The organism is Ruegeria sp. HKCCD8929 (assembly GCF_013031405.1).
Taxonomy (GTDB): Bacteria; Pseudomonadota; Alphaproteobacteria; order Rhodobacterales; family Rhodobacteraceae; genus Ruegeria.
In genome coordinates this window covers 1-41,319 of sequence record NZ_WPZY01000028.1, presented here as the reverse complement: position 1 = coordinate 41,319, position 41,319 = coordinate 1, and the positions used below count along the sequence as shown (strand labels likewise).

General features: G+C 56.2%; 39 protein-coding genes and 1 pseudogene. 20 read left to right on the top strand and 20 right to left on the bottom strand.

Going from position 1 to position 41,319, the window contains the following annotated elements; genetic code table 11:
• From GOX53_RS23810 to GOX53_RS23800, 3 genes and pseudogenes are all read left to right on the top strand, one after another.
• Window positions 1-388 (top strand): annotated as a pseudogene (locus tag GOX53_RS23810) (hypothetical protein); the annotation flags it as partial.
• Window positions 389-709: 321 nt separating this feature from the next.
• The gene (locus GOX53_RS23805) at window positions 710-1,060 is read left to right on the top strand and encodes a hypothetical protein (RefSeq protein ID WP_170638481.1); all 351 of its coding nucleotides are present in this window, start codon (window positions 710-712) and stop codon (window positions 1,058-1,060) included.
• A complete protein-coding gene (locus GOX53_RS23800) occupies window positions 1,057-1,599 on the top strand; it encodes an RES family NAD+ phosphorylase (protein WP_171180852.1) in 543 nt (180 codons plus the stop codon). Before GOX53_RS23805 ends, GOX53_RS23800 begins: the two co-directional genes overlap by 4 nt.
• 829 nt (window positions 1,600-2,428) lie before the next feature.
• On the opposite strand, the gene GOX53_RS23795 is transcribed toward GOX53_RS23800, so the two are convergent.
• Entirely contained in the window at window positions 2,429-3,091 is a 663-nt protein-coding gene (locus GOX53_RS23795) for an HAD family phosphatase (protein ID WP_171180849.1), read from the bottom strand.
• A gap of 140 nt (window positions 3,092-3,231) precedes the next feature.
• Here GOX53_RS23795 and GOX53_RS23790 point away from each other — a divergent pair, with 140 nt between their 5' ends.
• A complete protein-coding gene (locus GOX53_RS23790) occupies window positions 3,232-4,389 on the top strand; it encodes a sugar-binding domain-containing protein (RefSeq protein WP_217351900.1) in 1,158 nt (385 codons plus the stop codon).
• A gap of 59 nt (window positions 4,390-4,448) precedes the next feature.
• Here the strand turns inward: GOX53_RS23790 and GOX53_RS23785 are convergent, their stop codons facing one another.
• The 7 genes from GOX53_RS23785 to GOX53_RS23755 all read right to left on the bottom strand — a co-directional run bounded on the left by GOX53_RS23785 (window position 4,449) and on the right by GOX53_RS23755 (window position 13,997).
• The gene (locus GOX53_RS23785) at window positions 4,449-6,797 is read right to left on the bottom strand and encodes a glycoside hydrolase family 65 protein (RefSeq protein WP_171180845.1); all 2,349 of its coding nucleotides are present in this window, start codon (window positions 6,795-6,797) and stop codon (window positions 4,449-4,451) included.
• Between the two features lie 35 nt (window positions 6,798-6,832).
• Window positions 6,833-7,816, bottom strand: coding sequence for a carbohydrate kinase family protein (locus GOX53_RS23780; RefSeq protein ID WP_171180843.1), 984 nt, complete (start codon window positions 7,814-7,816; stop codon window positions 6,833-6,835).
• An 81-nt stretch (window positions 7,817-7,897) separates the two neighbouring features.
• Window positions 7,898-8,965 carry a substrate-binding domain-containing protein gene (locus tag GOX53_RS23775; RefSeq protein ID WP_171180841.1) on the bottom strand — a complete coding sequence of 356 codons (1,068 nt, stop codon included), beginning with the start codon at window positions 8,963-8,965 and terminating at the stop codon, window positions 7,898-7,900.
• A gap of 82 nt (window positions 8,966-9,047) precedes the next feature.
• The gene (locus GOX53_RS23770; protein ID WP_217351899.1) at window positions 9,048-10,211 is read right to left on the bottom strand and encodes a sugar ABC transporter permease; all 1,164 of its coding nucleotides are present in this window, start codon (window positions 10,209-10,211) and stop codon (window positions 9,048-9,050) included.
• Between the two features lie 12 nt (window positions 10,212-10,223).
• Window positions 10,224-11,756: a sugar ABC transporter ATP-binding protein gene (locus GOX53_RS23765; protein ID WP_171180840.1), complete on the bottom strand. Its 1,533-nt coding sequence runs from the start codon at window positions 11,754-11,756 to the stop codon at window positions 10,224-10,226.
• Between the two features lie 170 nt (window positions 11,757-11,926).
• Complete coding sequence (locus GOX53_RS23760) at window positions 11,927-12,976, bottom strand: substrate-binding domain-containing protein (RefSeq protein WP_171180837.1); 1,050 nt, start codon at window positions 12,974-12,976, stop codon at window positions 11,927-11,929.
• A 391-nt stretch (window positions 12,977-13,367) separates the two neighbouring features.
• A complete protein-coding gene (locus GOX53_RS23755) occupies window positions 13,368-13,997 on the bottom strand; it encodes a tyrosine-type recombinase/integrase (protein ID WP_171180835.1) in 630 nt (209 codons plus the stop codon).
• Window positions 13,998-14,467: 470 nt separating this feature from the next.
• On the opposite strand from GOX53_RS23755, the gene GOX53_RS23750 reads away from it, so the two are divergent.
• Complete coding sequence (locus GOX53_RS23750) at window positions 14,468-15,016, top strand: hypothetical protein (protein WP_171180833.1); 549 nt, start codon at window positions 14,468-14,470, stop codon at window positions 15,014-15,016.
• A gap of 334 nt (window positions 15,017-15,350) precedes the next feature.
• Here the strand turns inward: GOX53_RS23750 and GOX53_RS23745 are convergent, their stop codons facing one another.
• From GOX53_RS23745 to GOX53_RS23720, 6 genes are all read right to left on the bottom strand, one after another.
• On the bottom strand, window positions 15,351-16,160 hold the full coding sequence (locus tag GOX53_RS23745; protein WP_171180830.1) for an NAD(P)-dependent oxidoreductase: 810 nt from the start codon (window positions 16,158-16,160) through the stop codon (window positions 15,351-15,353).
• Window positions 16,148-17,050, bottom strand: a complete 903-nt coding sequence (locus GOX53_RS23740; RefSeq protein ID WP_171180828.1) for a hypothetical protein — start codon at window positions 17,048-17,050, stop codon at window positions 16,148-16,150. The genes GOX53_RS23745 and GOX53_RS23740 overlap by 13 nt, the downstream gene beginning before the upstream one ends.
• A gap of 52 nt (window positions 17,051-17,102) precedes the next feature.
• Complete coding sequence (locus GOX53_RS23735; RefSeq protein ID WP_171180827.1) at window positions 17,103-18,098, bottom strand: substrate-binding domain-containing protein; 996 nt, start codon at window positions 18,096-18,098, stop codon at window positions 17,103-17,105.
• Window positions 18,099-18,154: 56 nt separating this feature from the next.
• Window positions 18,155-19,141, bottom strand: coding sequence for an ABC transporter permease (locus tag GOX53_RS23730; RefSeq protein WP_217351902.1), 987 nt, complete (start codon window positions 19,139-19,141; stop codon window positions 18,155-18,157).
• A gap of 2 nt (window positions 19,142-19,143) precedes the next feature.
• Window positions 19,144-20,709 (bottom strand): sugar ABC transporter ATP-binding protein, encoded by a 1,566-nt coding sequence (locus GOX53_RS23725; protein ID WP_171180823.1) that lies wholly within the window; start codon window positions 20,707-20,709, stop codon window positions 19,144-19,146.
• A gap of 135 nt (window positions 20,710-20,844) precedes the next feature.
• Entirely contained in the window at window positions 20,845-21,516 is a 672-nt protein-coding gene (locus GOX53_RS23720) for a GntR family transcriptional regulator (RefSeq protein WP_171180821.1), read from the bottom strand.
• Window positions 21,517-21,621: 105 nt separating this feature from the next.
• Here GOX53_RS23720 and GOX53_RS23715 point away from each other — a divergent pair, with 105 nt between their 5' ends.
• The 13 genes from GOX53_RS23715 to GOX53_RS23655 all read left to right on the top strand — a co-directional run bounded on the left by GOX53_RS23715 (window position 21,622) and on the right by GOX53_RS23655 (window position 32,335).
• Window positions 21,622-22,491, top strand: a complete 870-nt coding sequence (locus tag GOX53_RS23715; protein WP_171180819.1) for an SMP-30/gluconolactonase/LRE family protein — start codon at window positions 21,622-21,624, stop codon at window positions 22,489-22,491.
• A gap of 26 nt (window positions 22,492-22,517) precedes the next feature.
• Window positions 22,518-23,552 carry a sugar ABC transporter substrate-binding protein gene (locus GOX53_RS23710; protein WP_171180817.1) on the top strand — a complete coding sequence of 345 codons (1,035 nt, stop codon included), beginning with the start codon at window positions 22,518-22,520 and terminating at the stop codon, window positions 23,550-23,552.
• An 84-nt stretch (window positions 23,553-23,636) separates the two neighbouring features.
• Window positions 23,637-25,160 carry a sugar ABC transporter ATP-binding protein gene (locus GOX53_RS23705; RefSeq protein ID WP_171180815.1) on the top strand — a complete coding sequence of 508 codons (1,524 nt, stop codon included), beginning with the start codon at window positions 23,637-23,639 and terminating at the stop codon, window positions 25,158-25,160.
• Window positions 25,157-26,158, top strand: coding sequence for an ABC transporter permease (locus GOX53_RS23700; protein WP_171180813.1), 1,002 nt, complete (start codon window positions 25,157-25,159; stop codon window positions 26,156-26,158). The genes GOX53_RS23705 and GOX53_RS23700 overlap by 4 nt, the downstream gene beginning before the upstream one ends.
• A gap of 1 nt (window position 26,159) precedes the next feature.
• On the top strand, window positions 26,160-26,948 hold the full coding sequence (locus GOX53_RS23695; protein WP_171180811.1) for an SDR family NAD(P)-dependent oxidoreductase: 789 nt from the start codon (window positions 26,160-26,162) through the stop codon (window positions 26,946-26,948).
• A gap of 22 nt (window positions 26,949-26,970) precedes the next feature.
• Window positions 26,971-27,465, top strand: a complete 495-nt coding sequence (locus GOX53_RS23690) for a lactoylglutathione lyase family protein (protein WP_171180809.1) — start codon at window positions 26,971-26,973, stop codon at window positions 27,463-27,465.
• 22 nt (window positions 27,466-27,487) lie between these two features.
• The gene (locus tag GOX53_RS23685) at window positions 27,488-28,489 is read left to right on the top strand and encodes a C-terminal binding protein (protein WP_254446734.1); all 1,002 of its coding nucleotides are present in this window, start codon (window positions 27,488-27,490) and stop codon (window positions 28,487-28,489) included.
• Window positions 28,490-28,501: 12 nt separating this feature from the next.
• Window positions 28,502-29,191 (top strand): RraA family protein, encoded by a 690-nt coding sequence (locus GOX53_RS23680; protein ID WP_171180805.1) that lies wholly within the window; start codon window positions 28,502-28,504, stop codon window positions 29,189-29,191.
• Window positions 29,172-30,092, top strand: a complete 921-nt coding sequence (locus tag GOX53_RS23675) for a 2-dehydro-3-deoxygalactonokinase (RefSeq protein WP_171180803.1) — start codon at window positions 29,172-29,174, stop codon at window positions 30,090-30,092. The genes GOX53_RS23680 and GOX53_RS23675 overlap by 20 nt, the downstream gene beginning before the upstream one ends.
• Window positions 30,089-30,715, top strand: coding sequence for a 2-dehydro-3-deoxy-6-phosphogalactonate aldolase (locus tag GOX53_RS23670; protein ID WP_171180801.1), 627 nt, complete (start codon window positions 30,089-30,091; stop codon window positions 30,713-30,715). Before GOX53_RS23675 ends, GOX53_RS23670 begins: the two co-directional genes overlap by 4 nt.
• Window positions 30,712-31,413 carry an SDR family NAD(P)-dependent oxidoreductase gene (locus GOX53_RS23665; RefSeq protein WP_171180799.1) on the top strand — a complete coding sequence of 234 codons (702 nt, stop codon included), beginning with the start codon at window positions 30,712-30,714 and terminating at the stop codon, window positions 31,411-31,413. Before GOX53_RS23670 ends, GOX53_RS23665 begins: the two co-directional genes overlap by 4 nt.
• A gap of 9 nt (window positions 31,414-31,422) precedes the next feature.
• Window positions 31,423-31,941 carry a 2,4'-dihydroxyacetophenone dioxygenase family protein gene (locus GOX53_RS23660; RefSeq protein ID WP_171180797.1) on the top strand — a complete coding sequence of 173 codons (519 nt, stop codon included), beginning with the start codon at window positions 31,423-31,425 and terminating at the stop codon, window positions 31,939-31,941.
• Window positions 31,907-32,335 carry a methylglyoxal synthase gene (locus GOX53_RS23655; protein ID WP_371810423.1) on the top strand — a complete coding sequence of 143 codons (429 nt, stop codon included), beginning with the start codon at window positions 31,907-31,909 and terminating at the stop codon, window positions 32,333-32,335. Before GOX53_RS23660 ends, GOX53_RS23655 begins: the two co-directional genes overlap by 35 nt.
• Before the next feature lie 24 nt (window positions 32,336-32,359).
• On the opposite strand, the gene GOX53_RS23650 is transcribed toward GOX53_RS23655, so the two are convergent.
• The 4 genes from GOX53_RS23650 to GOX53_RS23635 form a co-directional block, all read right to left on the bottom strand.
• Window positions 32,360-33,505, bottom strand: a complete 1,146-nt coding sequence (locus GOX53_RS23650) for an alpha-hydroxy acid oxidase (RefSeq protein WP_171180795.1) — start codon at window positions 33,503-33,505, stop codon at window positions 32,360-32,362.
• A 47-nt stretch (window positions 33,506-33,552) separates the two neighbouring features.
• A complete protein-coding gene (locus GOX53_RS23645; protein WP_171180793.1) occupies window positions 33,553-34,836 on the bottom strand; it encodes a TRAP transporter large permease in 1,284 nt (427 codons plus the stop codon).
• A 10-nt stretch (window positions 34,837-34,846) separates the two neighbouring features.
• On the bottom strand, window positions 34,847-35,332 hold the full coding sequence (locus GOX53_RS23640) for a TRAP transporter small permease (protein ID WP_171180791.1): 486 nt from the start codon (window positions 35,330-35,332) through the stop codon (window positions 34,847-34,849).
• Between the two features lie 77 nt (window positions 35,333-35,409).
• Window positions 35,410-36,408: a TRAP transporter substrate-binding protein gene (locus GOX53_RS23635; protein ID WP_171180789.1), complete on the bottom strand. Its 999-nt coding sequence runs from the start codon at window positions 36,406-36,408 to the stop codon at window positions 35,410-35,412.
• A 121-nt stretch (window positions 36,409-36,529) separates the two neighbouring features.
• Between GOX53_RS23635 and GOX53_RS23630 the strand changes: the two genes are divergently transcribed.
• Entirely contained in the window at window positions 36,530-37,201 is a 672-nt protein-coding gene (locus GOX53_RS23630) for a GntR family transcriptional regulator (RefSeq protein WP_171180787.1), read from the top strand.
• A 361-nt stretch (window positions 37,202-37,562) separates the two neighbouring features.
• Here the strand turns inward: GOX53_RS23630 and GOX53_RS23625 are convergent, their stop codons facing one another.
• Both GOX53_RS23625 and GOX53_RS23620 read right to left on the bottom strand, forming a co-directional pair.
• Entirely contained in the window at window positions 37,563-38,648 is a 1,086-nt protein-coding gene (locus GOX53_RS23625; protein ID WP_171180785.1) for a D-alanine--D-alanine ligase family protein, read from the bottom strand.
• Window positions 38,649-39,827, bottom strand: coding sequence for an MFS transporter (locus tag GOX53_RS23620; RefSeq protein WP_171180783.1), 1,179 nt, complete (start codon window positions 39,825-39,827; stop codon window positions 38,649-38,651).
• 89 nt (window positions 39,828-39,916) lie between these two features.
• On the opposite strand from GOX53_RS23620, the gene GOX53_RS23615 reads away from it, so the two are divergent.
• The gene (locus GOX53_RS23615; protein WP_171180781.1) at window positions 39,917-41,245 is read left to right on the top strand and encodes a PLP-dependent aminotransferase family protein; all 1,329 of its coding nucleotides are present in this window, start codon (window positions 39,917-39,919) and stop codon (window positions 41,243-41,245) included.
• Window positions 41,246-41,319: the final 74 nt, after the last annotated feature.

Genomic DNA, 41,319 nt, shown 5'->3' with positions numbered 1-41,319 from the left:
GGAACTACTTCAAGGCTGCCGGCTATGTCTCAGGTTAATGGCGGGAGGCTTTAAGGTGACCCAGGATCAAATGGAACATGCATTCCCTCGGCTATGTTCAGAATTGAGGTTTGCCCGAGACCAAGCACATTGTGATCAACTGATGGACCAGTTGGCTGACCACATGCTGCTTGGAGAGGCTTGGTATGCAATGAAATTATCACATGGCCCAGCGATACGCTTCATGGCCTTAGGTTATATCTTGCAACGTGTTGAGAGGATTCAAAGCCATAGATCCTACCTGACATCGATCATGGGCAAGATTGATCGGGGAGACATGGAGCCAACGGCACTGATAATACCTCAAATAACTGGGCAGGGTGGGTTGGAAAATCTCAAGAATACTTAGCGTGCTGTACAGGACACTTTTCCATCGTCTGCTTCGGATTTGCGAAGAGCTGCGAAACCGCAGTTACGATGGCAATTATGACGCGGTGCGCCGGAATGTGGCCAGTTGCTCGAAGGCGACACCGGAAGCCTCGGCATTGGCTTATCTCCGAGGAACGATTGGGAATACGAGGGCAGGGGAGTTATATCTTGACCGCCGCCTCTATGGAGGATTTAGCCGGTAGGTAGCTTGAGTTTTCTACACGTAACATGGCGCAATGGATCGAACCGCCTTGATTGTCAAGAATTTGGTCCATATATTGTGGCAACAGGAGTGATCGATATGGAATTACGTGATCTTGTAGAAAACCGGATGATCTCACCGGATCGTCTGGCCCGGCATCTGAAAACCACCAAGCGCGAGATCGGTGAGACTTTGGGCATTGCCCCGGAATCCTTGTCTCGGCGGCAGCGTGTGGCTTCCGTATCAGTCCAGACATCCTTGCGTCATCTTGTCGAGATTCTGAATGCCGTTGCACCGGCTGTTGGAAGCTCGCTCATGGCCTATGCCTGGTATCGGTCTGAACCCATTGTGGGATTTGGCGGACGCACGCCCGAGGAAATCGTAAAGGATGGAGAAAACGCAGCGTTGAAGTCCCATATTCTGCGGCGTCTAGAAGGCGGTTACGCTTGAAGCATGCCATCAGGGTGCAGCGTACCGTCATCCGTGCCGCCAAACCGCGCTGGTCGTATCTGCCAACATCGGGGGAGGGGGCTGCGCGACGGGGTGGGCGGTTCAACCCGATCGGGGAGCCCGCGCTCTATACGTCGCTTTCTCATGAATCAGCCGCGCGTGAGGTGCGTTTCAGCCTGAATCAAGAACCCTATACCTTTTATTTTCTGGCGGTTGATTGCCATCATATCGTTGATCTGACCAGCCGGGAAACCAGACTGGCATTGGGTATCACTTGGGAAGACATCGCCAATGACAACTGGGAATCCGAGATGCACCAGGGACTGGTTCCATCAACCCACGTTGTTGCAGAAAGGCTGAAAGGCGAAAGCTACGCCGGTGTCCTGGTGAACAGTTTCGCATCGGGTGCCACGCCTGATGACATAAACCTCGTTCTTTGGGACTGGGATGCAGTTGACTATTTGCCGTCCAGTAGACCAAATGCGGTGATGGTTCTGCACAGGGATGATTTACCGAACAGTGATGTATCCTGGCAATAAATCTGAGTCCCTGATTTCAAGAGCTTCACTATGGCCCGAAAACCCGTCATTTCCATCAACAAACTGAAAAGAGCTTGGCGCTGAAAAACTGGCGCAGATCGCACTGGAAGATCTGAAAGGTACACGCGCTGCATGCATCAGATCACTTTTTGCGTCCGTAACACACTGTTTTTCAACAGAATCGGCGGGAAGTGGTCGTTCGCTGCAACGGCGAAGAAACGAACCGGAATGCTTAAAAGCGGACCTTGCTGCAGCCGGTATCAAATAAGCGCCACTTTCTGCAAGTGGCCGTTCACATGAAGAATCCGTTCCCGTTTCTCAATGCAGCTCTGAGTTTGGTTGAGACCGGTTGGCCCTCGATCCGCCTGCTGCATCAAACCGCTCGCATTGTATTGGGCGTTTCGACATCGAACCGTCTGCCTTGGACGGATGGAAGATCGGTGTGTTTGATGTGTCTTCCTTTCATACACGAAGTTCAAGGGTCACGGGAAACGCCCGTGTTGAGCGCGGCTGAAAAAACCGATCAGATCATGGTTTCGGCTAGCGTATCGGCTTTGCGCTGTCAGCAGCGTTGCGGGGTTTAGTAACCCGCCATTTGACGCAGCTGTCTTCCACTACCAAAATGCAAGAACGAAGCGTCACTTCGCTACACCTACACGAGCTGCGGGAAATAGCAGTTTGCGTATTTCAGTGCGACTGAAACGCGCTGCAAGGTAAAACGGTCGTTAGCCCAACTATTTACCAATAGGCCGATGCAACTTTTTCAACAAAATGGCCTCAGAGAGAGCTCCGACGGGAAGAATGGGTAAACAGTGCTCTTTCAGTTCCCTTAGATCATCCGCAGCCTATCGCTCGCGGTCTCAATTGGATTGATGTCGATCTCGGCCAGAGATGAAATGACACGGTCGGCGCCGGGCAGCGCGTCGTGATCCTCGTGCAGAAGGCCGATGCAATAGAATCCGCCATTCTTGGCCGCCTGTACCCCGGATGAGGAATCCTCGATCACGACGCATTCCTCAACCGCAAGACCAAGGCCTTCGGCTGCGGCAAGGAAGATGTCCGGGTCGGGTTTTCCGTTCGCCACGTCGTCTCCTCCGATGACAACCGGGAATGCATCCAGCAGCCCGGCCTTTTCGAGTACGGAGCGCACGTTCGCACTGCTTGAGGCTGCGGCCAGGCCAAGCCCCTGCGACTGACACTCGCGAACCAGGTTGACCGCAGCCTCAAAGACCTGAAACTCGCCCCGCTCGATCATTTCGACATAGTAGTCGTTCTTTTTGTCGGCAGCGGTTTTAATGTCGCTGTCGGAATGCCGGGTCATCACCGCGCGCGCGCCATCATAGCGGGGGCGGCCATCGACGAGCTTGCGGTATTCTGTTTTCCCGAAGGTATAGCCGTGTTCTTCGAACATGCGTTTCCAAGCGGCAAAATGCGCCGGCACGGTGTCGACCAACACACCATCGAGGTCGAAGATCAGTCCTTTGATCGCCATCACGGATCTCCAGAGGCTAAGTGATTGTTCAAAAACACGTAACACGCGCGGATATTTCTGCAATCAGTTGGCATGTGAATGTATATCTGGCATAAATATTCTTCCTAACGCTATTGTGCCATCGGCCAATGTGAGGGCGCATGATGGATGTCAAAAAACTGCCGTTTGAAGAACGCGCCCAATGCGCGGCGTATATGAGGGCGACCCACAATATGTCGCAGACGGAGATTGGCAAGATCCTTGGCGGGCTCTCCCAGCCACATGTGTCACGGCTGCTGAAACATGCCGAGCGGCAGAACTATCTGGTGATCGAGCAGCGCTTCGTCAAAGAGCAATTCTCGGACGAGTGGATCCGCCAGATGGATGAATTTCTGGCGCCCTCGGGGCTGAACGCTGATCTGAGCAAGTTCTGCGGTCGTGAAGGCATTGGTATGCCGAGGCTGGGTGTGTTCGAAAGCGGTCCGGGCAATACCGAGGCGGCCCTGGCGCAGCGCCGTACCCGGTTCGGGCGGACCGCCTCGGGGCGTCTGATCGAGTTGATTGAAAAATCTACTGTTGTAGGCGTTGCCTGGGGGCGGACAATCAAGTCCCTGGCAGAGGGGATCGCGGCCTCACGGCAGCCGATCAACAAATCCCGAAAAACCGTGTTTGCGGCTGTGTGTGCCGAACTGGTCTCGCTGGCCCAGCACGGGTATTCTGCGAGCCGGCTGGCTGGGACTTTCGATGAGTTGTTCAACGAGGCCCCGGAAGAAAACCCGCAGCTGACCGGGTTTCCGGCCTATGTGCCACGGCATTATGACGAGAACATGTGCCGTTCGATCTGGCAGTACATCTCGGACACGCCAGGCTACCACCGGGTGTTTTCCGGACCCGATGCACTGATCGGAAAGATGGACATGCTGATCTCCAGCGTTGGTTCTTCGAATACGCCGGTGCTGGGTAGCTTCGAGGAACTGGTTCAGGCCGGCGGTATGAGGGCGGATGACCTCAGGCAATTGGTCGTCGGCGATCTTGGCGGGATTCTGATCCCAAAAACCGGGTTGTCAAAGTCAAGGAAAACCCTGATCGACGATCTGAACGGGCTTTGGACCGGCATCAAGACGGAGCATGTCCGGGCGATTGCCGACCGCGCATTTTCCGACCCGAACCAGAGCGGGGTTGTCGTCGTCGCCATTCAGAAAGAGCGTGGCGATACCGTCTTTGAGCTGATCTGCCGGGGGCTGGTGAACGAGTTGATCATTGATCACACCGCTGCCGAACGGTTGCATCAGCGTGTTTCAGAGCGGCTGGCGGCGTAACCCGTGCTCTGTTCCCTCCCGGAGTCCGCGCCTTCCAGCCCCCGGAAGAACAGTGCCGGTCAGGCAGGAGCGGTGGCGAACACCACCTCCTCTCCGGCAAGCAGTGTAACCGGGCGGCCCAGAAACTCGATGCCCTCCTGTGTGCCCGCGGGTGCTGTCAGCAAGAACCGGCATTCGTCATGAGCGACCACGATCGCCACGTCATTGCCCCGCCATTTCAGGGAAAACCGGATGTCGGTCCATTGCTCGGGCAACCAGGGCTTGAAGGTCATCTTGCCGTGTTTGACGCGAAACCCGCCAAATCCACAGACCAGCGACTGCCAGGTTCCCCCAGCGGACGCGATGTGCATGCCGTCCTGGGTATTGCCCTGGTTGTTGACTAGGTCGACAGAGGCAGAGCGTTCGAAATAGCGGTGCGCCGATGAAATGTCTCCGACCTCGATCCCCATGATCGAATGAATTGCCGGGCTGAGCGACGATTTGTGCATCGTGCGCTTTTCATAGAACGCATAATTGGCCGCTTTGATCTCGTCCGAAAACTCGTCAGGCAGCAGGTAATTCAGCATGATCACGTCGGGCTGCTTAAGCAGCATCGAGTCGTTCAGCGAGAAATGGTCATGCCCTTCCGGGTAGACCGGCATGTGGTTCTCGTCCCATTCGGTGATGGGGATATCCTCAAGTTGGAAATAGCCTTCGAACTGCTCGATCAGGTTCCGCGAAGGATCGAAGGGGATGTAAATCTTCCCCGCAACCTCGATCCATCGCTGCACTTCTGCCGCGGTCAGCCCCAACCGTTTCATGAGTTCTTCGTGTTCGCGTGAACCATCGGCGCTGAGATCGGCAAATACCCGGGCGGTCTGCTCCAGATGCCATTTGGCCATCCGATTGGTGAAGGTGTTGTTATCGACATGTTCGTGGAACTCGTCTGGCCCGATCACACACGTGAGCTCGTACCGGTCGTGATCGTCGTTCCACTCCAGTCGGCTGACCCAGAACCGACTGGTTTGGTACAGAACCTCTGCCCCGAAATCGCGAAGAAAATCCCGATCACTGGTTGCCGCGACATAGCTGAGGATACCGAAGGCCACGCAGGCCGTGACATGGATTTCTTCTTCGCCCGTCCAGATCCGGTTGGCGCCATCCGCCGTCCATTTCGGCGTGGTTTCAACGCCGGTATCGGCGGATTCCCAGGCGTATTGCGCACCTTTGAACCCGTTTACCTTCGCGTTTTCGATGGCGCCGCTCATCGTGTAGTAACGATATTTGAGCAGCGCCTTGGCGGTCTCAGGCTGGGTGAAGATGTAGAATGGCAGAAGGAATATCTCGGTGTCCCAAAAGATGTGGCCTTTGTAGCCCTCGCCAGACATGGATTTGGCACCGATATTGGCGCGCGGGTCGTTTTCGTTTGCAGCGATTAGCAGGTGGTAGATGTTGAAGCGCATTGCCCGGGTCGCCTCGGCATCGCTGGTCACGATGCAGTCACAGGCATCCCATTTTGCGCGCCAGACGGCGGCACTGTCGCTCAGGCAGGCGGACAACCCCCGGGCCTGTGCGGATTCTAAAGACGCTTCGCATTTTGCCGCAAGTTCCGCGCCGTTCAGATCGCGCGAAGTATAGATCGCAACCAGTTTGTCGAACGTATAGCTTTGGCCCTGGGCGGCTTTTATGGAAACAGTCTGCGAGACCCGCTCGTAGTCTCGCTCCGCCCGCTGAAACTCACTTTCTGGCGGTCCGTCCAGCGTCGAGGCCATACCGATCGAAATGCCGGTATCCAGCGTCAGTGCCTCGATATAGGTCCCATTGTTGGAAGACACCGCACGTGTCACCATCAGGTGCCTGCTCTTGGCCCATTTTTCCCATTTCACCTCCGGATGAAACTCTGGCTTGCCCTGATAGGCAGGCAGGCGATCCAGATTGTAACGCTGTGCATCCAAGGCGCTTTCGACAGTGATCGTGGAGCTATGGTTCACCGGCGTGACCGTCAGCCGAATGCCGCAGATATGCTGATCGGCAAAGCTGGCGAGCCGTACGCTGGCGATCCGGGTATGGCGGCCTTTGCTGTCCTCAAACAGGGTGTCGCGATGCAAGAGCCCTGTCTGCAAATCCAATACGCGTCGGTGGTCGATGACCTTACAGGTCTGGACATCCAGAGCCTCACCCTCGACACGAACCCGCAGCGGCAGCCAGGTCGGGGCGTTCACCTGGTCGATCACCGTTGAATCGTGGTGGTCATAGACGCCCGCCAGATAGGTTCCGGACAATTCTCCCTTGTGACCCTCTTCCAGCGACCCTCGGGTGCCCTGATAGCCGTTGCCGACCGTAAAGATGGTTTCTCTGAAGTTTGCCTCATCAAGGTCGAACTTTGTTTCTTCGATCAACCAATCGCTGCTGCTCAGCATGAAATGCATGTCAGGGGCTCCGTTCGGGTGATGTTGCGGAACACTCAGTCGCCGTAGGTCTCGGCGATCTGACGTTCTGTTTCTTCCAGTGATCCATAGACGTCCAGCTCGCTGCTGGTGCAGCGCTGTGCACCTGCGCAGTTGCCGAACTGGCAGGCCTTGACGAAATCGCGGGTCTTGAGATAGCCAAAGGCCAGCCCGCCCGCGAAACTGTCGCCGCAGCCGGTGGTATCGACCACATCCTCGACCAGCACCCGCTTGACCAAGTGCTCGCGCATCCGACCGGTTTCGTCTCTATGGTAGACGGCACAGCCGTGCTGATCGAGCGTGACATAGAGCGCCTTGACCCCGCGCTCCAGACAGTGCCGCGCGAATTTGGGCAGTTGGTCCATCGTCAGTTCGCTGATGTCCTGCAGTTCGTCAGATCCGTATTCACCCTTGAACCAACTGCACTGGGCCTCTTCGAGATTCATTTTTAACAGGTCGATATGAGGCAGCCACCGGTCCCGGTCAATCCAGAACTTGTGATAGCGTTCCCCATGTGCCGAACAGCCGTTTGTGGGGCCATGCGCGTCGAACACGATAAGCCCGTCGCTGTTGGCCTTGATGTACCGCACGGTCTCAAGTGGAACTTCGAAATCGGTTATCGGGACAAAGACGAAGGCATCGCAACCCATCAGATCCTCAATATCCTCGGGCAGGATCGGGTTCATGAAGCCGGTCTGTCTTTCGTTGCGCCGGTTCTGATCGAGATAGACCAGGTCGATCACGGCGCCCTGGTCGGCGCCGCCGGTGACATGGGAAACATCCATATGCGGAAACCCCGACAACAGGTCGCGGACCTTGTGCACGTCCGACTTGCGCACATGACTGACGACATTGATCTGCGATCCCGGCCCGGCCAACGATGACATGCAGACCGCTGTGTAAACAGCGCAACCGAACTTTTCAAAGTTCTCGCCCTGGTAGCTGGTGATGTTGTCCCGCGGGATCGGGCCGAGAACCGCAACATTGATCTTGTCCGACATGGGGTGCCCTTGCATGAGGTCGTGATCGGGACTGTCCGGTACCGGCGTTCGACGGTCCGCCCGGCAAGCCTCGGTAAGGCGTCAGTTCTGATAGACCTGTTCGCGTGTATAGAACCCGCCTTCGATCACTGTGGCATCAATCGTGTCCTTTGACACAGCAAAAACCGGAGTGATGATGGTTGGGACTTCAGCGAACCCGTTGTCTATCAGGGTGTATTCGCCAATCAGGTCGCTGATTTCGGCATCAGGTGAGCGGGCAATCTTGACGGCGACATCGGCTGCCTCATAGGCCAGCGGCTTGATCTGCTTCCAGACCTCCAAAGCCTGCACATCGCTGGCCACCAGTTGGACATTCCTCAAATCCGCGTCCGATCCGGCGACAAAGACCTGATCGGCCGATGCCAATTCCTCATCAGAGAGTGCCGCAAGCACACCAAAGGCAAGACCACTGTTGTTGCAGATGAACGCATCGACCGCGTTGTCATACTCGACCAGCAGATTCTCGGCGGTGTCCCGGGCCATGTCGGGCGACCAGTCCACATGGCTGCGGTCGGCAACCAGTTCCAGCCCGGGATGATCCGCGATCACTTTCAACGCGCCGCTGCTTAGCGCTGCGGCATTGGCATCGCCGGGTTGACCGCGGATCAGCGCCACGCGACCCTTCACCTCACCCCGGTTGCTCTTGAGCCAGTCGACCATCGCTTCGGCCTGCAACTGGCCCACCGCCCAGCTGTCTTGCATGACCATGACGTCAAGCGGGCCGTCCTGCAGCATCGAGTCATAGCCGACCACCTTGATCCCCTGTTCATGGGCCAGACTGACCAGGGCGCCAGCCGTTGCCGTGTTGACCGGCTGCAGCACCAGAACATCGACGCCGAGATCCAGCATTTCCTCGACCTGCTGCAACTGGCGCAACGGATCGTTGCCGCTGCTATCAAAGATCACGTCGGCGCCAAGGGATTCCGCTCGTGCGGTGAACAGGGATTTATCCGTCTGGTACCGCGCTTCCTGCATGGTCTTGAGCAGGAAGCCTATCTTGATCTCGCCTTCTGCCGCCGACATCACCGGCAGCGACACCGACAACAGGCCGGCCAGACCCAGAGCTTTGAGGCCGTTTGTTCGTAAGGTTGCAAGAATGGACTGTACCATCGCTCACCTCTCAACTGTCATGCGTGATTTTGGAGCTATGAAGGGACGTCCCCGGCGTCTGTCCGCCGGGGACGCTGCAGGGCTATTTCTTTTTCTGCATCACGTCGAACCACACGGCGAGGATGATGATCATGCCCTTGATGATCAGCTGGTAGAACGTGACCACGCCCAGCAGGCTCATGCCGTTGTTCAGAACGCCGATCAGCAGTGCTCCGATGATCGTGCCGCTCACCTTGCCGGAGCCGCCAGCCAGGCTGGTGCCGCCGATGACGACTGCAGCGATGGCGTCCAGTTCGAACATCGTCCCGAGGTTGGGGGAAGCACCGTTCAGACGCGAGGCAAGGATGATACCAGCCAGCGCCGACAGAACCGAGATCACCGTATAGACGATCATCTTGGTGCGCACGACATTGATGCCGGACAGGCGCGCTGCATCCTCGTTTCCGCCAAGCGCATAGAGACGGCGGCCAAAACGCGTGCTGTTCAGCGTGTAAATGCCCGCGAACGCAATGACCGCGAAGATCGCCACCGGAACCGGGATGCCCTTGTAGCTGGTGAACACATGGAACGCCAACGCGAAACCACCGATCATGACGGCGCCGTTGACCAGCAATTCCTGCATATTCACTTCGACGCCGTGGGCCCGGCTTTGCTGAACGTCCCGGAAGATGGAGTAGACCGCTAGAGCGGCGCAGACGATCAGGACAATGCTGGACATCATCGGCGGGATATAGGCACCACCCAGCAGCGGAAATACCTTACTCGTTACGGGCACGGAACTGCCATTGGTCAAGGTCAGTGCCAGACCACGTCCGATGGTCAGCATGCCAAGGGTTATGATGAAGGGTGGTATGTTAAACTTGGCTATCCAGAACCCGTTCCACGCTCCGATACCAACACCCACGATCAAAAGGGTTGCCGGAACCGCCAGCACCGTTGGCACGCCGTATTGCATCATCAGCGTACAGACGACGGCCGATAACCCGACAACTGAGCCAACGGAGAGATCGATTCCGGCGATCAGAATAACCATTGTCATGCCGACAGCGATAATCCCGATGATGGTCACCTGACGAGACAGGTTGCTAAGATTGCGCGCGGTAAAGAATGCGTCGTCGGCAAAGCTGAGCCCAACGACCAGCACGATCAGCGCAATCAGCGTGGCGTTGTCCTTGATGAAGTTTATCAGGTGATTTTCCTTGGCGCTTCCGACGCCGACACCTGCAATGTTGCTGTCAGCACTCATTTGCTTCCTCCCTTATGCGCTGCCGGTGGCATACGCCATGATTGCTTCCTTCTTCGCGTCGTCCCGTTCAAAGTTCGACACGATCTCGCCTTCGCACATCACCAGAATCCGGTCGCACATGCCCAAGACCTCGGGCAGTTCCGAAGAGATCATGATGACGGTGACCCCCTGCTGAACCAGCTCGTTCAGCAGCTTGTAGATTTCCACCTTGGCGCCGATATCGATACCGCGCGTGGGCTCGTCCAGAATGAACACGTCTGGCCTGGAATTGAGCCATTTTCCAAGGATGACCTTTTGCTGGTTGCCGCCACTTAGCGTGCCGATCACGGTATCAATCGACGGGGTCTTGACGCCAAGCTGGTCGACATATTCCCTGACGACTTTGCGTTCTTGCTGGGTGTTGATGATGCCCAATACCTTTGAACTGATCGTCTCCAGCGAAGAAATCGTTGTGTTGAAGGAAATGGACTTGTCCAGAAACAGACCCAGCGCCTTGCGGTCTTCGGTAAGCAGGGCAATGCCGGCATCAATCGCGTCCTTTGGAGATTTGATGTCCAGCTTTTGACCGTTCAGTTTGACCTCACCGGTGGTCTGGTCCGGATAGGCCCCGAATACACCACCAACCAGTTCAGTCCGGCCCGCGCCCATAAGCCCGGAAATGCCCAGTATCTCACCCTTGCGTGCAACAAAACTGGCGTTCTTGACCAGATGGCTGCCCGGCAAATCAGGGTTCGTGACGGACAGGTCGTTAACTTCCAAAGTCACTTCACCAGGGGTGAAGTCAACCTTGGGGAACATATCCTTGATATCGCGCCCGACCATACGGGCGATGATCTGATCCAGCGTGATATCTGCGATCGGTGTCACTTCACCGATCGTCTGACCGTCCCGCAGAACCGCGATCCGGTCGGCAATCTGCTCGATCTCTTCCATTTTGTGCGAGATGTAGCACATGCAGACGCCATCAGCCTTAAGCTTGCGGATGATGCGGAAGAGGTCCTTGACCTCCTTATCAGTCAGAGCCGAGGTCGGCTCATCCAGCACCAGGATCTCGGCCTTTAGCGACAGGGCCTTGGCGATCTCGACCATCTGCTGTTTGCCGACCGTGATGTTCTGCACCAGATCTGTGGGCCGAATGTCGTTGATACCCAGTTCGTTGAGGAGCTTCTGGGTTTCGGCAAAGGTTTGGTTCCAGTTGATCTTGCCCTTGGCATCGGTGAACTGGCGGTCGAGAAAGATGTTTTCCGCAACCGACAGGCCGGGGATCAGGTTGAGTTCCTGATAGATGATGCCGATACCGGCGGCCTCGGCCTCCTTTGTGTTCGCAAACCGGACCCTTTCGCCGCGAAGATAGATATCCCCCTCGTAGGTCGGATAAGGCCAGACACCGCTGAGCACCTTCATCAGCGTGGACTTGCCCGCCCCGTTTTCCCCCATCAACGCCAGAAGCTCGCCTGATCGCGCTTCGAAATTGACATTGTTCAGGGCGCGAACTCCGGGAAAATCCTTGATGATACCCTGCATTTTCAGGACGACTTCAGACATGTTTTTTCCCATCAGTTTCAGGTTGTTATCCTTGCCCGTTTCCGCTGCGCCAACGGCGGGCGATCACAGAGCGATCAAAGGAAGGAGGGCACCATGCAGCCGCGCGCGGGGAGAAGCACGCCCTTGGGCTTGATGACGGAATGCCCTCCTTCAGGAAAACGTCCGTGGGATCAGTTCCCGTAGACTTCTTCCTTGGAGTAGAAGCCGCCGGCGATGATCGTGTCGTCGATGTTGTCCTGCGTTACCAGCGTGATCGGGGTCACGATCGTCGGCACGTCGGCGTAACCGTTGTTGATGACCTTATCGACTTCGACGAGGTCAGCAGGCGCGCTGTCGGGATCGGCTGCCAGAGCAACGGCCACCGCGGCGGCAGTTTCTGCCAGAGGATCGATCTGTTTCCAGATCTCAACCGCCTGCTTGCCTTGGGCGACGTACTGGATGTTGGCCAGATCAGCGTCTGAGCCGGCCACAAACACTTTGTCAGCCGACGCCAACCCTTGTGCTTCGAGTGCGGCGATCACACCACGCGCCATACCGCTGTTGTTAGCAATGAACGCATCGATTTCATTGCTGTTCGAAGTCAGCGTGTTTTCCGCGGTGGCCATCGCCTTTTCCGAGGACCATCCCTCATGAGCTTGATTGGTCACCAGTTCCAGCCCGGGGTTGGCCTCGACGATTTCCAACACACCGCTGCTCATGGCAATGGCGTTCGAGTCGCCCGGCTGGCCCTGGATCAAAGCGATCTTCCCGGCGACATCGCCGTTTTTGGCCTTGAGCCATTCGACCATCGCTTCGCCTTGAAGGCGGCCCACGGCCCAGCTGTCCTGCATGACCATCGCGTCCAGCGGACCGTCAACCAGCATCGAGTCGTATCCTACGACGCGAACACCTTCGCTGTTGGCCATGCTGACCATGCTGCCGGCGGTCCCTGTGTTGACCGGTTGCAGAACGATGACATTGGCGCCCTTGGCAAGCATGTTCTCGAACTTGGCAAGCTGAGTCAGTTCGTCGTTATTAGCAGAATCAAAGATGACTTCGGCACCAAGCTCTTCGGCCTTGGCCGTGAACGCCGCGCGATCCCGCTTATAGCGCTCTTCCTGCATCGTCTTAAGCAGAAAACCGATCTTGACATCGCCCGCGAACGCAGTGCTGGCAGACAATGCAACGGCGGCGACCGAAATAAGGGCGGCTCTACGGGTAAGGGTCTGGAATAGGGACATATTTCCTCCAGTTTATGTTCCTTGGCAGCAGATCCTCTTCCGACCTGCGACACGTTGTGCCCGGGCGATTGGCCCGGATGCCGGGTCACCGGTCGAAAGGGGGCCAAAACGCAAAGCGACGCGGTCAGCGTATCATCGTGAAAGGGGTGCAACATTTGTATATTAATCGTGAATACTTATTCACAGATGTGTGGATTGCCTGGGATCAGCACCTTTGGGATTAATCGACGGGGTCTCGTAACGGAGGATTTCTGGTTCATCTAAACCCTCAAGTAGTGAAAATGAGAAAGAAATCCGAACCACTGAAAGCGACCGCTGAGCGGGTACTGCAGTTTCTGAGATGTATGTTGGATGTTCGCAATGGGCCGCCTACCAAGGTGGCCCGAATGATCTAGATTTCAATGGCCTCAGCGATAGCAAGAGCATCCTCAAGTTCAACGCCAAGGTACCGAACAGTGCTGTCCATCTTGGTGTGACCAAGCAAAAGCTGAACAGCTCGTAGGTTGCCCGTCTTCTTGTAAATCTGAGTGACCTTGGTCCGACGCATCGAATGCGTGCCATAAGCGCTCGCCTCCAATCCGATAGAGGTCACCCAATCACGCACGATCCGCGCGTATTGACGTGTGGAGACATGAAGGCGCTCGTGAAACCGTCCTGGCCACAGATATTCAGATCCGACCATGAGTTCATCTTCTATCCACTTCTCAACAGAGGCGCGGGTTCCTTCAGATATCTCGAAGCGAACGGGTTTCCGTGTTTTGCTTTGTAGCACTGAGGCTCGTTCTTTGATCTGGCCCGATGCCATAACGTCGACGACTTTCATCTTCACCAGATCGCAGCCACGCAGCTTGCTGTCGATGGCCATATTGAACAAGGCCAGGTCGCGATGGTTCTCGGCCAGTTCAAGCCGAACCCTAATCGCCCAGACATGCTTTGGTTTCAGCGGCCGTTTCTGACCGACAATGCGACCCTTGTTCCAGGCAGGGCGAAGCGCGCGAATGGCAGGTAGGTTTGGTGTCATGACTGATCCTCCGATCCGCCATGCCCGCCCACAACGACAACCCGACGTTGACGAGTGACCATATCACAGGATGCCGCGCCGCTTCTGAGGCCTGATTCGAGCCCTTTTTCTTTATGCTGTAGTACGTACGAAGGACCATAGTCCGTAGATGACTGCCGTTAGTGTCTGGACGAGGGGTCCAAATCAAACTTCACTAATGATGCAACTTCGCCGGATCGCCGCCAGCACTTTCGCCGATGCGTTTCGCTCCAATGCATAGTACTCCGATATATACACTTCAGGCGTGCGCTGGAGCCATTTCAAGGCTCCCGGATTTGTTCTAATTTAGTATCACAGCTATCACATCGCCTGGTCGACGAAATATCGCCACAAAGTCCTAACCGGAGGGGTGCGCCTGCGGGTGCGTGGTTTCCCAAAATGAGACCCTTGTTGAGTTCCACGTCGTAAACGGTCGGGACACGCTGTCCCACTTGCGCGAACCAAAGACTCTTCGTCCATTTGATACGGCTCTCTGCAAGTCGTTTGACCTGGCTCTTCCAAAGGCTGCAAAATCGCTTAGTGGTGTGGTGTCCGAGGCGGCATTTCTCTTTCGCAAGCGCAACCAGGTCAGCCTGACAACGCCCGAAGGATTTCGCGTGGTGAAGGCGACGCCGCGCGACCTTGAAGACGCCTGCAAGGTTGGGTGCGATTTCTTTTCGTCCGGCGAAGAGGTCGAACACCTCTTGCAATCTGAGGATCTTTGGATTGCCCGGTGCCGGTCCGAAATCGTTGGATGCAATGTCACCTACGCGTTGGAGGGACCCTTCAACGCAGTCGATGTTGGTATTGTCGTCCGCAAGGGGCGACGCAATGAGGGCTTCGGTACCGTGATTGTGTCCGCGCAATCCGACGCGGTCGAGCACATAGGTGGTGTGCCCATTTGCGGGTGCGCGAAGGGCAACATCGCATCCAAGACAGCGCTGGAGAGGGCCGGATTTGTCTCAGAGCATAGGCTTTTGCGGATAGAGTTCCCCGCCTAGACCAATGCACATTTTGTCCCGCTGAACTGACTTATGGAGCTTTTTTGGCCGCGCCGTACCGCCGCAAGCCCGGAGAGAGCCCAAAGTAACGGGTGCTGCAAAACGTACGAATGATCGTGAAGTACAAAAAAGCTCACATAGGTTTGGGCGACTGGCCCAATGTGAACACTGGAGTTTGCCTGTCCGTTCTCCGAACGCCCACTTTTGGGCAGCTTGCTGAATTCACTCTGCTCGGATGCTTGCTGTGCAGAAAAAGTGCCTTCGCGGCGGCGCCTAAGATAGTTCTGTTTGGCATATCATACACGCAAGGAAAAAAAGCGTGAGGAAATTTTGCCTACCAATCAGGGTAGCGGCTCTCGAGATGTCTTGCGAATTTGTGAGAAAATAGACGTTTTAGAGCAGATTTCAAACGTATGGTTGGTGTGATCTTCGCGGCGCTCCCATCCTGCGGGGTATAATCGATAACCTGCCTTGTCTCGTTGATATCCCAACGCATACCGGGGTTGTCAGACATCAGGTTCAGCGCGGCAAACGGCACATCCTTCGCGTCTATTGCGGCGCGCATGCCGTTCAAGAAGTCCCGGTCGCTCAGCCACATCTCCTGGCCCCATCGGCCCATCGCCATATGCGGGCCCGGCTGGTTGTCATGGGTCCATTGCGTCCAGCCGATGCGCAGGCAGATAACGGACAGTCCGTGATGCGCGGCGAAATAGGCTCCTGTCCGTTCACAGAACAGCTTTGACATGCCGCAGGCGTTTACTGGCCCTGGTGGTGTCGTGCTATTGAGCACGTCATGCGTGAACCTTTTGTCGCCGTGGACCCAGTTGGAGCTGGCAAGAACTACTCGGCTGACGCCCATGGCTGCCGCATGGTGATAGAGAGAAAGCGTTGCATCCATATTGTGTTTGATTGCGGAGGCCCAAGTGGCGGCTGGCTCTCTGTCACCAGCAAGATGCACGATAACGTCCACTCCCTTTAGCAAACTGACCCAACTGCTGTCGTCGGATAGGTCTGCGGTGTGAATGTCGGGATGATCAACGGGACGGATGTCGATGCCAGAAACGATGTAGCCGGGGTCGCTTTCTAGCGCGTCGAAAAGTTTGCGGCCGAGATGTCCACCAGCGCCTGTGATCAAGACATGCATGAAAGGAACTCCTGGTTGTTTGTGAGCCCCAGTGGCATTTGGGATGCATCTTCATCCGCCAAGACGCGGAACATCTGCCGAAAACTCAGCGTTTCATTTGGTGCTAGGTCGCGCGCCGGAGAGTGCCATTCCGCTTCGCAATAGGCGTAATCGCCCGAATTAAAGACCTCAAACGGATAGTCGTGTGCAAATTGATCGCCCTGTTGAGGTTCTGGTACTGAGCACATCAGCAAGGGGCCATCTGGGCCGCACCGCACCAATGTACGTCCGTTAGGGTTCGGTAGCCCGACCTTGAATTCCTTCTGTCTGTTGCAATCCACGACAGTGCTTTTGCCGTGCGTAGCGATCATCTCTTCGGCAGATCCAAAAACAGGATAAAACGCAGGGTCTTCCAATTCGACACCGATCTTGGCAGGGGTGTTGAGCATCATAACTGACCAAATGCCGGTCAGGCGCGAGGAGGCCCCATGGTTGGCAACGATGTGTTCTATTCCCCAGCTTTCCGCTGAGGTCAGTGTAATGCGGCGCGACACCGATAAGTGACAGGTCGGGCATACAGCGCTGGTCATGTCGATATGAGTGCGGCTTCTTGAAGTGATCTGGTAAGCGCCGCTGTCCAACACGGGAAATGGAGCGCCGTTTACCCAGGATGCATCCGGGGCGATCCAAGTCTTCTCGCCGCCCCAGAGCGGAAAAGCAAATTGTGGAGAGCGCGTGGGCAGATCAGTAAGCCGCGTGTCATCGACCTCCAACCCGTCGAGATCTGTGTTTTGAAATAGGAGGGAGCGCCCCTGGAAATTTACGTCCCATAAGCGGCCCCCGATGCCGGGCAGGAGTGTCAGCCGCAGGTTGTTTTGCTGCAGGTGAAGAACGCTCCATCTTTCCGACATGTACCCCCTCCCATAGGTTTCCCGGCGCGACAGATTGCGCCGGGACAATCGCTTAGGTGTGCTTGAACTGGACGACGTTTTCGGCAGTAATCGGCATAACCCCGGTCTCAACGCGCTCCGGTAAAGGATTGATGCCGGCCGCCTTCCAATCGGGCAAGACCTTCAGCGCGTCAGTGTTCTGCCAATGCATCATGTGGAAGGCGAGAAAGATCTCCAGATAGGATTTCTGAGCCACAGCGCCGTGAATTGTGCCGTCTTCGATATAGGGAAGCATATCATCATTTCGGTCCATCGCGACGATCTTGATGTCCTTGCGTCCTGCCTCATTGACGGCAATTGCAGCGCCTTTGCCGCTGTCGCCGTCCGTGCCGCCAATGCCAACAATATCCGGGTTCGCCTGAATGGCCTGAAGGTAGGCTGTCGGCGCATAGGACGGGTCGGCCTTGTCGTTGACAACGTCGACCACTTCGATATCCGGGTATTTCTCGGCAAAGATTTGTTTGTACCCTTCGACCCGCTCCAATGTGGAGGGGGCAGGGAATGTACCGAGGATGACTTTGCCCTTGCCGCCAATCGCTTTCGCCAGCATCTCGCCGCCGACACGTCCTGCCTGAACACCGTTGATACCAAGGAACGTGGATCGAGGGCTGTCGGGAATATCACCGATACAACATGTGACTGGAATGCCCGCCTCGACAGCACGTTCGACGCCGGGTGCCAAAGTGGCCGGATCACCGGGGAAGATAAGGATGCCTGCGGGACGTCTTGCGATCAGTTCATCCAATTGGCGTGCTTGTGCGGCCGTGTCGAAATCTAACGGACCAGTGAATGTGGCCTTGATACCCATCAGTTCCTCAAGGTCCTTCATCGCATTGCGATAATCTACCCAGAACGGCACTTGCGTGACGATGGACAGGAAAACATACTCCTTGCCGGCTGCTTGGGCCATGGCTTCTTTGGACAGCATGGGCAGTCCGAAAGCTGCGGCCAATCCAGCAGTGGTGCCCGCTGTCAGCAATCTGCGCCGATTCACATTCAATTCAGTCATCGTAGTCTCCCTGTTTTGGATCTGTGGTTGTTGTTGAGTTTTGGAAAGCTTCGGGCTTAGCCCCGTTTGCTTCGGATCAGCATGTCCAAGGCGACTGCTGTAACGAGTACGCCGCCAATGACAATCATCTGCCAGTAGATCGAAACGGCCAGCATCGTCATGGTGTTATTGATCAGCGCTACGAAAACGACGCCGAGGAAAGCGCCAAGAATAGTACCTTCGCCGCCACGTAGGGATGCGCCGCCGATGACAGCCGCCGCCAAAACCTGAAGTTCGATCCCGTTGCCTGCCGTGGGCGTTCCGCTCATCAGGCGCGAGGCCAGCAAAACTCCGGCCAGAGCGGCCAGAACGCCGGTCAATGCGTATAGAATGATACGCACACGGGTCACATGGATGCCTGACAACATTGCGGCCTTTTCATTGGCGCCAATGAAATAGACCTGGCGGAAAAAGCGTGTATGGCGGACGGCCAGGTCAAACAGGATCACCAGCAGAATGGTGAACAAGACGATCACAGGAAAGCCGCCTATGTCGGCTTTGCCGATCCAGGCAAATGATGCCGGCAGGCTTGAAACAGAAAAACCTTCGGTCAGGACAAGAGCGATGCCTCGCGCGATCGACATCGTGCCGAGGGTCGCGATAAGCGGATTGATCCCGAGGCCGGTCACCAGCACACCGTTCACCACACCCACGATGCCACCTAGAATTAGCCCGCAGGCTACGGCTAGCGGGATTGCCATACCGGTCAAAAGCAGCATGGCGACGACGGTGGAAGACAGGGCCATTACCGAACCAACCGACAGGTCGAAACCACCGGATGCAAGCAGGATCGCCATGCCGATCACGATGATCGCGGTCGGTGCCATACCCACGGCCACCGCACGAAAGTTCGAGAAGCTGAGGAAGTAGGGGTTGATGTTGGACATCACGATAATGATGGCGGCGATCAGGACGATCAGCGTCAGCTCACGAATATCAACAAAGGCTTGCAGGACACGGCGCAACACGGGTGGTTTCATGGGCAAGTTGGCTTGAGCTGTCATGGTCACGTCGCGACTCCTGATTGATTGGGTTGGGTTGCATCCACCGATGGAACGGAGTTTCCGGCGGCCAATTGAAGGAGCGTGGTCTCGGTTGCTTCAGCCGCCGCGACATCGCCCATGAGGCGACCGTCGTGGACCACAAGGATGCGCGTAGAGAGAGAGACAAGTTCGGGGAAATCGGATGACACCACGAGGATGGCCATACCTTCGGCGGCTCGACGCAAAAGTTCTGTGTGAATCTGGAATTTAGCCCCGACATCAACACCCTTTGTAGGCTCCTCGATGATCAGAAGGGCTGGGGCACGTTTGAGCCATTTGGCCAGCATGATCTTTTGCTGGTTGCCCCCTGACAGATCACCAACAAGTTCGGTAATGCCGCTGGTTTTGACACCGAAGGCATCAATGGCTGCCTGGCTGGCTGCTTTGATCGTGCTAGCACGCATGAAGCCGGCTGAGGTATGTTCTGATAGACTGGCTGCGATCAGGTTGTCACTAAGCGATTGTTCTAAAAACAGGCCCTCGGTCTTTCGCTCTTCAGGAACAAACCCCACCCCGGCACGCATCGCCTGCCGCAAGGACGCAAAGCTGACTGGCTTGTCATGCAACCTGATTTCGCCTGTCGCGCCATGCATCAACCCGGCGATGGACCGGACAATCTCGCTGCGGCGGGCGCCCATCAGACCAGCCATGCCAACGATCTCTCCGGCTTTTATGGAAAACGAAATGTCTTCGAACTCGCCGGCGTGCGTCAGGTTCTGCACATGCAAAACCTCGTTGCCGCTGCCCTGATCCGACCGAGTGATATCACCGGGATGCGCGCCGCCGATCATCTCGGCAACGACCTGTTCCTGTGAGGTTTCTGACACGGGCAAGGTGCTTATGTGGCGACCGTCTCGCAAAACGGTAATGCGATCCGAGATCTGGAGTATCTCGGTCATATGGTGGCTGACATAGACGATGCCGATCCCTTTTCTTGTCAGTGACTTTAGGACTTCGAACAGTGCGTCTACTTCGTCGGGTGCCAATGCCGAGGTCGGTTCATCCAGCAAAAGGACGCGGGAGTTCAGCGACAGTGCCTTGGCGATTTCAACGATTTGGCGGGTGCTAATTGGTAGATTTTCCACGGGTATTGAGACGTCGATATCCAGACCGAATTCCGCCAGCAACGCCTCCGCTCGGCGGCGCAGTTCAGGCCAGTCTACTACGCCAAACCGGGTGGGTACGCGGCCCGCGTAGATGTTTTCCGCAACAGAGAGCGCGCCAGCGAGGCTGAGTTCTTGGAAAACGCAGCCGATGCCCAGGGATTGCGCGTGCGACGGGCTTTCGACCCGCTGTTCCTTGCCGTCGCACAGGATACGCCCAGCTGAAGGTTGGTGAAGCCCATAAAACAGGCCGAGACAGGTGGATTTTCCGGCGCCGTTTTCACCACAAAGCGCGTGAACTTCGCCGGGCCTCAATTCAAAGTCGACGCCGTCCAAAACAATGTTCGTGCCGAAGCTTTTGCCAACCCGATCCAGCTGGATCAGGGGCTGTGGCCCCAGTGAGTCAGGCTTCATTGTTGGCGTCATACAAGTCTCCTCTTGTCTTTTGATTGACATCTGATATCTCAGATGTCAATCAAAAAAGAAAAGACCGTGAGGTGCCCAAATGAAAGGGGCGGCGCCGTTCTGGCCCGCCCCCGTCACAACGAAGCTACGTTTTTGCTATGATGCGGCCGCTCGTTCTAGGACGATTGCGGCGCTCTTGTAGGCCTGTCTAGTGCGATCAATATGCGCCGTGAGAAGAGACTTGATTTTGGTCATGTCGCCTTCGCGAACGGCAATAGCTATTTTCGCATGCTCATCGAAGGAGAGTTCGGTATGCCGCGGCAGCTTTGCCAAATGGGTTCGCAACGCGGCAATCTTACCAATATAACGTGTATAACTTGCCGTCAGATAATCGTTTCCAGCATGTTCGAAAATCAACTGATGAAACGTGGTATCTAGTGAAAGGTAGCCCTTTTCATTGCCACGCCTGCGTTCCTTCTCCATGTCCTTCACAACACGCTGCATGTCATCGGCAAGACCTTCCGGGTTCCGCGACAGTGCCAGTTCAAAGGCGGCAGTTTCGATAGCCTGTCTAAAGTCGCAGATCTGAGTCACTTCCGGCTCAGACAAGGAAAAAACGCGGGCGCCTTTTTGAGGCTCGATACTGACCAACCCTTCGTCACGTAATTGAGCGAGTGCTTCGCGGACTGGCGATTTCGATACGCCTAGCTCTTCGGAGATTTTTCGCTCCGACAAAACCTGACCCATCTTCAGGGAGCCATCGATAATACTATTCCGCAAATGTTCCAGTGCGAGTTCACGCAAGGACTTGGGTCTCTCAAGCGCCATCTGAGGATATCTCCAAAAAAAGTGTTGCCAGATGCAAGATATCTGATACACCAGATTAGGCAAGCTGGTATATCAGATATCAGAATGTGTAAGGGAGATCGAAAAGTGCACGCAGAATTGGTCGTCGACTGTCAGAACCAGCACGGGGAAGGGATTTTTTGGAATCCCGCCGATGGGCTTGTCTGGTGGACCGACATCGAAGGCTGCACGCTTTGGTCATTTGACCCGGTAGCTTCGATAAGCACGTCTCATGAGATGCCAGAGCGTGTGTGTTGCTTTGCTCCGAAGGCCTCTGGAGGGCTGATCGTTGCTTTTGCAGATCGTATCGTTTTGCTCGATCCGACCATGAACGAAGAAACCCTCGTGACCCGATTCGAGCCGAACAATCCGGAGACGCGGTTGAATGACGGGCGAACTGATCGTCAGGGGCGGTTGATTGTTGGAGGGATGAACGAAGTCTCGGGTAACGCCGATTCGTCGGTCATTTGCGTCGACCCGGATTTGAGCGTGCGCACGATAATCGAAGGTGTGTCCTGCGCAAATTCGACCTGCTTCGCGGCAGATGGAGCTACAATGTTCTTTGCCGATACCCCGGATCGGGAAATCGTGGCGTTCGACTACGACACCGACAGTGGATCTGTTTCGAACCGTCGGCGACACGCTTCTTTCGAGGATGAGCCGGGCCTGCCCGATGGGTCCTGCGTCGATGCCGAAGGCGGTGTTTGGAACGCCGAATGGGAAGGCCATCGCGTTGTTCGCGTCGCACCCGACGGCACGATAGATCGCATGATCGAGGTGCCGGTCTGGAAGCCTACCTGCTGCGCTTTCGGTGGCCCTGATCTCGACACGCTTTTCATCACGACCTCAAGGCTGATGAGTGACGAAGCAGCTTTAACAAAAGAACCGGAATCCGGCGGTCTCTTTGCTGTGAAACCCGGCGTTCGTGGCGTGATCGACGCGCCATTCAACGGATAACCAACGAATTTCTGGAGGAGAATACAATGTTGAAAACGCTCATGAACACTACGCTTGCCGCGGGGTTCGCCACGCTGGCAACGGTCGCTTTGGCGGAAAATTATCCGGCACCGGTTCCACTTGAGGACGGGGCACAAGCGCCAATCGATGCGATTGAACCCAAGAACGAAACGTTCCGGATCGCGTATATGCCACCCGCGACCGAGTTCAACTACTACATCGCCATCGGTGAAGGGATCAAAGCGGTTGCTGCTGAGGCCGGGGTCGAAGTCTTCATGCTTGCGCCCCAGTCGGGTGCGGACATCAACGGCCAAATGGGTATGATCCAGGATGTGCTGACGCAGGATGTGGATGCAATCATCTTTGGTACACATGATGAATTTGCTGCCGCACCACTGCTTAAGCAAGCCGTCGACAAGGGCATGGCAGTTCTGATGATCAACTCGGACATCCCGAACTTCCCGACACCAATTCATGGCGTTGTCGGGTACTCTCAGCGCAATGGCACGCATGCTATCGCTGACTGGGCCATCGAAACTTTTGGCGATCAGCCGCTGAAGGTCGGCATCATCGAAGGGCAGCCTGGCTATCACTCGACCGAGCGTGTGGGTGGCTTCCTCGACGGTATCGAGGGCAACGAAAACTTCGACGTTGTGGTGTCTATTGACGGTAAATGGAACGTTGAGGGCGGCAATACTGCTGGTATGGACATCCTGCAGTCGAACCCTGATCTCGACATGATCTTTGCGGCGAACGACTACATGATCATTGGGGCATCCTTTGCTGCGAAAGCGCTTGGCCGCAATGACATCGTTCTTTTGGGCAACGATGGCGATACGTCTGGCCTAGAAGAAATCGCGGCTGGCAACATCACGGCAACCGTCAACACCTCACCATTCTTGATGGGCAAAGCGGCTATGCACGCAACCATTGATGCGCTCAACGGGTCCTATCCCGGCGGCTGGATCGAAACGCCCACATCAATTGAAGACAAAGACGGTGCAATCAGCGTGCTGCAAGAGCCAGAAAAGCTCTTCCCGCAGCCGTCCAAAGAGTACTGAGCTTTCTCCCCGCTTCCCGGTGGCGCGTGCGCGTGCTGCCGGGTTGCAATCCAACCGAGTTTCACTTTTGTCGAGGCAATCGCGATGACACCCGCAACGCCCCTTTGGGAGTTTGTCGATATCACCAAGGCCTATCCTGGGGTCTTGGCGAATGACAAGGTCTGCATCCGGCTTATGCCCGGTTTCATTCATGGGCTACTGGGTGAAAACGGCTGTGGCAAGTCGACCATGATCAAGACACTGTCCGGCGTGCAGCAACCCGATAGCGGTCAAATCCTGCACAATGGCAAGCCGGTCACGATCAGCGACCCGCAGGCGGCACGTGAACTGGGCGTCGCAACAGTTTTTCAGGAATTCTCGATCGTACCCACCTTGTCGGTTGGCGAAAACATCTTCCTTGGCAATATGCCTCGGTCCCGATTTGGTGTGATCGACTGGGCCAAGGTCCACAACGAAGCCGCGCGCGTGTTGGCGGAAATGGATGTCGATGTTTCACCCGAGACCATCACCGGTTCGCTATCGGTAGGCGAGCAACAACTGGTTGAGATCGCAAAAGCCGTCGCGATGGACGCCCGCATGATCATCCTGGATGAGCCGACAGCGGCATTGGGTGAAGATGAAATTGAACGCCTGCACCAGTTACTGCGCAATATGCGTGAGCGCGGCACCGCTATTCTTTATGTGTCGCACAGGCTGGATGAGGTTGAACGGATCGTTGATGAAGTGACGATCCTGCGCAACGGCTGCGTTGTGCGTGCAAGTGGCGAGACCAAGATCAACGTCTCTGAGATTGTCAGCGCCATGGTCGGTGAGGACATTGGTGAGCATTATCCCAAGGAGCAGAACGCGACCAAGGATATCGTGCTAGAGGCGGTGGATCTGGCAACCAACTCGGGTGTGAAAGATGTGTCGTTTTCGTTGCATCGGGGTGAAGTGCTGGGCTTAGGCGGCGTTTTGGGAAGTGGCCGCACAGAGATCGCCCGCGCCCTATTCGGGACAGACGAGTTGACCGATGGGCAGATAACGCTGAACGGCAAACCAGTTCGCTTTCGCCGGGAAATCGATGCGATCCGTGCTGGTTTGGCCCTTGTTCCGGAAAACCGCAAATTCGACGGCTTGTTCTTCAATTTCCGCGCAAGTGGGAACGTCACCGCAGCATCGCTTGGCGGGTTAAGTCGGTTCGGAGTGCTGAACCTCAAGGCCGAAGAGCAAGCTACCCATGACCTGATCCGCGATCTGGAAATCTCAACCCAGGCCGAGGAAAAGACGGTCAACTTCTTGTCTGGTGGCAATCAGCAGAAGATCGTGATTGCACGCTGGTTGTTCTCAGCCTCGGACATCCTGATCCTTGATGAGCCCACGCAGGGGATCGATATCGGCGCCAAGATCGCTGTTTACAAGCTGATTAACAGGCTCACTCGGGCGGGAAAATCGATCATACTGATCAGTTCGGACCATGATGAGTTGCTCGCGATGAGCGATCGGATTGCCGTCGTGCAGCACGGAACGATAGCGCGCACGGTCGATGCATCTGACCTTACTCATGACGATCTTGTACGCGCATCCGCCGACACCCCCCAATCCAAGCCTAAGGAGGCTTTCGCATGAAGCGGATCTTTGACACCCAGTTGATCGGGCCATTTGCAGCAATGGTGATCGTCGCACTGATCGTGGCCCTTACGACCGAACGCTTCCTGAACCCGGGCAACCTTTCAAACCTGTCCCTACAGGTTAGCATCGTGGCCTTGATCGCAATCGGGTCTACAATCGTGATCTTCGCCGCTGGCATCGATCTGAGTTCCGGTTCGATGGTGGCTTTGCTGACCATGATCCTAGCGCAGATGTTAAAATTCATCGGCATTCCGCTGGTTCTGGCGTTGCCACTCATTCTCCTCATGGGCGGATTGCTTGGTCTATTTATTGGGCTGATAACAGCCTATGGGCGTATCCCGTCTTTCATCACAACATTGGCGGCGTTGATTGCCTTCAGGGGCCTTGCGCTGACCTTCAACAATGGATCGCCGATCTTTTCGCTGGATCCGGCGCTGGAGCCAATCTTTTACGGCAAGCTGTTCGGCGTTCCGATGCCTTTCTTCTACCTCGTGTTCTTCTATGTCCTTGCTGCGTTCACTATGAACTTCACGAAACTCGGCCGCGAGATTTATGCCGTGGGTGGCAACCCAGCGGCCGCCGTTTTGACGGGCATCAACGTACGTAAAGTTCAGACGACGACGTTTGTCATCGCAGGTTTCATGACGGCGGTTGGTGCGATCCTGATGTCAGCGCGCCTCAACTCGGGTTCGCCCAACTATGGTCAGACACTGGAACTGCAGGCCATTGCCGCCGCCGTGGTTGGCGGCGCCAGCCTTGCAGGCGGTCGTGGCAACATCCTCGCCACGCTGATGGGGGCGATGACGATTGTAATCGTCCAGAATGGTCTGAACCTGAACGCTGCGCCATCGTCGGTTCAGAACATCGTGCTGGGTCTGATCATTCTGTTGGCCGTTGGCATAGACATGTGGCGCGCGGAAATTTCGGCCTTGATGGGTCGAATGTTCGGTCGCCCTTCATCGCAGCAGTCATCTAACGTTAAGAAGGAGGCCTGAGATGGATTTGGGGCTCAAAAATAAGCTGGTCCTGGTGACTGGTTCAGGTTCCGGCATCGGCAAAGCCACAGCCCGGGTCTACTTGGAAGAAGGCGCGCGGGTCATCGTGCATGGCCTGACCGAGGCGGAAGTGTCCGCCTGCGTCGACGACCTGTCATCTCTGGGCGAGGTTGAAGGCATTGCGACCGACCTGACCAAAACCGCTGATGCGGAGACTTTGGCAGAGTTTGCGCAAGTGCGCGGTGCAGTTGATGTGCTGGTCAACAATGTCGGCATCTTTTCGGTCAAACCGTTCGAGGATCTCACGGATGACGACTGGATGCATTACTTCAACATCAACGTCCTGTCCGCCGTTCGGATGAGCCGGATTTTCCTGCCTGACATGCTTGGCCGGGATCAGGGATCTATCATCAATATGGCCAGCGAGGCGGCGGTCAAACCACTACCTCAGATGGTGCATTATTCTGTCACCAAAACTGCCATGTTAGGTCTGACACGTGGCATGGCAGAGCTTACAAAGGGGACAAAAGTCCGGGTCAATTCGATCTTGCCCGGCCCCACCTGGACCGAAGGTGTCGAAGCCTATTTTGACGGCCTCGCCGATCAAAAGGGTGAGCCTCTCGACACCATCGTGGACAATTACTTCAAATCAGATGAACCCACATCGCTCATCCAGCGCTTTGTCCAACCAGACGAAGTCGCCCGCATGATCGTCACGATCTCTGCCAGCACAGCTTCCAATGGTTCTGCGCACCGGATCGAAGGCGGCATCGTTCGCAACATTCTTTAACTGCTAGCTGGAGGAGCTTGCCATGGCCGCTCTTACTTTCTCTCACATCGGCATCACAGTTCCCGACCTGGAAAAAGCCGTGGAGTTCTACTCTAAGGCATTCGGCCTTTACGTGCTGATGGAACCAACTGAAATCCTGCATGACGAAAGCGCCATCGGTCAGATGTGCGACGATGTGTTCGGGGAAGGTTGGGGAAGCTTCCGTATCGCGCATTTGTCGATGGGTGACGGTGTTGGCATCGAATTGTTTGAGTTCCCGAAGACCGTCGAAGAGGAACGCCCGTTTGAATATTGGCGGCGTGGCTTGTTTCATTTCTGCGTACAGGACGAGGATCTGGAAGGCCGCATAAAGGTTATCGAAGACCTGGGCGGGCGCCAGCGCATGCAGCAGGTGCGCAAGTATTACCCCGGAGAAAAGCCTTATCGCATGGTCTATATGGAAGACCCGTTTGGCAACATTTTCGAGCTCTACAGCCACTCGTACGAATTGACATATTCGGCGGGTGCTTATGACTGATCGCGGCAGCTTTCCCCCCAGAATGGACAGACCCAAGGTCGTGATCACCGATTACGACTTTGGTGATGTCGATGTTGAGACGGAAATCCTGGAAGCCGCCGGTGCCGAAGTGATCGCGCTTCAGGCCAAGCGTCAGGAAGACCTGTTCGATGTCGCGCCGCATTGCGCTGCGATGATGAATCAATATGCCCGGATCGGGAAGGAAACGATCACGCGCATGCAAAAATGCGAGGTCATCGCGCGATACGGTGTTGGCGTGGATATCGTTGATGTCGGCATGGCGACGGACAAAGGCATTCTGGTCACCAATGTCCAAAACTACTGTACTGAGGAGGTAGCCGATCACGCGATTGCCCTTTGGCTCACCTTGGCCCGCAAGCTGCCTGACTATGACCGGGCCACGCATTCGGGGGTTTGGAAATGGCAAAGCGGACAGCCAGTTTATCGTCTGCGCGGGCGCACGATGGGTGTCGTCTCGCTGGGTAAAATCGGACAAGCCATCGTGGCGCGGGCGCAATCCTTTGGGGTCACCGTCATCGCGTATGATCCATTTTTGCCACGAGAAGTCGCCGCGAAGCTTGGGGTCGAGTTGGTGAGCAAGCCCGAATTACTGGCGAGGTCCGACTATATCCTGATGCAGGCACCGATGACACCGGACACGCATCACTTTCTGTCGGATGCCGAATTCTCGGCCATGAAAACGGGCGCGATCCTTGTGAACACGGGGCGCGGACCAACGGTCGACAACAAGGCGCTGTTCCGGGCGCTGACCGAGGGCCATCTGGCCGCAGCCGGGCTCGACGACCCAGAAGAAGAGCCGGCCAAGCGCGCAAACTGGACGCCCGATGACAACCCGTTGTTCACATTGCCCAACGTCCTCGTGACACCGCATGCGGCCTACTATTCCGAGGAATCCATACACGCAGCGCGCGTCACCGCGGCCACGCAGGTGGCCAAGGTCCTGACAGGGCAAAGACCCGATTACACCGTCAATTCCGACGCATTGGCTGTATCAACCGCATAACAGGAGAATAGAATGCCAGACGTTAGCACGGACCTCAGGGTCTTTAATGACTTTGAACGCAACCCGGATCTGCTTAAGAAGTTCGACAAGGTGCTGGAGGCGTATTCCGCTGCCGCCATCTTTGCCGATGTGCAATACCGCACAGGCGTAATGGACAGTGCCATCAAGCCCGCCTTCCGCGCCAAGGTGACAGGCCAGGCCGTGACAGTTCAGCTTTCAAAAGGCGATCTGGTCGATCCTCTGAGGGCGCTTGAAATGGGTCAGCCCGGCGATGTGATCGTTGTGGACGCGGGTGGCGATCGTCAAACGTCGGTCTGCGGCGGTCTGATGGGTGGCCTGGCCAAGAACCGTGGCATCCGCGGCATGATCGTTGATGGCACCGGGCGCGACACAGATGAGCTGGAAGACATCAACTGGCCGATTTGGACACGCGCGATCACGCCGCGTGGAACGCACACGATGTTCTCAGAACGCAAAGAAGAGCTTTCGATCAATGTGCCTATCGCCTGCGGGGGCGTCGTCGTAAACCCCGGAGATTTCATTGTAGCTGATCTAATGGGCGTCGTCGTGATTCCACAGAAAATTGCCGAAGAAACCGTGCGCCTAGCCCAAGAGCAAGCTGACCGCGAGGAGGAAACCCGTAAATGGGTGGCCCAAGGCAAAACCGTTGAGGATCTGCTGAATGAATTCGGTCGCATCTGAGCCAGCGCTGATAGGCGTCGATTGGGGCACTTCATCATTCCGTGCTTTTCTCATTGGCGCGGAGGGCGAGGTGATCGATGGGGTCTCGTCTCCTGAAGGCATAATGCAGGTTGCGGGACAGCCCTTTGAAGCGGTTCTTGATCGTCTCATCGGCCCGTGGGTCGCCAAGGCAAACCTGCCGATCCTGGCATCTGGCATGATCACCAGCCGCAATGGCTGGGTTGAAACGCGCTATGCTGAAATGCCGCTTGGCGCAGGCGGCCTTGCGCGGGCCTTGGTCCCTCATCAAGCGGCCAACGGGGCGCGCATTCATTTTGTGACGGGCGCTTCGACGGAACATGCTGGTGGACCGGACGTAATGCGTGGCGAAGAAACTCAGATCATCGGGGCTTCTTCTCTAGGCTTGGGCGAAGGCACATTCGTGATGCCGGGGACCCATAGTAAATGGGTTCAGGTCGCGGACGGGAAGATCGTCGACTTCTCGACCTACATGACAGGCGAGATTTTCTCGGCGCTGAAAGGGCACACGATCCTTGGCACTTTGATGAAGGACGACGCCTTCAGTGAAGAGGCTTTTGTGATGGGTGTCAAAGCGGGCCTCGATGGTGAGTCGAACCTGCTGCATAGCCTGTTTCATGTTCGGACACTTCCTCTTATGGGTAAAATCCCAAAGGTTGCTACGGCCGACTACTTGTCGGGCTTGTTGATCGGGACCGAGGTTGCAGCCGCGACCGGCGAATTGGAAGACGTCGGCACGATCACTGTTGTTGGACGTAGCGATTTGTCCGACCGATACGAAATAGCGCTTCGAACTGCAGGTTTCGACAGCCGTCACGCGCCAGATGATATCGTGGCGAAAGGGCATTTCCTGATTGCTCGCGCTGCGGGGTTGGTTGGATGATTGACCTCACCGCAGCTCTTGCTGAAAATCCGCTGATCGCGATTTTGCGGGGGCTGGCACCAGAAAATGCGCGCCCGGTGTCTGATGTACTGTTCGATGCCGGGTTTCGGATGATCGAAGTGCCGCTTAACTCGCCAGACCCACTGGAATCGATTGCGCAGATCGTCGCGAAACATGGCGCACGGGCTATAGTCGGCGCTGGCACCGTATTGACGGTGGATCAGGTCGGGGCGGTCGCAGACGTGGGCGGTCGGATCATCGTGTCACCCAATATGAACCCGGACGTAGGGCGCGCGGCTGTCGCGCAGGGTTTGTATTGGTGTCCGGGCGTCATGACCCCGTCCGAGGCCTTTACGGCATTGGATATCGGAGCTTCGGTGCTCAAGTTCTTTCCGGCGGAAATGGTGCCGCCTGCTGCCATAGCGGCCATGCGCGCCGTCTTGCCCGCAGATGCGGTCGTCGCGGCGGTAGGAGGAATAACGCCGGATACGATGGCTCCGTATCATGCTGCCGGAGTCAATGGGTACGGGCTTGGGTCTGCACTGTTCAAGCTGAGCTATACATTGGATGATATCGCCAGGCGTGCGCGCGCCTTCACCAGTGCATTGGAGGAACTTGGATGAAACAGGCCCTTGTCACGGGGGGAACGCGAGGGATCGGTGCAGGTGTTGCTCGGTCGCTGGCCGAGGCAGGCTGGGCCGTCATAGCCGCATCCGCTTCCCAATCCGAATTGGATGCGTTCGAGCCTCAGGAAGGGATCAAGGTGCAGGTTCTGGATGTTACCGATCAGACGTCCATAAATGCAGTGTTTGGCGGCCTCACGCGTCTCGATGCTTTGGTGAACTGCGCGGGTATTCTTTTGCGTGGCGAAGAATACGACATCGACGTATTCGTCAAGGTGCTTGATGTGAACCTGACTGGTACGATGCGCTGCTGTCTCGCCGCGCATCCTTTCTTAGCGGAAGCAGGTGGGGTCATCGTCAATACAGCCTCTATGCTCAGCACCTTTGGTGGACCTTTGGTGCCAGCCTACTCCGCTTCAAAAGGTGGTGTGTCACAATTGACCAAGGCCCTGGCAGGTCGCTGGGCCGAAGACGGTATCAGGGTCAATGCCATCGCGCCGGGGTGGATCGAAACAGAGATGACCCAAGGCCTTCGGGAAGATCCGGCGCGAACAGCTGGGATCATGGCGCGCACGCCGATGAAACGCTGGGGAAAACCCGAAGAGGTCGGCGCGCTTGTACAATGGCTTCTGAGTGAAAACGCCAGCTTTGTCACCGGATCGGTCTATCCGGTCGATGGCGGCTATCTTGCAATGTGAGGAAAACCAATGAAAGACGACGAAACCGCCAGAATGCCTTATCAGTTGCCCTTCCCTAAGGATGCGCAAGAAGAGATCGTGATCCCAAATGCCATGAGCGAAGATGAAAGGCTATGGGTTCCACAGGCGGAAAACGTCTGGTTCAGACCGCTCTGTCTGAACCGCTCGCAAGGCTATTGGATGAACCTTCTCAAAGTGCGCAAAGCTGGTGTTCTTTCGCGGCACCGCCATCCGCAGCCTGTCCACGGCTTCGTCCTGAAAGGGCGTTGGCATTATCTGGAACATGATTGGGTGGCTGAAGAAGGGAGCTATGTTTTCGAGCCGCCGGGAGAGACGCATACTTTGGTCGTACCGGACGATGTCGAAGAGATGGTCACTTATTTCCAAGTCAATGGCGTGATGTGCTATGTCGATCCGTGGGGCAAGGTCACTGGCTACGAAGATGTCTTTACCAAGATTGATCTGTGCCGAAAACACTTCGCGGAAGTCGGTCTTGGAGAAAACTACGTTGAACAATTCATCCGGTGATGCGCCGCGTCTCGCGCTCGTGGCCCACGACGCGCGAAAGGACGAAATCGTCGAATGGGTGGGTCTACAACAGGCCCGCTTTTCCGGAGTGCAAATCTTTTCGACCGGGACCACCGGCAGCCGCATTAAGCAAGCCTATCCAGAACTGGATGTGACCTGCCTGAAAAGCGGACCGCTCGGAGGCGATCAACAGATCGGTGCCATGATCTGTGAAGAGAAGCTGGATGCACTGATTTTCTTTGTCGATCCTTTGTCACCCATGCCACACGATGTCGACGTTAAGGCTCTGACCCGTCTCGCAACGGTCTATGATCTACCGATGGCTTGTTCGCGCTCAACTGCTGATCTGATCGTGAAGGGGCTGATTGACGAGGATACCAACGTGCCTGCGTGATACGCCGTGCGCCGAAAGCGTTGATCAACCAGTTCTCAGAAGGTGCTCTGCCAGACTGCCGAGGTTTTCGCTGCCAAGCTGGCTCATGTTGGCCTCGATGTCAGCTTTAAGGATGTGTACTAGATGGTCGACCCCACGCGCTCCGAACGCTGCGACGGCATATTGAAAGGCACGTCCAACCATGACGAAATCCGCACCCTTGGCCAGAGCGCGCATGATGTCCAATCCCCAGGCAACGCCGGAGTCGTAGATCAGTGGCACATCTGTTCCGACCGCCTCGCGGATGTTCGGAAGTTGATTGATCACGGCGGGCCCGGCTTCGAATTGACGCCCGGAGTGGTTTGATACCCAGATGCAGTCCACGCCCTCAGCCACCATTTTTTGCGCATCCTCCGGCCGCAGGACACCCTTGACGATCAGGTGGCCCTCCCATTCTTTTCGCAGTTCGCGCAGGTAGTCCCAATCTGGAATCCCACGGATCAGGGCGCCCGCATGGGTAAAGCTTTCCCGCCCGCGCGTGGGGACGTAATCGTCAAAGAACCGCATGCGCGGGATGATACCTTCGCGCAGATGCGCAAGGCACCATGCGGGCCGTGACGCCATTTCTGTCAGCGTGCGCAAGTCAGCTTTTGGAGGCACAGTCAGGTTGGCTCGGCGTTGTCGTTCGCGCCGGCTCTCCTCTGGAACGTCCACCGTGATGATCAGCGTATGAAATCCTGCTGCCTTGATCCTCGGCAGCATCGCACGGCGTAAGTCGCGGGAATTCACCGGGTAATGCTGAAACCATCCGTTGTTGCCAATGTAGGGTGCCACATCTTCTGGCGAGGCAACCGCTACGCTGGACAACGAAAACGGAATGTTGTGAGCAACCGCAGCCTTTGCAAGCATCCGCTCTGCTCCCGCCCACATCAGGCCGGACATGCCGACCGGTGCTATCCCGAATGGCAGATCATATGTTTGACCCATCAGCGTGGTTTGCAGGTTAGCCTTCGTTCGACCACACAGAACACGAGGCATGAACCCGATGGCATCAAGTGCGTCACGGTTTACCTTCAACCCCAGTTCCCGTCCGGTTGCACTGTCGAGGTATTCGAAGGCAAACTTCGGTATGCGCTTTTGCGCGGTTTTCCGAAGGTCTTCTATCGACGGGTGGGATAGGTCCAGATCCATCCGAGTCCTCTGGTCTGGTTGTCTAACGTTTGAAGGTTCTCAGCCGGTCACCAAAGGGACGGCAAGGCCAAGGAAATTGCGGGCACATAGGTGATGAACATCAACAGGATCAGCATGGCTGCAAAGAATGGCAGGATCGCCCGGCTGAGGCTTTCGATGGAAACCTTCGAAATACTGCTGGCCACGAACAGGTTTACACCCAATGGAGGTGTACAGAATCCAATGGCCAGATTAACCGTCAGAATGACACCAAAGACGATCGGATCGACACCCAGCGCGGTTGCGACGGGCAGCAGGATAGGCGTCATGATGATGATCGACGAAATCGTCTCCATGAACATGCCGATCACCAACAATAGCAGATTGATCAACAACAGAATGATGATCGGATTATCGGATAGGCTGGTGATTGTTGTAGCGAGTTCTGTCGGGATTCTTGCAAGCGTGATCAGCCTGCCAAAGGCGGTCGCCATGATCACCAATATCAGAATGGTCCCACTGGTCTTTGCACTGCCCGCCAATACCTCAGGCAGGTCCTTGAGGGTGATGTCTCCATAGACGAAGATACCGATGAAGGCGGCATAAACCACGGCCACGGCTCCGGCTTCGGTAGGGGTGAAGATACCGCTATAGATGCCCCCAAGGATAATTACCGGCACCAGTAGCGCCCAGATAGAAGAGCGGAAACTCTGCCAGACACCCGGACCTGAGAATGTGGTTGTCGATTGCTGAATAACCTCGTCCTTTCGCAGCAGGACGCGGGCGACCAACATGAACATGAGGGCAAAGAGGATGCCGGGAACAACACCTGCAAGAAACAGCTTACCGATCGAAACTTCGGCGGTAACACCATAGATGATGAAGGGGATGCTGGGCGGGATCATAACGCCGATCATCCCCGAGGACGCCGTTAATGCGCTGCTGAACTTGCGGGTATAGCCGACCTTTTCCATCTCGGGGATCATGTTTGATCCGATGGCGGCTACGGTTGCGGGAGACGAACCGGATATGGCGGCAAAGAATACGCAGGCGAGCACGTTCACATAAGCCAGCCCACCTCGGATATGCCCAATCAGTGCATTGGCGAAGCCAACCAGTCGACGGGACATTCCGCCGTGCTGCATCAGATCGCCTGCCAGAATGAACAAGGGAACAGCGATCAGCGGAAAGGAGTCCGCCCCAGTTACCACCGAACGCGCCAGAAGAACCATCGGTGGCGTGCCATCCACGAAGACCATCACGATCATGGTCGCGAGGCCTAGGCAGATGCCGATCGGCACGCTGAAGATCAAAAGGGCAAAGAGTGTCAGGAAAAGCGTTGTTGCAAGCATCAGAAATCCCTCACGCCTTGGTTTCTGCGATTAGCCGCAGGGTTCGGCGCAGATGTTGTACGACACGGATTGCAGACAGGCATGCGCCAACCGGCGCCGAGGCGTAAAGGATCGGGATCGGAAGCCCCAGCACGACTGAAGTCTGGCTGGCCACAAAGGGCTGCCGGATCAGCTTGATGCATTCAATTGTCAGAACGATCAGAAACCCAAGGACAAGAAGCGCGATCACAACATCCGCGTAAAGCCTCGCCCGCTCGCTCAGGACATCACGCAGGACCGTGATGCGCACATGATCGCCCATGTGGAATGCGTAGCTGACGCCAAGCCAGACGAACCAGACAAACAACCAAAGCGTTAGCTCTTCGCCCCATGAAAGAGAGGCATTCAGAATGTAGCGCATGAACACATTGCCAAAGATCAACAAGACAATCGCCGCCAAAAGTGCGCTGGCTAAGACCTTTTCGGCATTCATATCGATCCATTTGATAACCGACACCGTTCACCTCCCCTTGAACGAAAGGGGCGCCCGAACCTGCATGGCACGGGTGCCCGGATTGGCTGAGTATACCGTGGTCAGCTTCCGCTTGCTGCGGATACCGCCGCGACCCAAGCGTCGTAGGCATCGGCGCCAACTTCATCGCGATATTGCAGGCGAACGCTTTCGGTTTTGTCGGCAAAGGCCTGTCTCTGCTCTGCAGTTAGTTCCAGAACCTCGACACCAGCGGCACGGATCTGTTCCAGCTGTTCCGCATCTTCGCTGGCGACCAGTTCAGCCTGATAGTTACGTGCGGCGGCCATCGAGTCCCGGATCAGTTGCTGATGCTCCGCAGGCAGCGAGTCAAAGAACGTCTTGGAGACGACCGGCATGTAGACCGCAAAGACATGGCCCGTGGTCGAAAGGTATTTCTGCACTTCGTAGAAACGCTGCGAGGTAATGATCGCCAGGGGGTTTTCCTGTCCGTCGATCACGCCTTGCTGGAGGGCAGAATAGACCTCGCCAAAGTTCATCGGTGTTGGGTTGGCCCCTAGTGTTTCGAATGTTGCCACATGCGCCGGAACTTTCATGGTGCGCAGCTTGACGCCTTCGAGGTCTTCAGGTGTTGCAACCGGACGGACATTGTTGGTCACGTTGCGTACACCCAACTCAAGCCAGCCAAGACCGACCAGCCCCTGATTTTCGACCCGTCCGAGCATTCCGTCACCGGCCTCACCATCAAGAACATCAAAGGCGATGTCTTTGGAGGCATACATGTAGGGAAGCTCGATCACCGCAAAAGCCGGATCCCAGCCTGCGAAGAAAGAAGACGGTGGAATGGCCATTTCAAGAACGCCTGTTTGAACGCCTTCGATCATCTCACGATCAGGCCCCATCTGCGACGAAGGGAAGATTTGGACGTCGATCGCACCGTTCGAGCCGGCTTCGACCAGTTCTTCAAACTTCAGAAGCGCGCGATGCATGTGAAACGCTTCCGCAGCGCCATGCCCGACCTTAATGACTGTTTCAGCTGATACTGCGAAGGCAAGCCCGGCAGACATAACGACGCCTAGCGCGAGTGTTGATTTCTTGAACAAGGTATCCTCCCAAGGGTTTGGTTTTCTACTTTTCGACCTCTCATCTGAGATATCAGATCTAATATAGAAATCAAGCATGCATGTGCTATTGTGTTAGAAAGGCGAAAAGGGCGGAGAGAGTATGACCGAGATATTGCAGATTAAGCGACCGGATTCGTTGAGCAAAACTGCCGAAGATCATATCCGAAAGGGCATTATCAACGGCACGTTTCGGCTGGGTGAAGCGCTGCCGGAAGTCAAGTTGTCAAACGCTATGGGCATCAGCAAAACCCCGATTCGCGAAGCGCTATCGGCTCTAAATCTCCAGGGTCTCGTTCAGATTTTTCCGCACCGAGGAGCCTTTGTTTTTTCTCTTTCTCAGGAGGATGTGGTGCAGCTTTGCCAATACAGGCTCATCCTCGAATCTGCAGCTATGGAGCAGGCAATTGATAAGAACAGCTACGCTCTGCTTGATGAACTTGCAGATACTGTATCGAAGATGTCTGAAGCGCGGGAGGCTGATGAATTCGAGCAGTATTTGGAACTTGACGCGGAATTTCACCATGCCTTTTTCAGGCACTGCGAAAACAGCTATTTGCGAGATGGTTACCAAAAAGTCGGCGATATCGTCCAAACCATGCGGACGCATCTGTCAAAACGCTCCGAGCAGACGGCAAAGTCGTTTGCTGAACATGAAGCGATCGTGACCTTCCTGTGCGAGGGCAAGGTTAAAGCGGCGAAAAACACCCTCAAACGGCAAATCACGCGCGGTGAGCGTTCCTATTCGGACTTGGTCGGCGTCAACCAAATGTAGCTGACGTAACTTCAAGGCCATTTGGTCACTAAAAACACATGGGACAGACAAGAGTGTTCTTTTGGCAACCGATGGCCGTCAACGGCGGTAGCGAAGCGAGCGAAAGGCGGGATTGTTGCGCACTGCGTGAATCCGTCCAACACGCAAATTTGCGGTTGCAGCGAAAGTCCGGAATCACGGGCCGCACCGCAGCGGCAGCAGACAGTGGTCAACGGCAGGTCTGGGCCGTCCACGAATGACCAACCTAGGGCTTCCGATCCGATGCTGCGAAAGCTCCAAGGTCGGCTCCGAGCCCACTTTGACCGATGCCGCGCGGCACACGAACGGCTGTTTCAAGCACCCGCGCGTCGCATGTTTCCTTTCATTGCAGATGATCTTCGGCATGAAACCTCTCGATCCCGTGTGCAATCAGCTTGTCAATGAGCGTGCTATAACTGATCCCGCTGGCCTCCATTACCTTTGAGTACATGCTGATGTCCGTGAAGCCGGGGATGGTGTTCAGTTCATTCACCAGGATCTCGCCGTCACCTTTCAAAAAGAAATCGACGCGCGCCATGCCATCGCAGCCAACGGCGCGGAAGGCCTTTGCTGCCATAGACTGAAGCTTGGTTTCCAGACTACCCGGAAGCTCGGCCGGCACATGCAAGGCTGCACCCCCTTCATCCACGTATTTGGCATCATAGGTATAGAAGGCGTGCTGGTCAGCTGGAACGATTTCGCCAGCGCAGGAGACGATCAGGGAGCCATCTGGATTTTCCAGAACACCGCATTCGATCTCGCGTCCGTCTATGTACTCTTCAGCAAGCATCTTGTGGTCAAGCTCGAACCCCCGCTCAAGAATGGTGTGGTAGTCTTCCTCAGTTGAAACCTTTCCAACGCCGACCGAAGAACCTTGCGTGGCTGGCTTCAGGAAAAACGGCACGCCCAGCTTTCTCCGGACTTCTTCAAATGTCTCCGGGCTGTCAGGTCTGAGTGTCATCGCCCTAGCCGTCGGCACGCCCGCTTCCTTCAGGAGCCGTTTCGCAACTTCTTTTTCCAGCGCGTTCGCTGACCCCAGAAGCCCGCAGCCAACGAGTGGGATTTGAGCAACCGTAGCGAGTCCCGGCACGGAACCGTCTTCACCCCATTGGCCATGCAGAACAGGGAAAATCGCATCGACGGAAGAAATGCCGTTTGCGGCGCCCTTGGCCGAAAGGTTTAAGACCTGCCCGCGTCCGCCGGGAACCGGGCTCAAACAAGCCCCTTCGGTGGGCACTGACAGCTTTCCGTCCGAAAATTCACTTGGCCTCCAGATACCGTCACGCCCGATGTACACTGGGACAGGCTCGAACTTTTCCTGGTTGATTGCCTCCAGAACATTGGTTGCCGACAGTATCGAAACCTCATGCTCTGCCGACCGGCCGCCAAACAGGATCATGATCCTAAGACGATCTCCGTTTGCAGTCATTCACACGCTCCTTGTACTTGCTTCAAGTGCCTCGCCAGCAGGCCCAGGTTTGCGGTTTCGCAATTTCATGATCAGCAGCGTGGCCGACAATTGGACCACCGCAAAGATGGCCATGGCCGTCAGCAGCCCCAGCATATCAGCAAGCGCGCCGCTTGCGATTACAGGCAGTGAGAACCCTGAATAGGCATAAACGAACAGACCCGCGGTGGCTCGTGCGCGGTCGTCAGGAGCGCGCAATGATACTTCTGCCAATGAGGCCAGATAAGTGAAGCCATAACTCGCTGCGCTGGTGATGCAGGTTCCGGCAAGAACCAGGATCAGCAGTTTCAGCCAGACACCGGCCAAGAGTACAAGGAACCCGAGCGGGATCAGGACAAACCCGAGGGCAAGCGCCTGATCGTTTGTCATGCGCCGGGCGATGGGCTGGCAAAGAAAACCCACGAAGATGGCAAGGAAAATCACAAGCCCGGTCCAGCCGCCAAGGCCGTTGGCCTCCAACTGCAGAGGCACGACAGCAATGGTCATGCCGGTCGTGGACCAAGCCAGCGCCATCGCGGCACCGAACATCCATGTCCCCGGCGGAAAGACCGGCATCCGCAGAAGCGAGACAGGTTTCGGGCGGTCTGCCTTGGGCAATATTAAGGCGGCCACCGCCAAGACCGGCGCCGCTGCAAACAGTGCAACATAGCTGACTGGCAGCAGTGTAGATCCCTGAACCGCCAGGCTGACACCTGTTGCCAGGGCACCGCCGCCGAAACCAAGTGACGTTGCCGATGTAACAACCAAGGCCGCATTCCGGGCGCGGTCTGAGCCGAGAATTTCAGCCATGTAAGCGGCCCCGGAAGTGGTCGCCAGACCAGTTCCGACACCTAAGAAAAACCGCGCAGCGACAAGGCTTGTCCAGCTAGGAGATTGCACCAGTATTGCTGTTGCCGATGCGCCGAGGATCAAGGCCAGCGCAATGGGAATACGCCGCCCAATCCGGTCCGAAAGCCCGCCCAGCAGCAACAGCGTTGGCATGAGACCACCAACATAGGCAGCAAATGCCACCGTCACAGCCGTGGCTCCGACACTGCTCTCAGCCGCATATACATCGTAAAGCGGAGCTTGAAGGTTCACGGCAAAGGTGACGGTGAACAGGCTCGCGGCAAGCAGGCAGGAAGAGATGAAGCGCGGCATCCGGTGACCCTTATGGATTGACTTTCTTCCGGATTGCCATGAGATTTTCTGTATGACAATTTTTCTATTGTACTAATGACAGTGGGCGCATGAAGAAGCCTCGATACGCGCGTCTTGCCGATATGCTTGCCAACGCGATCCAGGACGGGAAACTGGTCCCTGGCTCCAAACTGCCGACACACCGGGCATTTGCGGAGAAATCCGGTGTCGCTCTGGCGACGGCAACACGTGTCTACAAGGAGCTGGAGCAGCGCGGCCTGGTTGCGGGCGAAGCCGGCCGCGGCACATTTGTGCGCGATCCCGGCCTGCCGGTGACGCTTGGCGTCCATCAGACCGCTGCCGAGGGCGTCACTGACCTCGTCTTCAACATGCCAGGGGATGCTGCCGACGCCGACATGCTGCGCAGCGGATTGCGGCGGCTAGCAACTGCAGGTGATTTGGAAGCTATGCTGCGCTATCAGCCTCACGGCGGGCGGCTGCACGAACGCCGGATCATTGCCGAAAGCCTTGCCCCGGTTCTGGGCCAGGTTGACCCTGACTGCCTGCTGGTAACTTCGGGCAGCCAGCATAGCCTGGCAGTCACTTGTTTGGGGCTGTTCCGGTATGGCGATTTGATTGCTGCAGATCCTCTCACCTACCCGGGTTTCAAATCCGCCGCGACGTTACGCGGTCTTAACCTCCTCCCGGTCGAAGGAACGCAGGGTGTCATGGACCCTGATGAACTTGAGCGGTTGTGCCAATTGCGGGAGATTCGCGCTGTTTACCTGATGCCGACGGTCCATAGCCCCTTGGGATCGGTCATGGATGAGGCAACACGTCTTCGCCTGCTCGACGTCGCACAGAGGCACGACCTGCTGATCATTGAAGACGCCGCCTATGCGTTCCTGGAGCGGAACCCGCCGCCTAGCTTCTATTCCCTGGCACCCGACCGGACAGTTCACATCGGCGGGTTTTCAAAGAATCTCGCGACAGGGCTGCGGCTGGGATATGTGATAGCCCCTGCAAGCCGGACCCTGCCACTCCTGGAGGCCGTCCGTGCGACGACTTGGAATGCTCCGGCGCTGATTTCTGGTTTGGTCGCGGGCTGGATCGAAGACGGGACTCTGAAGGTGTCTGAAGAAAACCGCAGGCGCGATGGAGCGGCGCGCCAGTCTGTTTGGCGGAAAGTTTTCGGTACGCAGCCCGTCCTGTCACATCCTAATGCGGGCTTCGCCTGGATGCCGCTCGAGAAAGGTGTTCGCGCTCAACCTATTGTCGCGCGGTTGAAGGAGCACGGTTTCTCGGTGTCCGGCGCGGAGCCGTTCGCAACCACTGCCGCAGCTCCGCAGGCCTTAAGGCTCGCCTTTGGTGGAGTACCGAAGACTGAGCTGGAAGGCGTTCTGAACACGGTTCGAAAAGCGGTGTGCATTGCCCAGTGAGCCCAGAAGAACCCATGCTGCGCAGTGCGTGAATGGCAGCTTTGTTTGTTGCCACAGTCGAACAACCTGTCTAC

Bases quoted from the DNA above. Each gene is read 5' to 3' on its own strand.
- GOX53_RS23805 (WP_170638481.1), top strand. From the start codon at position 710: ATGGAATTACGTGATCTTGTAGAAAACCGGATGATCTCACCGGATCGT.
- GOX53_RS23795 (WP_171180849.1), bottom strand. From the start codon at position 3,091: ATGGCGATCAAAGGACTGATCTTCGACCTCGATGGTGTGTTGGTCGAC.
- GOX53_RS23790 (WP_217351900.1), top strand. From the start codon at position 3,232: ATGATGGATGTCAAAAAACTGCCGTTTGAAGAACGCGCCCAATGCGCG.
- GOX53_RS23785 (WP_171180845.1), bottom strand. From the start codon at position 6,797: ATGCATTTCATGCTGAGCAGCAGCGATTGGTTGATCGAAGAAACAAAG.
- GOX53_RS23780 (WP_171180843.1), bottom strand. From the start codon at position 7,816: ATGTCGGACAAGATCAATGTTGCGGTTCTCGGCCCGATCCCGCGGGAC.
- GOX53_RS23775 (WP_171180841.1), bottom strand. From the start codon at position 8,965: ATGGTACAGTCCATTCTTGCAACCTTACGAACAAACGGCCTCAAAGCT.
- GOX53_RS23770 (WP_217351899.1), bottom strand. From the start codon at position 10,211: ATGAGTGCTGACAGCAACATTGCAGGTGTCGGCGTCGGAAGCGCCAAG.
- GOX53_RS23765 (WP_171180840.1), bottom strand. From the start codon at position 11,756: ATGTCTGAAGTCGTCCTGAAAATGCAGGGTATCATCAAGGATTTTCCC.
- GOX53_RS23760 (WP_171180837.1), bottom strand. From the start codon at position 12,976: ATGTCCCTATTCCAGACCCTTACCCGTAGAGCCGCCCTTATTTCGGTC.
- GOX53_RS23755 (WP_171180835.1), bottom strand. From the start codon at position 13,997: ATGACACCAAACCTACCTGCCATTCGCGCGCTTCGCCCTGCCTGGAAC.
- GOX53_RS23745 (WP_171180830.1), bottom strand. From the start codon at position 16,160: ATGCATGTCTTGATCACAGGCGCTGGTGGACATCTCGGCCGCAAACTT.
- GOX53_RS23740 (WP_171180828.1), bottom strand. From the start codon at position 17,050: ATGTCGGAAAGATGGAGCGTTCTTCACCTGCAGCAAAACAACCTGCGG.
- GOX53_RS23735 (WP_171180827.1), bottom strand. From the start codon at position 18,098: ATGACTGAATTGAATGTGAATCGGCGCAGATTGCTGACAGCGGGCACC.
- GOX53_RS23730 (WP_217351902.1), bottom strand. From the start codon at position 19,141: ATGACAGCTCAAGCCAACTTGCCCATGAAACCACCCGTGTTGCGCCGT.
- GOX53_RS23725 (WP_171180823.1), bottom strand. From the start codon at position 20,709: ATGACGCCAACAATGAAGCCTGACTCACTGGGGCCACAGCCCCTGATC.
- GOX53_RS23720 (WP_171180821.1), bottom strand. From the start codon at position 21,516: ATGGCGCTTGAGAGACCCAAGTCCTTGCGTGAACTCGCACTGGAACAT.
- GOX53_RS23710 (WP_171180817.1), top strand. From the start codon at position 22,518: ATGTTGAAAACGCTCATGAACACTACGCTTGCCGCGGGGTTCGCCACG.
- GOX53_RS23705 (WP_171180815.1), top strand. From the start codon at position 23,637: ATGACACCCGCAACGCCCCTTTGGGAGTTTGTCGATATCACCAAGGCC.
- GOX53_RS23700 (WP_171180813.1), top strand. From the start codon at position 25,157: ATGAAGCGGATCTTTGACACCCAGTTGATCGGGCCATTTGCAGCAATG.
- GOX53_RS23695 (WP_171180811.1), top strand. From the start codon at position 26,160: ATGGATTTGGGGCTCAAAAATAAGCTGGTCCTGGTGACTGGTTCAGGT.
- GOX53_RS23690 (WP_171180809.1), top strand. From the start codon at position 26,971: ATGGCCGCTCTTACTTTCTCTCACATCGGCATCACAGTTCCCGACCTG.
- GOX53_RS23685 (WP_254446734.1), top strand. From the start codon at position 27,488: ATGGACAGACCCAAGGTCGTGATCACCGATTACGACTTTGGTGATGTC.
- GOX53_RS23680 (WP_171180805.1), top strand. From the start codon at position 28,502: ATGCCAGACGTTAGCACGGACCTCAGGGTCTTTAATGACTTTGAACGC.
- GOX53_RS23675 (WP_171180803.1), top strand. From the start codon at position 29,172: ATGAATTCGGTCGCATCTGAGCCAGCGCTGATAGGCGTCGATTGGGGC.
- GOX53_RS23670 (WP_171180801.1), top strand. From the start codon at position 30,089: ATGATTGACCTCACCGCAGCTCTTGCTGAAAATCCGCTGATCGCGATT.
- GOX53_RS23665 (WP_171180799.1), top strand. From the start codon at position 30,712: ATGAAACAGGCCCTTGTCACGGGGGGAACGCGAGGGATCGGTGCAGGT.
- GOX53_RS23660 (WP_171180797.1), top strand. From the start codon at position 31,423: ATGAAAGACGACGAAACCGCCAGAATGCCTTATCAGTTGCCCTTCCCT.
- GOX53_RS23650 (WP_171180795.1), bottom strand. From the start codon at position 33,505: ATGGATCTGGACCTATCCCACCCGTCGATAGAAGACCTTCGGAAAACC.
- GOX53_RS23645 (WP_171180793.1), bottom strand. From the start codon at position 34,836: ATGCTTGCAACAACGCTTTTCCTGACACTCTTTGCCCTTTTGATCTTC.
- GOX53_RS23630 (WP_171180787.1), top strand. From the start codon at position 36,530: ATGACCGAGATATTGCAGATTAAGCGACCGGATTCGTTGAGCAAAACT.
- GOX53_RS23625 (WP_171180785.1), bottom strand. From the start codon at position 38,648: ATGACTGCAAACGGAGATCGTCTTAGGATCATGATCCTGTTTGGCGGC.
- GOX53_RS23620 (WP_171180783.1), bottom strand. From the start codon at position 39,827: ATGCCGCGCTTCATCTCTTCCTGCCTGCTTGCCGCGAGCCTGTTCACC.
- GOX53_RS23615 (WP_171180781.1), top strand. From the start codon at position 39,917: ATGAAGAAGCCTCGATACGCGCGTCTTGCCGATATGCTTGCCAACGCG.